The 45,127-nt window shown below is 60.0% G+C and carries 39 protein-coding genes and 1 pseudogene; 12 read left to right on the forward strand and 28 right to left on the reverse strand.

The features are described 5' to 3' along the window. Positions 1 to 186: 186 nt before the first annotated feature. Both D2T30_RS19285 and D2T30_RS19290 read left to right on the forward strand, forming a co-directional pair. Entirely contained in the window at positions 187 to 1,080 is an 894-nt protein-coding gene (locus D2T30_RS19285; RefSeq protein WP_128210195.1) for a LysR family transcriptional regulator, read from the forward strand. A gap of 233 nt (positions 1,081 to 1,313) precedes the next feature. Next, entirely contained in the window at positions 1,314 to 1,664 is a 351-nt protein-coding gene (locus tag D2T30_RS19290; RefSeq protein ID WP_128210196.1) for an ethanolamine utilization protein, read from the forward strand. A 95-nt stretch (positions 1,665 to 1,759) separates the two neighbouring features. Here the strand turns inward: D2T30_RS19290 and D2T30_RS19295 are convergent, their stop codons facing one another. Next, a complete protein-coding gene (locus D2T30_RS19295) occupies positions 1,760 to 2,710 on the reverse strand; it encodes a LysR family transcriptional regulator (protein ID WP_128210197.1) in 951 nt (316 codons plus the stop codon). 98 nt (positions 2,711 to 2,808) lie between these two features. Here D2T30_RS19295 and D2T30_RS19300 point away from each other — a divergent pair, with 98 nt between their 5' ends. Beyond that, on the forward strand, positions 2,809 to 3,570 hold the full coding sequence (locus D2T30_RS19300) for an alpha/beta hydrolase (RefSeq protein ID WP_128210198.1): 762 nt from the start codon (positions 2,809 to 2,811) through the stop codon (positions 3,568 to 3,570). Positions 3,571 to 3,691: 121 nt separating this feature from the next. Further along, a complete protein-coding gene (locus D2T30_RS19305; RefSeq protein WP_128186173.1) occupies positions 3,692 to 4,660 on the forward strand; it encodes an IS5 family transposase in 969 nt (322 codons plus the stop codon). 253 nt (positions 4,661 to 4,913) lie between these two features. On the opposite strand, the gene D2T30_RS19310 is transcribed toward D2T30_RS19305, so the two are convergent. Together D2T30_RS19310 and D2T30_RS19315 are read right to left on the reverse strand one after the other, a co-directional pair. Beyond that, positions 4,914 to 6,110, reverse strand: coding sequence for a DUF932 domain-containing protein (locus D2T30_RS19310; RefSeq protein WP_128187714.1), 1,197 nt, complete (start codon positions 6,108 to 6,110; stop codon positions 4,914 to 4,916). A gap of 535 nt (positions 6,111 to 6,645) precedes the next feature. Then, complete coding sequence (locus D2T30_RS19315) at positions 6,646 to 11,019, reverse strand: NACHT domain-containing protein (protein ID WP_128210199.1); 4,374 nt, start codon at positions 11,017 to 11,019, stop codon at positions 6,646 to 6,648. A 457-nt stretch (positions 11,020 to 11,476) separates the two neighbouring features. Here D2T30_RS19315 and D2T30_RS19320 point away from each other — a divergent pair, with 457 nt between their 5' ends. Beyond that, positions 11,477 to 12,121, forward strand: a complete 645-nt coding sequence (locus D2T30_RS19320; protein ID WP_128210200.1) for a DUF2268 domain-containing putative Zn-dependent protease — start codon at positions 11,477 to 11,479, stop codon at positions 12,119 to 12,121. A 100-nt stretch (positions 12,122 to 12,221) separates the two neighbouring features. Here D2T30_RS19320 and D2T30_RS19325 read toward each other — a convergent pair whose 3' ends face one another. The 5 genes from D2T30_RS19325 to soxR all read right to left on the reverse strand — a co-directional run bounded on the left by D2T30_RS19325 (position 12,222) and on the right by soxR (position 15,244). Next, the gene (locus D2T30_RS19325) at positions 12,222 to 12,689 is read right to left on the reverse strand and encodes a DUF6331 family protein (RefSeq protein WP_128187690.1); all 468 of its coding nucleotides are present in this window, start codon (positions 12,687 to 12,689) and stop codon (positions 12,222 to 12,224) included. A gap of 4 nt (positions 12,690 to 12,693) precedes the next feature. Next, positions 12,694 to 13,152, reverse strand: coding sequence for a hypothetical protein (locus D2T30_RS19330; RefSeq protein WP_128187692.1), 459 nt, complete (start codon positions 13,150 to 13,152; stop codon positions 12,694 to 12,696). A gap of 130 nt (positions 13,153 to 13,282) precedes the next feature. Further along, positions 13,283 to 13,759, reverse strand: a complete 477-nt coding sequence (locus D2T30_RS19335) for a hypothetical protein (protein ID WP_128187694.1) — start codon at positions 13,757 to 13,759, stop codon at positions 13,283 to 13,285. 122 nt (positions 13,760 to 13,881) lie between these two features. Beyond that, the gene (locus D2T30_RS19340) at positions 13,882 to 14,304 is read right to left on the reverse strand and encodes a hypothetical protein (protein ID WP_128187696.1); all 423 of its coding nucleotides are present in this window, start codon (positions 14,302 to 14,304) and stop codon (positions 13,882 to 13,884) included. A gap of 508 nt (positions 14,305 to 14,812) precedes the next feature. Next, positions 14,813 to 15,244: a redox-sensitive transcriptional activator SoxR gene (soxR, locus tag D2T30_RS19345; RefSeq protein WP_128187698.1), complete on the reverse strand. Its 432-nt coding sequence runs from the start codon at positions 15,242 to 15,244 to the stop codon at positions 14,813 to 14,815. A 66-nt stretch (positions 15,245 to 15,310) separates the two neighbouring features. Between soxR and D2T30_RS19350 the strand changes: the two genes are divergently transcribed. Continuing rightward, positions 15,311 to 16,753, forward strand: coding sequence for an MFS transporter (locus tag D2T30_RS19350; RefSeq protein WP_128210201.1), 1,443 nt, complete (start codon positions 15,311 to 15,313; stop codon positions 16,751 to 16,753). 288 nt (positions 16,754 to 17,041) lie between these two features. Here the strand turns inward: D2T30_RS19350 and D2T30_RS19355 are convergent, their stop codons facing one another. Beyond that, a complete protein-coding gene (locus D2T30_RS19355) occupies positions 17,042 to 17,761 on the reverse strand; it encodes a hypothetical protein (RefSeq protein WP_128187702.1) in 720 nt (239 codons plus the stop codon). A gap of 442 nt (positions 17,762 to 18,203) precedes the next feature. Here D2T30_RS19355 and D2T30_RS19360 point away from each other — a divergent pair, with 442 nt between their 5' ends. The 4 genes from D2T30_RS19360 (at position 18,204) to D2T30_RS19375 (ending at position 21,288) form a co-directional block, all read left to right on the forward strand. Then, positions 18,204 to 18,464: a helix-turn-helix domain-containing protein gene (locus tag D2T30_RS19360; RefSeq protein ID WP_128210202.1), complete on the forward strand. Its 261-nt coding sequence runs from the start codon at positions 18,204 to 18,206 to the stop codon at positions 18,462 to 18,464. A 141-nt stretch (positions 18,465 to 18,605) separates the two neighbouring features. Continuing rightward, positions 18,606 to 18,830: a helix-turn-helix domain-containing protein gene (locus tag D2T30_RS24195; protein WP_128210203.1), complete on the forward strand. Its 225-nt coding sequence runs from the start codon at positions 18,606 to 18,608 to the stop codon at positions 18,828 to 18,830. 162 nt (positions 18,831 to 18,992) lie between these two features. Continuing rightward, positions 18,993 to 20,555, forward strand: a complete 1,563-nt coding sequence (locus tag D2T30_RS19370; protein WP_128210204.1) for a Mu transposase domain-containing protein — start codon at positions 18,993 to 18,995, stop codon at positions 20,553 to 20,555. Next, on the forward strand, positions 20,545 to 21,288 hold the full coding sequence (locus D2T30_RS19375; protein ID WP_164884369.1) for an ATP-binding protein: 744 nt from the start codon (positions 20,545 to 20,547) through the stop codon (positions 21,286 to 21,288). Before D2T30_RS19370 ends, D2T30_RS19375 begins: the two co-directional genes overlap by 11 nt. A 440-nt stretch (positions 21,289 to 21,728) precedes the next feature. Here D2T30_RS19375 and D2T30_RS19380 read toward each other — a convergent pair whose 3' ends face one another. The 17 genes from D2T30_RS19380 to dgoD all read right to left on the reverse strand — a co-directional run bounded on the left by D2T30_RS19380 (position 21,729) and on the right by dgoD (position 39,531). Continuing rightward, positions 21,729 to 22,205 (reverse strand): Y-family DNA polymerase, encoded by a 477-nt coding sequence (locus D2T30_RS19380; RefSeq protein ID WP_128187667.1) that lies wholly within the window; start codon positions 22,203 to 22,205, stop codon positions 21,729 to 21,731. 949 nt (positions 22,206 to 23,154) lie between these two features. After that, a complete protein-coding gene (locus D2T30_RS24030; RefSeq protein WP_338325451.1) occupies positions 23,155 to 23,523 on the reverse strand; it encodes an SOS response-associated peptidase family protein in 369 nt (122 codons plus the stop codon). A gap of 30 nt (positions 23,524 to 23,553) precedes the next feature. Continuing rightward, positions 23,554 to 23,796 (reverse strand): SOS response-associated peptidase family protein, encoded by a 243-nt coding sequence (locus D2T30_RS24035; RefSeq protein WP_338325450.1) that lies wholly within the window; start codon positions 23,794 to 23,796, stop codon positions 23,554 to 23,556. A gap of 151 nt (positions 23,797 to 23,947) precedes the next feature. Then, positions 23,948 to 25,165: a helix-turn-helix domain-containing protein gene (locus D2T30_RS19390; RefSeq protein WP_128187666.1), complete on the reverse strand. Its 1,218-nt coding sequence runs from the start codon at positions 25,163 to 25,165 to the stop codon at positions 23,948 to 23,950. A 254-nt stretch (positions 25,166 to 25,419) separates the two neighbouring features. Beyond that, a complete protein-coding gene (repB, locus tag D2T30_RS19395; protein ID WP_128187665.1) occupies positions 25,420 to 26,349 on the reverse strand; it encodes a plasmid partitioning protein RepB in 930 nt (309 codons plus the stop codon). Further along, the gene (gene repA / locus D2T30_RS19400) at positions 26,349 to 27,545 is read right to left on the reverse strand and encodes a plasmid partitioning protein RepA (protein WP_128187664.1); all 1,197 of its coding nucleotides are present in this window, start codon (positions 27,543 to 27,545) and stop codon (positions 26,349 to 26,351) included. The genes repB and repA overlap by 1 nt, the downstream gene beginning before the upstream one ends. A 1,128-nt stretch (positions 27,546 to 28,673) precedes the next feature. After that, positions 28,674 to 29,261, reverse strand: coding sequence for a Fic family protein (locus tag D2T30_RS23425; RefSeq protein ID WP_206613014.1), 588 nt, complete (start codon positions 29,259 to 29,261; stop codon positions 28,674 to 28,676). A 319-nt stretch (positions 29,262 to 29,580) separates the two neighbouring features. Continuing rightward, positions 29,581 to 29,802, reverse strand: coding sequence for an antitoxin VbhA family protein (locus D2T30_RS19415; protein WP_128187663.1), 222 nt, complete (start codon positions 29,800 to 29,802; stop codon positions 29,581 to 29,583). A gap of 108 nt (positions 29,803 to 29,910) precedes the next feature. Further along, positions 29,911 to 30,954 carry a tyrosine-type recombinase/integrase gene (locus D2T30_RS19420; protein WP_128187662.1) on the reverse strand — a complete coding sequence of 348 codons (1,044 nt, stop codon included), beginning with the start codon at positions 30,952 to 30,954 and terminating at the stop codon, positions 29,911 to 29,913. A gap of 844 nt (positions 30,955 to 31,798) precedes the next feature. Beyond that, complete coding sequence (locus D2T30_RS19425; protein ID WP_128187661.1) at positions 31,799 to 33,319, reverse strand: tripartite tricarboxylate transporter permease; 1,521 nt, start codon at positions 33,317 to 33,319, stop codon at positions 31,799 to 31,801. Positions 33,320 to 33,343: 24 nt separating this feature from the next. Beyond that, positions 33,344 to 33,856: a tripartite tricarboxylate transporter TctB family protein gene (locus D2T30_RS19430; RefSeq protein WP_128210206.1), complete on the reverse strand. Its 513-nt coding sequence runs from the start codon at positions 33,854 to 33,856 to the stop codon at positions 33,344 to 33,346. Positions 33,857 to 33,914: 58 nt separating this feature from the next. Next, on the reverse strand, positions 33,915 to 34,871 hold the full coding sequence (locus D2T30_RS19435; protein WP_128210207.1) for a tripartite tricarboxylate transporter substrate binding protein: 957 nt from the start codon (positions 34,869 to 34,871) through the stop codon (positions 33,915 to 33,917). A gap of 51 nt (positions 34,872 to 34,922) precedes the next feature. Continuing rightward, on the reverse strand, positions 34,923 to 35,906 hold the full coding sequence (locus D2T30_RS19440; RefSeq protein ID WP_128210208.1) for a 2-dehydro-3-deoxygalactonokinase: 984 nt from the start codon (positions 35,904 to 35,906) through the stop codon (positions 34,923 to 34,925). Continuing rightward, complete coding sequence (locus D2T30_RS19445) at positions 35,906 to 36,691, reverse strand: IclR family transcriptional regulator (RefSeq protein ID WP_128210215.1); 786 nt, start codon at positions 36,689 to 36,691, stop codon at positions 35,906 to 35,908. Before D2T30_RS19445 ends, D2T30_RS19440 begins: the two co-directional genes overlap by 1 nt. A 62-nt stretch (positions 36,692 to 36,753) precedes the next feature. Continuing rightward, positions 36,754 to 37,689, reverse strand: coding sequence for a 2-hydroxyacid dehydrogenase (locus D2T30_RS19450; protein WP_128210209.1), 936 nt, complete (start codon positions 37,687 to 37,689; stop codon positions 36,754 to 36,756). Positions 37,690 to 37,747: 58 nt separating this feature from the next. Further along, positions 37,748 to 38,389: a 2-dehydro-3-deoxy-6-phosphogalactonate aldolase gene (locus D2T30_RS19455; RefSeq protein ID WP_128210210.1), complete on the reverse strand. Its 642-nt coding sequence runs from the start codon at positions 38,387 to 38,389 to the stop codon at positions 37,748 to 37,750. Next, positions 38,383 to 39,531: a galactonate dehydratase gene (gene dgoD, locus D2T30_RS19460; protein WP_128210211.1), complete on the reverse strand. Its 1,149-nt coding sequence runs from the start codon at positions 39,529 to 39,531 to the stop codon at positions 38,383 to 38,385. Before dgoD ends, D2T30_RS19455 begins: the two co-directional genes overlap by 7 nt. Before the next feature lie 240 nt (positions 39,532 to 39,771). On the opposite strand from dgoD, the pseudogene D2T30_RS24200 reads away from it, so the two are divergent. Both D2T30_RS24200 and D2T30_RS19475 read left to right on the forward strand, forming a co-directional pair. After that, positions 39,772 to 40,656: pseudogene (locus D2T30_RS24200) on the forward strand (IS5 family transposase). A gap of 412 nt (positions 40,657 to 41,068) precedes the next feature. Beyond that, positions 41,069 to 42,265: an IS701 family transposase gene (locus tag D2T30_RS19475; protein WP_241651342.1), complete on the forward strand. Its 1,197-nt coding sequence runs from the start codon at positions 41,069 to 41,071 to the stop codon at positions 42,263 to 42,265. A 179-nt stretch (positions 42,266 to 42,444) separates the two neighbouring features. On the opposite strand, the gene D2T30_RS19480 is transcribed toward D2T30_RS19475, so the two are convergent. Together D2T30_RS19480 and D2T30_RS19485 are read right to left on the reverse strand one after the other, a co-directional pair. Next, positions 42,445 to 43,386, reverse strand: coding sequence for an ornithine cyclodeaminase family protein (locus tag D2T30_RS19480; RefSeq protein WP_241651341.1), 942 nt, complete (start codon positions 43,384 to 43,386; stop codon positions 42,445 to 42,447). 62 nt (positions 43,387 to 43,448) lie between these two features. After that, positions 43,449 to 44,501, reverse strand: coding sequence for a proline racemase family protein (locus D2T30_RS19485; RefSeq protein ID WP_128210214.1), 1,053 nt, complete (start codon positions 44,499 to 44,501; stop codon positions 43,449 to 43,451). Positions 44,502 to 45,127 lie beyond the last annotated feature (626 nt).

Here is a 45,127-nt window from a genome sequence, read left to right on the forward strand (position 1 = left end):
CGAAGCAGCGAATCGAGGCCGTTGCGAAAGGTCATGGATGTTTCCTCCGTTACCATGTGAGCGGGAGTGTCCGCCGGGGGGCCTGCGCCAGAGGGCGACATGGCCTGCACGCAACTTGCCGTTCCCTCTCCCGACGCGATAGTGCCATAGTCAGGCAAGCTGTGTCGCGAAGTGGGGAACACCGGAATGGACATCGAAGATCTGCAGACATTCGTCGCGGTGGCCGATGCCGGGGGCGTATCGGCCGCCGCGCGCCGGCTCGGCGTCTCCAAGTCGATCGTCAGCCGGCGGCTCTTTCGGGTTGAAGCGGAGCTTGGCGTGCAACTGCTGGCACGAACGACCCGGGGCGCCGCGCTCACGGAAGCGGGCATCACCTTCAGGGACCACGCGGCCCGGGCCAGCGCCGAGATCGATACGGCCCGGGAAACGATCCATCCGGGTGGTGAGCTGCGCGGCCGCCTGAGGGTCGCCATGCCGCTGACCTTCGGCCCGACCCACTTCGCCCCCGTGCTCGCGGAAATGGCGCGCCTGCACCCGCAGCTGCACATCCATACCTCCTACAGCGATCGCTTCGTCGATCTCATCGCCGAAGGGTTCGATTGCGCGATACGGGGCGCCTACCTTCAGGATTCAAACCTGATCGCGAAGCGCGTCGGGCCGATCCATGGAAAGCTTGTCGCCAGCCCTGAGTACATCAAGGTGCATGGATCGCCCGAGGCTCCGGACGAACTCCTTGCCCATCAAGCCCTCATGCAGGGAACGGAAGCCTGGCAATTCATGGATGGCAGCAGGATTGTCACGGTCCAGCCGCAGGGCAGGTTCAAGGCCGACAGCGCCACGGCACTTGCCGCGGCGGCGGCGGCAGGTCTCGGCATCGCGTGGCTCCCCGATTGCATCACACATGAATATGTGACCTCCGGCGCGCTGGTTCCGATCATGACAGACTATCCGGTGCCTCCGGGGGCAACGTATGTCGTCCGCCCGCCGGGTCAGCATCCCACGCGGAAAGTGCGGGTGCTGACCGAGATGCTGATCGCATATTTCAAACGGAACCCGGAACTTTGGGGGCTCGACGGCTAGGGCGCGAACGGAGCGAAGCTTCATCAGGAATCTGCGTTCGACCGTGGCATTCCCTCGGGCCCACGTTCCACTTGCCGCGACACAGCATGACCTGTCACGGGGCTGGTTCGGTGGACGGTCGCGCACCAGTTCAGGCATTCCGGCAGCGCAGGAGGATGACGCGCACAAGCTGGAACCCAGCCATCGAACCCCGCTGCCCTGACAGGGCGGGCCATCTGGAAGGAGAAATTCCCATGAAGATTCGCAAGTTCACCATCACCGACGCGGTGCTGGAACGTTCCCCCGGACAGGACGGAGACGTTTTCGTGGGGAATCTGGTCGATCAGCGCCACGGCTCCCCGATCACCATCGGCTACGGGCGCTATGGGCCGAACCAGACGCTCGAAGAGACGATGGCCGTCGATGATGTGGTGGTCGTCCTCGAGGGGCGGCTGTCGGTGTCCGGGACCTCGGGCACCGTCACCGCGGGACCGGGCGAGATCGTCCATATGCCCAAGGGCCAGAAGGTCACGATCCGCTCGCACGAACAGGGCGCTGTCACCGCCTATGTCACCTATCCCAACTGGCAGGAGGCACGGGGTTAGGCGTCCAGACAACCTCGCAGGTTCGACACCGACGTGGATCATGCTCAATCAGGGTCTCCGTTTCCGCTTTCGCTGCGGAAAACAACGGCACCGCTTCAGGGAAGCTTGCGGGCCGTGTGAGACGTAACTGTCTGGCCGCCACCGCTCTCCAGGCTCGGCCCCGCACGCAGATAATCGACCAGAGCCGCGAGCGGTGCGGACTTCTGGTGGCGGCTCGGATAATAGAGGTGATATCCCGACCAAAGCGGGCAGAAGTCCTCGAGACAGGTTTCAAGTCGCCCCGCAGCCAGATGATCTGCCACAAAGGGCTCGAACGTGTAGGCGAGGCCCAGCCCAGCCAAGGCCGCTTCGGTCATCGCCGGCGCATCGTTCAGCGCGATCCGACCGCCGACCGGAACCTGTACGGTCCGTTCGCCTTGCCGGAACAGCCATCGGAAGATGTCGCCGTGGCTGGCCAGCCGGTAGTTGATGCCGTCGTGGCGACCCAGATCTTCGAGGCGTTCGGGCCGCCCGCGCCGGGCGAAATAGGCGGGCGCGGCCACGACCACCGCTCGGACATCGCCGCCGAGCGGCACCGCCACCATGTCCTGCTCCAGATGCGTGGCAAAGCGGATGCCGGCATCGAAACCACCCTGCACGATATCGATCAGCCGGTCGCTGACGTCCAGATCGACCGAAACATCGGGATAACGGTCAAGGAATCCGGCCAGGGCCGGTATCAGAATTGCGCGCGCCGGATATTCTCCCGCCGTCAGCCGCAGCGTACCGGAAACCCGGCCCCGCCCCTGCTGCAGCTCTTCGATCCCCTCTCCGATCTGCCTGAATGCGGGCGACAGGCGGTCAAGCAACCGTTGCCCCGCCTCTGTCGGGCGCAGGCTACGGGTGGTACGGGCCAGAAGCGGCACGCCCAGCCGTCTCTCCAGTTCCGCAAGGGTCTGGCTCAGCCCGGATTGCGCGCGGCCCAATCGGGCTGCCGCCCGGGTAAAGCTGCCCTCTTCGGCAACGGTCTGAAACAACAGCAGGTCGGCAAGGTCACGTCGATCCATACATCATCCACAGTGATAGACCCATTCACATCTATCACAATAGTCTCGGTCTCCCCGCAAAGCTATCTCAGGAAACAAGCAACCGAGGAGTTTCCGAAATGGCCCTTCCGCAAAATCTGCTTCTGGCCGGCACAACAGCGCTGCTGCTGGCTACCCTGCCCGGGCTGGCGAGTGCCGAAACGCCCGAAATCGTTCTGGTGCACGGCGCGAACATGGACGGCAGCGCTTGGCGCGCGGTCTATGACCGGCTAACGACGGACGGATACGAGGTGGCGGTCGTGCAACTGCCGCTGACCTCGGTCGAGGCGGATGTGGCCGCCACCCGGCGCGTGCTTGAAACCGTAACGGGTCCGGTGGTCCTTGTCGGCCATTCCTACGGCGGTTTCGTCATCAGCCAGGCAGGCGTCGATGAGGATGTGAAAGCACTGGTCTATGTCGCCGCTTTCCTGCCGGATCGGGGCGAGACCATCGCCACGCTGAGCGCGACGGCGCCGTCGAAACTGTCACCCGAGGTGATGCGGGTCTTCCCCGACGGACATTATCTGCTCGGGCGCGAAGCCTGGATCGCGGATGTGGCGACGGGCCTGCCGGAAGCCGACGCCCGGTTCACGGCGGATGCGCAGACGGCCTCGAACACGGTGATCTTCAGCTATCAGGCCACGGATGCTGCCTGGCAGACTGTCCCCGCCTGGTCTGTCGTCGCAACAGACGACCGTATCATCTCGCCGGATCTGCAACGCCGCATGTCCGTCCGGGCAGGCGCGACAGTTGTCGAGATGGACGGCGGCCACTTGTTGCCGATGACCAGATCCGCCGAGGTGGCGAAGGTGATTGAAAAGGCCGCGGCATCAATCGAATGAGCCAGACGGATAGCGAAGGTTGTGAGAAACCAGAGTTAATGATCGCTTTCTATGGGCGTTGTTGCAGAAGTTCCTTGGCCGTGGGATTCACACGAGGAATCCATGTGGTTAATGGTCTGAGATGACGAGACCTGACCCTACCCGCTATCGGACGACGAACTGGAAGAGTTACAACGAGGCCCTGAAGCGGCGCGGTTCCCTGCTGATCTGGTTGGACAAGGACATGACGTGGTTTGCGCCGAAGGTCGGAGGCAACGGCCGACCGCCGGTGTTCAGCGATGCAGCTGTCCAGTTTTGTTTGATGGTGAAGGTTCTGTTCGGGCTACCACTTCGCCAGACGACCGGGATGGTGGCAAGCATTCTGTTGATGGCCGGTCTCGACTGGCCGGTGCCGGACTTTTCTACCGTGAGCCGCCGACAGAAGCGGATCACGGTGCAGATATCGAACCGCCGCGCGTCCGGCCCGCTGAACCTGCTTGTGGACAGCACAGGGATCGAGTTCCTCGGGGATGGGGAGTGGCTTGCGCGTAAGCACGGCACGCAGCGCCGACGCCAGTATCGCAAGGTTCATTTGGCGATGGACACGACCACCGGCGACATCCGTGCCGTGGAATTCACCTCGAGCGACAAGGGCGACAGCCCCGTTCTGCCCCATCTGCTGGACCAGATCCCTGTTGACGAACAGATCGGCACCGTGACCGGCGATGGCGCTTTTGACACAAGGCGATGCCATAGCGCGATCCTCGAGCGCGGCGGCACAGCGATCATACCCATCCGCAAGAACGGGCGGCGATGGCGCGAGAACTGTCCCGCCGCGCTCGACATGGTCCTCGGACCAGTGGCGGACAATGTCTCGCCCCGCAACGAGATCCTCAAGGCCACACAACGCCTGGGAAGGGCAGCCTGGAAACGCTGGTCAGGATATCACGTCCGAAGCCGGATTGAGGCCAGGATGAGGTGTCTCAAGTCGTTCGGGGAACGCATTGCATCACGCGACCCGGACCGCCAGACAGCCGAAGTCCACATCCGCGTTGCACTCATGAACCGTTTCAATGCACTCGGCACTGCCGAGATCGAACGCGTGGCCTGAACCCAACGGGAAAGGGGAAAGTCAGGCCATCGAATGACTTCTGCAACAATGCCCATCCACCTTGTCGTCGAAAGTCTGCATCTTGATCCTCATGGGATTGGGACCAGCCCCCTGCCCCACCGTCAGAATGGCGATGCGGGGAACTGGCCTTAAGGAAGGCGGTACCGGCATCCGGTGCAGATAGGCGCCGCGATGCCGTGTAAAGTTCACCCTGCTCAGAACGCCGCGGGCAGGGAGGCCGGCGGGTGCCGGATCAGCTGACCCGGTCGAGCAGTTTCTTCGCCTTGCCTTCGAATTCTAGCCGGGCGTCCTGATGGGGCTTGTCACGTGCAAGCCGGGTGATCCCCTGAACGAAGAAGATGGACTCCGGCGGATGGCCTTCTTCCATGAGGACCTTGTCGATGATCTTCGCAGTCTCCGGCTTGGAAAACCCTCGCTTGCGCAGGAACTCCTGGCGATCCTCATCGGTGCGTGCCACAATCTGCTGCCGTGCCGCCTTGATGCCGTTGATGAAGGGTTGCGGCGAAGAATTGGCGAAGCGGGTCAGCGCCGGCGCGGCCTCGTGCGCGAACCGGGTAGCGGCGTATTTCGAGTGCCGGATGGTGATTTCCTGGAAATCCTCGACGCCCCAGAGCTGCCGGTTCTGGCACACCGCGCGAAGGTAGAAACTCGCGATCCCGAGGGTCTTCGCGCCCACCTCCGAATTCCAGGCGTAGAAGCCACGGAAGAAGAGATCCGGCGACCCATCGGGGAGTTTCCCCGCCTCAATCGGGTTGAAATCGTCGACCAGAAAGACGAACACATCGCGATCGGACGCATAGAGCGTCGTGGTAGCGCGGCTGATACCGACATCGGGATTATACACCCCCGTCGACCAATCGAGGACGCCCGGCACTTTCCACCGCGTATCACCAGTGCCATTGCCTGCAATCTTCTGGATCGCCTCGATCAGTTCGTGATCGTGGATACGGCCATAATCCGACCCTGTCACCGCCCGCAGCTCGACCCGGCCGTCCTCGGTCTCGAAGGTCTTGATCTGTTCGGAACGGCAGGAGGAAAGACCATACTGCAGGTTGATGCCCGCCAGAGGCGCCGGAAGCTGGCGAAGATCGGCGGGCGGCGCGCCGGCCATGGCCGCCAGCTGGCCGAACGCCCAGTGGGTCGGCGCCAACGGAGTCTCCTCCATCGGCAGGTGAATCTGCATCCGCTCGGCATTGTCGCGACTGGCTTCGACATGGATCCGCGCCGCCTCGACGATCCGCGTCCGGCTGCGCTCGGAGCGGTATTTCACCGAAGACCAGAGATCATCGAGCGAGAGATAGCGTTCATCGTCGGGACGGTTGAACCATTCCGACGACACCCGGCCGACCCGTTCACCCCGACCGACATCCCCCTTGTAGCCGCTGCTGCGCCTCGGGCCCGCGAGGTCCAGAATCTCGAACTGTGTCATGGAAATTCTCCGGGCAAGCCCCGGGAGCCTCTCTCCCGGTCGCGACCTGCCGCCCCTCTCTCCCCCATCTCTCACTCTTTTGGGGCTTATACCGGTCAAGAGAGCGCCACGCAGCAACCCTAGACGCCAGGCCGGGTCGTCGAACCACCATTCCGGGGCGATCCTGCTGGTTCGCAGAGAAATCGGCACCCGATTGCGTTAAGCTTCTGCACCCCGTCGCGTGACCTTCGGCACCAACCAACAACCAGAGTAACAGACCTCAACGTTAGCGAAGGCGAGAAGCGCGGAGACCTCAATTATCGCAGCGGTTCTCGCCTTCGCGGTTGTTGTGAGCGGCGGTACCAAAAGGGCGGAGAGCCGACTGATGGCAGTGCAGCGTGGCAGACGCAGAAACCTTGTCAGAGCGGCCGTTCGGACGGACTGCAGCGAAATCTCAGTCGGAACCGCCGCCAGGGGCGGAAAGCGGCCATTTGCCGCGATTGCAGACTTCAAAGGGTAGACCTGCAAAGCGGCCGTTCGGTTAACAGAGTCCCGCTTACATAGTGTCGGACGGTTTCTCCGAGATGTCGCGCGTAACTGCGACCACCATCTTACCGTCAGAAAGGCCATCATTTACTTCCGCACACTTATCTCCCACGAGTGCAGCGAGTCTTGCGAAGTTTACTTCTTCACCCGCGACAGTCTTTCGGAAGGCGCTTCTTTTGACACCCTTAGTTTTCTTGTCCATCACGTCCTCCCTAGGGAGGGACGCATTAACAAGAACATATATGCCGGTGTGAGATGAAGCTTCGAACAAATACTGTTTTGAGAGCTGTTCATCAGGAGTGGCGACCAATTGGTCTCCTTTCCAATGCTCCATATCGGCAAGCTTGATTTCAACTGACACCTTCCCCAAGGCGTCCACCCTCGAATGCAGCCTGAGATCGGGCCGTTTCTCACCAGCGACTTCTTGCTCCCGGATGACCGTGTAGTAGCGCTCCCCCACCTCTCTAAGCCGGGCGGCTAGCCAATTTCTCAAGTCAGCTTCTAATGCCTTGCCACGCCGGAAAAATGCGCTTTCATCATCGTCGGAGGTGTGGAGCCGTTCGAGGAGCGTCGCTAGATGCGATTGGCAAAGCTTCCTGAACTCTTCCACAGTCGCGGGTGCCTTGGACTGATCGTTGAGGAACTGAATTGCTTCATCAGGTGAAAACTCAGTCCGTCTTCCTGCCCCTCGCTTCATCAACTCGATCTGGTACAAAAACGTATCCCGGTAGCCCACAAGCATTTTTGACTTGGCCAGTCGTTCAAATGCGCTGACAACGCTGGCTGTTTGAAAGGCCGCCAACATGCTTGTGTAGTTTCGCCTGTTGCTTTCTGCGTGGTCAGCTTTACCCGGCGAGTACACAGTCTCATGCTTCACATCGTTCTCGGGAGGCCATGCCAAGTAAGATGCTTGAACCAACCACTCTAGAAGAATTGGATCGTGCTTATATTCACCTCTCACAGGGTCCGATCCTTCCCCTAGAGCAGGATTGTTTTTCTCGTGCCCCAAGTATTCGAAAAACAGTGCCCTCTGTCCGGCGCTGTGGAGATCACCAAAGGTCGAGACCAACACGCTTCTAGCGGCGTTTGAGTTCGCGTCCATCAGACCATCAAGCCAAACCCACGCCTCTCTGAAATCAAACCGGGTCAACGCCGCTCGATAGCCTGAGACAAGAAACCTAGAAAGGCGGTTCCGCTCGACAGCAGGGGCGCGTGCCACGACGTCTAGACAGAGCATTCTATCACGGCGGTTCTTTGGAAGATCACGCATCATCATCCGCAGGAGCATCGGCGCCACTAGGCTTCTAGTTCTGACACCCGAGTAAGCAATTTTTCTCACGCAATCAGAAACGTGGTGGTCATCGTCACCTTGCTTAGTGTTGAAGTCTGACAGCAACGCACCTTTGATCTCAGAGACAAATTGGCTTGGAAAATCCTGCGCTAGCTCATCAACCCATTCGGGAAAGCCGTTCAACTCGTGAAACGCGTAGCGAAAAGCCTTGCGGGCAAGGTCTGCATCTCTGGGCATCTCTCCCAATGAGTAATCCAAGTTGATGCCAGCTAAGCCAATGTGGCCGAGGTATGTTCGTCTTTCAGCGTAGCTCGTATCATGGGCCTTCCAGTATTGCCGCATGCCATCGCTGAATAACTGCGCAATACTAGAGCCATATTCTTCTTGGACTGCGCGGATCGTCCCGGTTCCAAGATCATTTGGAGCCTTTTCGAAAAGCCAAACCGCATTGCGCTTATCAAATTCACCAGCAACAATGCTTTTACTATTTCTCGAAATGAATTTCCGATTCCTTCGGGCGGTTCGCCATAAATGAACGGCTTCCTTCCTTCCCTGGAACCACCTCAGAGCATCATAGCGATATTGATGTTGCACGCAAGATTTTGTTCGGAGATACCAGCCGCGGACACCAAATTGTCGCCGCTGATCGTCGTCCCCATAAATTCTCAAATATTTTCTGAACTCACCCAACGCATTCCTATGCTCTTTCCCTCGAAGTTTCTCCAAAATGGTTCCTGACAGGTCAAGCAAGAACGCCCGATCATTTTGATCGGAGATCTTTGATGCGAGTTCGCAAAAGTGAGACACATCGGACTGATCGAAAACGTCTCCATTTTCATCCTTATCATCAAATTCTAAAGGGTGGATCACTCCAAACGGAACGCGATTCCGCTGAACTCGATCAGAAAATAGTGCTATTCGTCGTTGAACGAGAGCGTGCTTGACATCCGGTCGCGCCCGAAGGCCACTCGCGAGTTGCTTTGTCGGCGCTTTGCGGCCAAAAACGTCGATCCTGTGATCCTTGCCCATCGCCATCTCAATGGCATCAAGTAAGTCTTCATCGTCTGGGTGCAACCCCTCATCACCCAATAACTCCGAAGCCAAATAGATAATGGCAGGCACAAACCTTCTATAGCGATCCGAAGCGTCTGGCATTCGGTAGCGGCTCTCGGAACAGCCGGCAAATGCAAAGCGCAGCAATATTGACAGCCACAACTGTTTTTGGGGTCGCGGCAGGCCATCAAGTATTTCGATCAAATACTGAGATGTTGCAGATGAATAGTTGGAGCGTTCTCTGTGAATTCTCGAAAGAATGGCAATCCCGTCGAGCAAGGCAGCTTCGCAGAAGCCGTACTTCAATGCCTTCAACAAGAACATATTCCAGTTAGGAGCAGAATCCGTATCCTCGACATCCGGCGGCGTGGTCGTCAGGGCTTCGAACATGACATCAGCGCGAAATGAATCATCTCCTATTTCATCGAGGGCAGCACACGCTTCCGCTTTGCTGCGATAGCCAATTCCTGAATTTTTGACATAGCCCGCCAGTTTGGATGCAAGCGGCTTCATTCGACCAAATCTAGCGACCTCGATCAAAAAGTCGGTTAACTCGGGAGAACTAGATTTGTCTAGAAGTTCATCGACTACAGGCCATAAGTCAGGGTGTGTGAAGCGCTTGACATCATCATGATAGAACCACTCGCCTCTGAAGCGAAGTTCGTCGTAGAGGCGCGCTTGATGGCGCAACGCGATCACCTTATCGCCTACAGATAGTGATTTTGGGTCTCCAGTCTCGATTAGCAGCGCCGGCCTCACATTCGCCACAGCCGCCTTGGCGGAACTGTTCAAGGCCGCCAACCAGCCCATCACGTGCTCTGTTGACTGTGGAATCGACCGACGCCCTAGACCCTCGGCAAAAAGTGGCGCGATTGTTTCTTCGGAATGTGCTCTTGCTCGCAAGCTTGCGTCGAAATGTTCAGCTGCAAGGAAGTCCCGTATCTCCCGATGGGCGAACCGGATGCGCCCCCCAAAAGATGGCTGAAACAGCCCGCAGGCGAGCAGCTGGCGAACCTCTGTAGGTGTCCAAGCTTCCACATCTGTAGACAGAATATTTGCTGCATTCATGGCATCGCCTGCTGCCAACGGCAGGACAGAAAAATCCTGTTTACCTGACAAAACCACGAAGGCTGCAAGTTTTGCTGCGGCCTTGCTTGCCCGGTGAATGTCAATGTTCAAGCGATCTTTGTTTTCAGAGCGCCCGAACAGCCGCCATGCCACCAAATCGCGCATGACTTGAAGTCTTGATTTGAATACTTCATCGGGGGAGCGGCCTTCATCAATGGCCTTTTCCCAAACATCTAGGAATAGATTCGCATCCAATGGTTGTTGGATTAGGGCCGTGGAAAGATGGGCGTTTACGGCGTGTATGAAATCCGTGGGCTCTACGTCGCGAGAAACAGCAAATTTCTCAATGTCCCCACTCGCCAGCGGTGCTAGGCGATAAATCTTGTGTCTCGGGCCGTCTCTTCCCAAGTCCTGTTTGGCATCGCGTGTCTGCTTTATGAAACGAGTTAGAAGTCTTACATCGCCCTCCCCAAGCCACTCGCTTGGGCGACTGGTGACTAGAACGTGAAGGGGCCCCCGTCGTCGTCCAACTTCACGTGAGACAATGTCTAGGGCTTTTTCTAGCGCACTCTCATTGCGTGAAGACGGCAGGCGCGCCTCGTCGAGCGCGTCAAAAAATAGATACCCACCTTTTCTTGATCGCTTCCATTTTTCAAATCGGTCGCGTTGGTCATCCAATTCGAAATCAAATGAATCCGCCAAAGTTCCATCTTGTAGCGCTTCCAAGCGCATCAGGAATGCGTCTTGCCCATCCTTAACGAGGCGCTTTACATGCTGACGAATTTCAGTTGTTTTGCCTGATCCGGCGGTACCAAGGAGAACAGAAATATCATTTGTAAGAATTTCTTCCCACGTTTTACCCGTTTCGCGGGTCGCGAGAGAAGCCCAAATGCTATCCGGTTCATTGTCAAAGTCTGCCGATTGGATTTCGACAAAGCGTCGTGACAAAGAAATGTACTGGCTGTTGTTCACATGAGTCCCCTATACACCTTAAACGATAGTATCAGCGGTGTGAGCGGTAATCCATCCGAGTTAGTGGCTCAAAGGGACCTACCAAGCAGACTGGTGTGTGGTGCCACAGTTGATCGTCCGGATTGGCGGACTCAGGAGACGCATCGCAGGTGAACTGAACGTCCGCAAAGGGCCGAGGCTGTGTCAAAACTCACCTTTATGACAGTGGCTTAGAATGAAATTCCCTCACGAAGCCACCCTTAGGCCATCTGCGCGCGCCGATGTGAACATAGGTGCCACTGTGGAGAACCGCATTCTCCGGTGCGGCGCCTGAACCGAGTTTTGACACAGCCTCGGCCGGCCTTCTCTGTCCGGGGACTAGGTCGCCCATTTCGGCCAAAGATGCCACTTGCTGTCCCGCGGCATGTTGTTCGGAGCCCATTGCGGTCATTGGCATTCAGATGCGATGCTTCCAACCATGCCCAAGATGACCTTGCATATCATCAACGCCCGCCATCAGCTTACCGGCATAGCTAAATGGCTTTCAGAGCGGCTGGACGATGCTTTTGTGGTGTCTGCTAAGCATTTGCCGCTGCTTGATACGGATGTGATCATGAGGGCCGGCAAAGCCGTCATTCCTGAGAAGGGGCATCTGGGATATGCTCCCGAAAGAGGGCTGATCTACGTTACCGTAGACCCAGAAAACCCTATCTTGCGAACAAACCCATCACAGTCTTTGGAACGGATGCTGGCGCATGAACTGCACCACTCCTCGCGGTGGGACGGTCCAGGGTATGGCAAAACACTCGGTGAGGCGCTTGTTTCAGAGGGGTTGGCTGGGCATTTCGCACAGGAAGTCTATGGCGGCGCGTGCGACCCTTGGGAGCAACTACCGGCCAGCACCTTGCGCCCCTACTTTTTCAAAGCTCAAGCTGATTGGCAAAGCGCCGACTACAACCATGCGGAATGGTTCTTCGGATCACAGGAGTTCCCGGCATGGGTGGGCTACTCCCTCGGGTATGAGATGGTCGGGCGTTATCTGGCCGCGCATGGCGATGCGCGTGCCTCCAATCTGGTCCACGCGGACGCTGCCGATTTTCGCGCATTTCTCGACGCTGTTTGAGCGGCAGCTTCGTCCGCAGAGTGACCGCCGCTGGCCCGCTCCAGCGCGAGGGTGCGGTCAGGTCAGCGGGGGATCGACATGAAGAGCCCATAGCGGACTTTCAGCTGAAACGCTGGACGTCCGCGACAAGCTGCACCGCCTTTGTGAGGCTGTCCCTGATCGTGGCCGACAGCGCGAAAAGCGCGGGCCCGTTGAAAACCTGGTTCATCACCTCAATGCTGGTAGTGCCGCCGTCTCTCGTCAGGCGCTCGGCCTCCACATCAAGATTTCGCAGTTGCGACAGAACCTTATCTACCTCTTCGCTTTCAATCTTCCCGGTGTATCGGATGAGGGATGACGCAATATGGATAGGAGAAAAGTCGAACGCATCTACGCCGCAGCAAGCCGCTTCACAAAGCGTCTCGCAGTGCTTGATCAGCCCAAGCAAAGGGTAGTCCAAGGCAATTTGATGATCTTCCATAGCGCCTATATTACGCGCGGGGTGACCGGCAAGAAAGTCCCGCAGAGTGACCGCCGCTGGCCCGCTCCAGCGCGAGGGTGCGGTCAGGTCGGCGGGATCGACAGGCAAGCCCTTAGCGGACGGTCGGTACCCACCATGTGCCGGTTGTGTTGTCCTCAAAAATCCCATCGACCATTCGCGTGAGCGCTTCTAGAAGTTCCCTCGCTTGCGGCTCTTCAGGGTCAAAAGACGTCCATCCAGCCATGACGAAAATGCCTCTATCCGTTGTGGTGACACTCTCGTCGGAGGCGTCTCCAAAGCTCAGTCGCGCTTCGCAGTTAGACAATCTGCCCCTCAATGCCTCTGGCGCAGATCGTGAAATTTCTTCTGCTTCTTCTACGACCCAACTGTCATCTTCCAACTGCATGAGGAAGTTAGAGGGGTTTGTCACATGCAATTGCGGGACCACATAGCCATCTAAGCGCCATTCTGCGTCTATCACCTCAACACCCATACCCTGAAGGTATTCCTTGCACTGCGTAAGCGTTATCGCTGTGGCGGGCTTCTGGAACCAAATTCGAGCAGATTGCATTTGTTCTACCTTGCAGATTCTGTGCGCGAGATTTTCATAGCTACGACCGCTTCGTCCCGCAGAGTGACCGCCGCTGGCCCGCTCCAGCGCGAGGGTGCGGTCAGGTCGGCGGGATCGACAGTCAGAGCCCTTAGCCGCCAGTCGCTTCCCACTTCTTTTGCCAGAATGTGATCTGGTAGTTGTCGAGTTCCTCGGGGTCGTCAGGCGTTGTGCTGATCACCCGACATGGTCGGTCGGGAAACTGCCACATCAGCTTTGCCTCATGTATTTCACACAACTGCCGTGTCAGGAACGCGACCACCTCACGTGACAGCCCATCGTCGTGGTGCAGGAAATAGTCCGTCAGGTGGATGTGATTCATAACGGCCTCTAAACCACGTGAATCACCAGAAAGACTGTCCTCCCATTCCGCTATCCCCTCTGCGCTCGCACCCTCCCTGAGGATGTATGGGCCGACCAATTTAAACTTCGGCCACAGAAGCGCTGAATAGGACACTGACAAGCGATAGCTGCCTTCGTATTGCGAAAGAACTTCCAACTCCGCGCCGTTTCCGTTGTTCCAGGCGCTCAGCTCAGACGCGACTGGTTCAGGTGCTGAATAAGGCATGCCGCTTCCTTAAATTTTGACGACCGTCCGCTCCGTCCCGCAGAGTGACCGCCGCTGGCCCGCTCCAGCGCGAGGGTGCGGTCAGGTCGGCGGGATCGACAGTCAGAGCCCAAAGCTGCCGGTTATGTTCTCGCGGTGCACCTCCTTAATTCGCGGCGCGGATCGTGCCGTTGCACCGACAAAATGCGGTTGGCCTCGAAAGAGCGCCCAAGGTCAGAAATCACACGAAACGAGCAGCTAAGACAGTCAGGAGCGGTCAACTCAATAGTGAAGCGAGCGTCCTGAATCCACTCGGAGGGCATATTTTTGCTTTCCATCAAAAATTGAAGCGTTTTTGCGAAGCGTTGAGATAGCGGAGAAATTTGAGCTTTCTGGTCGCTGAATCGGTCATCCACCAGCGGTATGACAAGCAGGGCCGCACCCTCATCCTCTATCCAGTTTCTTAACTGACCGAGGGCCCAGTATCCGTTCAAATCGTTATTGCGGCTGATAAAAGCAGCGAGTCCATCATGAACGATACTCTGAAACTCGATGCGTCTTGCCATTCCGTTCCGCCTTCTAATCATTACCTAAGTTCGGCCGACGGTGGTATCCGTCGACGGCAGCTTTGTCCGCATAGCTACCATCCTAGCCGGTCGCTTGCTGCGGAGCAATCCGAACGGCAGCTCTGGGGGGCGCGGCGAAGCAGCATCCTGTCCGGGTGACTGGCCGCTTTGGGCCGGACTGGCGACCGACGACCACCAAGACGGGGACACGGCACCGCCGCAAGGTGGCTTTGCGTCCCCTTGCCGCCATTTGGTTTGGGTCAGTTGGGGCGGATGGAACGTGGGCGTCACGATGATGCATGAGGATAGCGCGGCGCGGTCGAGGTTTCACAAGATTCCGCGCAATGATGCCGAAGCCCTCCATGCGACCGACCGGGATCGGCGTTGCGCGATCACTGTGGAAGCGTCGGCATGATAGGGCAGAGTTGTTGCAGGTTCTGGGAATTTCGCGACAGCAGATTTCTTCGCAGTATCGCGAACGACAGATTCAGAGGCGTTCCCGGTAACCTCAAAGCAGCCGGGCCCCGGGGCCGTCGTTCGCCAGATGATCGTCCGCGTTGACCAAAGGGCAACGTTTCACGCTAAGACATCCGCAGCCGATGCACATTGCCATCTTGTCGCGAAGCGCCGTGAGAATCTCGATCCGCCGCGTCAGATCGTCATGCCAGCTTGCGGCGATGCGCTCCCAATCGTGTGTGTCGGGCGGTGCGTCGCGTGGCAGTTGCGAGAGCGCTTGGGATATCTCGGCAAGCGGGATGCCCGCGCTCTGCGCGACTTTGATGACCGTCACGCGCCTCAGGATTTCACGCCGATAGACCCGATGATTGGCCGAGGTCCTCTCGGATGCAATCAGCCCCCTGCGTTCATAGAAATGGAGCGTGGAGATGGGCAACCCGCTGCGGCGCGAGAGTTCGCCGACGGACAATTCCTTCTTCGCCATTCGGAATCTCCTTGACCTGAACCAATGTTGAGGCCGTAGCAGCCTATCCGTCAAGAGGAGACGGGCATGGCGGACGCGGACACAGAGGCAGGGAAGGACACGGAGACGTTCGTGTCATGGAGGGAGTTTCTTGGAAGCCCTTACGCGGCATCGCTGGCCCTGGTTTGCCTGGCCGTCTGGCTGCACGCGGCCGACAGCCTGATCGTCGCCACCATGCTCCCCTCCATCGTGGCCGAGATCGGTGGAGCCGCTTTGGTGGGCTGGTCTGTCTCGCTCTACGAGATCGGGTCAATCGTCGCGGGAGCGGCCAGCGCATTGCTGATCATACGCTTCGGCCTGCGCGCGCCGATGGGCATGGCCGCCGCCCTGTTCGGGTTCGGCTGCATTCTCAGCGCCGTCAGCCCGGCCATGCCGTTGCTTCTGACGGGACGCGCGTTGCAGGGGCTCGGCGGCGGCGGTCTGGTGGCGATGGGCTTCGTCGCGGTCGGCCTGATCTTCCCGCGCCGCTACATCGCGCGCGCGATGGCGGCCGTTTCGACCCTTTGGGGCGTCTCGGCCTTCGCTGGCCCGCTTGTCGGCGGCTTCTTCGTCGAATATGCGACATGGCGTTGGGGCTTTGTCTTCTTTGCCTGCCAGGCATTCGCACTCGCCCTCTGGATCGTCCTGCGAAGCGATGCGGGCGCGACACGACCCACGGCCGACGCCGCTGCATTCCCTGTCGGGCGTCTGTCCCTGTTGTGTCTCGCTGTCGTTTTGGTCGCCTTTGGCGGCGTCGAGGTCTCGATCCCGCGAACGGTCCCTTCCGTCGCCGCCGGTCTGGTCTGCCTAATCGGCTTTCTGTGGCTGGACGAGCGCGCAGGCGATACCCGGCTTCTTCCGCGTCGTCCGTTCGATCCGCAGCGGACGGCCGGTGCCGCGCTGCTCATGATCCTGTCCATGTCCATGGCGACTATTGCCGTCACGGCGTTCGGGCCGCTCCTGGTCACGGCCATCCACGGCGTATCCGCGCTGACTGCCGGTTACATCGTTGCCTGTTCGTCCATCGGCTGGACGGTCATGGCCGTTCTGGTCAGCGGATTGCCCGAGCGGTTCGATCGGCTGATGATCGCGCTCGGCATGACGGCCGTGGCCCTCAGCATCCTCGGCTTTCTCCAGGCGGTTCCGGAAGGCCCGGTCTGGCTGATCGCCGTCTTCGCAGCCTTGGAGGGCGGCGGCTTCGGGATGGCGTGGACATTCGTTCTCAGGCGAACGGTGGCGCTCGCCGATGCAGGCGAGGTCCAGCGCGTTTCCGGGGCGATCCCCACGATTCAGAGGCTCGGCTACGCTCTCGGCGCGGCCTATGTCGGGATCGTAGCGAATGCCTCGGGCCTGCTGTCCATGGAGACGGCCGCAGACGCCGCGAAGGTTGCCCGATGGGTCTTCCTGTCATGCGTGCCGTTCGCGGCAATCGGGCTGATCGCCATGAGCGCACTGGTGCGGAAGGGGAAATCACGACCGCGATCGAAATAGCCTGAGCGGGAGAAATGCTGATCGGACGACAGCTTCGCCCGCATCGCCGACATCGGCCGACTGATTTTGCTGCGGCACGCACGAATGTCCTGTTTGGGGAACACCGCCTAAAGGTACACGACGAAGCCGAACGGCAACTCTGGGCCGTTCCTGCCGTTGGGTCATAGATGCTACGGAAGATAGCAGGCTCGGTCCGAGCGCCTTACGCGCGAAGTCTTGGTACTTACGCAGGTGCCCACCGGCAATGTCGGAAACGGGGTGGCCGAGTATCATCGGCTTTCGAGCGGGTCAGCCTGGCGGCATATAGGGTCCAGTGGCCGCCATAGCTTCGGCCTCTGTCTGGAGCGGCAGATGATCGCGGGGAATGGGGTTGGGGTTCTGCCAGTCAGTTTCACCAAGTTCCCTGAACCGTCTGATGGCGTCTTCGATCACGGTGCGGTCGATAGTCGGAGAGGCAACGACGATCTCCAGCCCTATGCCATAGCGATACGAGCGGTCGAGCCGGAACGTTTCGTGGATCTCTGGTGGGGTGTCGCGCAGGATCTCAGAGGCGGTCCGTTCCTCATATTCTCTGACGGTCAGGCCCTCAAGCGCGGCATGGCGGCTTGGCTCCGGTCGGGTCACCCGAAAGTATTTCTGCCGCCCGACATGAAACGCAGGGCTGAACTCCCAGCGGAATTCCTCGTCCAACTCTGTCTCGCTCAGGTGTGCGTGTGTCCGTTCGGCAGCGAGGTTCTGAACGCGATCCCAGAATTGCAGGTTTCCGGTAATGATGCTGGCGTTCCAGATGCTGTGGTCATCGAGCCCCAGAAACATAAAATCGAACCACTGCCTGAAAATATCGGGGCGCCCCGGCTCGTTTAACACCAGATCGCTGGTGAACAGCCCACCGTATGTCGGTGCGTCGCCGAGGATCTTCCAGCGCAACTGCACGAAAGCATCACGTTGTCGGTGTTTCGACAAGGCAGTGAACGGGGTGAAGCGGGTATGTTTGCGGCGTCGGATCATCATCTCCTCGTGAGCCTCGGTGACGCCCCGGTCCTACCTGAGCTCCGGCAGCAAAATTCGCTACACTCGCACAGTTCTGCTTGATCTCAATCGGCCGCAAGGCCCTCACCGTCACCATACCCGTGCTTTTCCAAAAGATCTCGCACGAGAACGGGGTATGCCCTGTCCTCTCGCTCCCCTCGGATCATCAACCGTGTCAGATAGCTGAGCGGAACCCTGACCTCCAGCGTACAATCGACGTCATGCTCGGGGTGTGCTTCGAGATGGCGGAGCCAGACTGTCAGGTTCTCCAGCGTTTCTGTCCTCGGAAGCTCGTTCCCCACGCATGTCGCAACCATTTCTACCCTCCTGCCGCATCTTCACGATCCATGCGGACAAGGAACCGCAAAACTGTGACTATAGTCAATAGATACATCGTTGTCCCTTCGCCATTAGCACTGGGATGGAACGGACGAATGCCAAACTCATCAAAGCCTTCGCGAAGGTATTGAAGCGCAGGCGGCGGGCTGCCGGGCTGTCGCAGGAAGAGTTGGCGTTTCGCACCGACCTGTCGCCAAGCTATATCTCGCTTTTGGAAACGGCGAATCGTCAACCGACACTGACCGTTCTTGCTGAGCTATCGGATCGCCTTGGCATTGACCTGCCGGAACTCATAGCAGAGATCACCGCAGAGCAGAACGGGCAGCCCCCCGGACATAGCTGATTGAGAAGATGTGATTATTCAATATGCGTATCGCGGGTTTCTGGCCTGTGACAATCTGTATTTAGATAGATTTATCGCATTAATTACAATAACTTGCAAGTTTGCTCTCGATTTGTCACGTTGTTGGCACGGAGGCAGGCCATGGACGCAAGGCGCGGTCGTCACGAGACAATCAAATACGAGTTGCGGATGAAGGGCACTTCATTCGCCGAGTTGGGCCGCCGTCATGCCGTGCACCCGTCGGTGTTCTCAGCCGTTGCATCCGGCCGCAGGCGTTCACTCCCCACAGCGAAGATCATCGCCGACGCACTGGGCACCGACCCGTCGATCCTATGGCCCGAATTGTACGGAGATACAGATGGCTAAGTAAAAGAAAACCGCCGAAACCGGCGGCTCTCTCCGAGAAGATCTCGTAAGGTTAGGTCCCTTTCCCAGAACTTCCTCGATTGCAGTCGCCAAGTCAAGAACCGGCCACCTGGCCGGACGAATTTCTGCACCCTGCGCGTGGCGCAGGTTCGAGAGGATATTATGAAATCGGATATTCGCAGGATGGCCGAAAGGCTGTTGGACCCGACCCTCAATCACACCGAGGTCGGACGTCTCATTAACCGAAATCGCGACACGATCCGGCGCCTGCGCCGGAGAGCTGTACAGGCAGGTCTCCGGCCTGAGATGTTGGGCGATCTTCCAGATGCGCGCCTGCGCGACATGCTCATGCCGTCTGGTCATCGCAAGGTTAGATGCGTTCAGCCCGACTGGGATGTCATCGTCCGCCATATTCTGGCGACGGGCGACAGCGTGCTGGACACCTATGATGACATCTATCTCAAGCAGCAGTCCACCGATACCGATCTCCCGCCTATGAGCTATGCCAACTTCTGTCGGGAGCTCGCCAAAATCCTGAAGCGACGTGCCCCCGAATACCGACATCATTACCGGCCGGGCGAAGTGATGCAGATCGATTTCGCCGGATTCCAGCCCGTCTGGACTGACCCTCAGAACGAGCGCAGGAAATCGACCCTGCTGATCGCCCATTTCCCGTTCTCGCAGTTCTGCCTGGGGGAGGTGATCCAGAGCCAGAGTCGGGCGGATGTGATCCACGGTCTCACCCGCATCTTCGTTCGCTTGAACGCTGCTCCCCGACAGATCATCCTCGACAACTTCAAGGCTGCGATTGACGTTGCCCGAAGTAAGCGACGAGAAGCCAGGATCAACGCTGAGTTCCAGGCGTTTCTGGATCATTATCGGATCGTGCCGGACCCTGCCCGCGGGAGAGAGCCACGCGACAAGGGGGCTGTCGAGGGGACGGTCAGGCTGAGCCAAAGATTTTATGCGAGGGTTTTGCGGGACCGCACGCCTCGATCAATGGCCGAGCTGAACGAGTTGCTGCAAGCCGCGCTGGAGCATCTGAATGACAAGGTCATGCGGCGCTGGAAAATGTCACGGAACGAACGCTTCCGAACCCGCGAAATGCCCTGTCTACAGCCGCTGCCCAAAACCTCTTATGATTATGGCAGCTGGCACCCCGGTATCAGGATCCAGCGTCACTATCACGTCAACGTCGAAGGGCGGGATTACAGCGTGCCGTCATACCTGATCGGTGAGCTGGTCAGCCTCAAGGTTATGGCCGCGACCATCGAAATCTACCACGATTCGACGCTTGTGGCCGTACATCCTCGTCGCGCTGTCACGCCAACCGATGACGCGCCGATAATCGACCCGACCCATATGCCGGAAAACCATCGCGCAATATGGCAGCAAAGCCCGGATGCCCTCATCGCGCGCGCCACCGACTACAGTCGGTGCCTCGGGCGGTTCGTGTGCAAGCACTTAGATGTCAATTCCAACCCCCGAGCGACATATAGCATGTTGAAGCGGTTGCTCGAAGTCGCGCCGGTCTACGGCAAAACCACGATCGATGCAGCCTGTGCCGAGGCTCTCCGGCGCGATCAGATCAATGCCGATGCGCTGCGGCAGATTCTTAACCGGGGCCCGAAAAAGCTGCCGCGCCCCGAACCGCAGCAGGCCCCGCCACCGTCCGAAAACATCCGCGGTGCGGGCTATTATTCGGAGGACGACGATGCAGCATGAACATGTCGTTGCGCTTGCTCGTGAACTGTCTCTTGCGGGCTTAGCCGATACGCTCGAGCGTCAGGCCAAAGATCCGTTCTTTGCGGACATGGCCTTCGTCGAAAGGCTCGCCGCGCTACTGATCGCAGAGAAGGAGCGGCGCGCGACCAGCCGGCTGACGCGGATGCTGAACGAGGCGAAACTCCCGATCAAGGCGGCCCCCGAGGAGCTGATTGGCGATGAGGCACGGGGCTTCAAGACCGCTGTCATGCGCGAGCTGCTGAAATGCAGCTGGATCCCCTTCGCCTGGAACGTCCTTATCAGTGGCGAAACCGGAACCGGCAAAAGCTGGATCGCCTCCTGCATCGCCACGGCCGCCATTCGCGCCGGACACAAGGCCCGCTATTACAAAGTCTCCGACCTGCTTTATAGCCTGTCGATGACGCTGGAAGACGGCGTTTACCTGCGAGAGCGCGAAAAGCTGTCCAAGTTCAGGCTCCTGATCCTCGACGACTTCGGCAAGGTTGCGATGAGCGAAACCGAGAAATCGATCCTGTTCGACATCATCGAAGACCGAAGCGGGACCCTGTCGACCATCATCGTCGGCCAGCGCCCCTATAATGACTGGCATGGCTTCATCGACAATCCGGTCATCGCTGACGCGATCCTCGACCGCCTGTCGCGCGACCGCCATCACATCAAGCTACGCGGCGAGTCACTGCGCCGTCGCGAGGCCAGTTTCGACGGTCTGTAAACTGCCCCCTTCGGCGCCGAAGTTGACGCAACCCGGCGCCGAAGACTAACGCAATCGGCTGCGGAAACCTGATGCAGTTTGGTGCCAAAAATCATGCGTGCGTGCAATCCGTTCAGGCCCTGTGGCACGGTGCGTGGTGAAGGACATTCGCCGCCAACTGAAGAGGGCGGGGGGGCTGCCGGAGACCGAGGCAAGCGGCTCCGGCGGGAACAGGGTGATCGGGCGCCGGGGGCGGCGCTTTTTCGGGAACGGCTCCGGCCCTGCGTAGGCCACAGGTACGATGAGAAAGCTGCGCTCCGAGATCCGGCTGCTGGCTGGCAGGAAGCGCTGCACCGCCTCGAACCCGAGCCGGTTGCCGAGACGGGAGATCAGATCGGAGAGTTCATCCTCTTCCCTGATCCTGGCATTTCCGACCTGCTCTGGCGCCAGCGGCTCCGTTGTCACCGCGAAGAGCCGCAGTCCGTCGATCCATAACCGCTGTCGACTTCGTCTACCCCTTTGCGGAACAGTACGGAAATCCGGGCCGGATCCCGCATCGGTCGGGCTAGGCCGACCTCGACCACCGCAGCGGACCTGTCGACGCGCTGCAACTCCAGCCGAACCTTCCGTGTCCCCTGCCCCGCCCTCGCCAGCTTGTCGCAAAGCCGGGCCAGGAGTCGGTCGAGCGCCGCCATCACATCCGAGGTCAGCCCGATCGGTTCGGGCAGGGTCATCCTCACCCCGAAATACGGCGCATCCGTTTCCGCAGCCACCGACTCCCCTTGTGTCCCGAGCGCCTGATCCAGACGGCGCAGCAACTCCGGGCCAAACCGGCGGGCGAGCGGTGCCCGCGGGACAGTGGTGAGGTCGGCAATCTTCTTAAGCCCCAGCCGGGCCAGCCCTTCCGAGATCTCCGGCCCGATCCGGAGCGCGCCCACCGGTAGCGGGCCGAGCTTTTCCAGCAGCGCCCCTCCGGGATCACCCCGCCGCCCCGCCGGGCCAGCGCCCAGGCCCTACCCCGCGTCCCGGCGATCGCGCTCTTCGACCCGATCCAGTCGCGCTTCGACATCCGCCAGCAGCTCTGCTTCCCCGCCGAACAGATGCGGCACACCGGAGACGTCGACGATCAGCCCATCGGAGCCATCCTTCGCGGCGTGCGGTCCGTATCGGCTGGCCCACCGGCCGGGTCGAGAGACAAGGTCAGATCGCCCTCGCATCCGCGAGTGGCATGCCGCGATGCAGCCCGGCGTGGCTGGCGGCTTCGTTCAGACAATGCAGCTGCTCGGCGTTCGACGCCCTGAGCGTCAACGCGAAAGGCCCTTCAACGGGACAGCCCCTCAGGCTGACGTCGCTCGCCAGTTGGGGGAGCCAGATGGAAAGCAGCCGTCGCTCCATCCCAACTCACATAATGGGCCCCAGGTGTTCCCTTTTTGTTCTTATTAAGGGCCCGCCGATGCCGAGTCGAGCCCACGGGCCTCGGCATAGGATCACATTTCCAGCGGGTCTCGGCGGCGTTGCTTCCCCCGCCCTCGCGGATCAGCAGGAGCCCGGTTGTCCGACTCGCCTCGGCGGCAAGCTGGAGCCGCCTGCCCGCGGTCAGCGACATCGGTTTCTCGGGCTCGGCGATGACGAGGCCAACCGACCTCTATCGCCCAGATCAGGTCAGTCTCGCTTCGGGCCTCATTGAGATGCAGCCGCTCCGCCACCCCGTCGGGAAGTGATAATGGCATGAGCCGATCGCGATCATGCGCGAGGGTGATCCAGAAGATCGGCCCGCTGAACCTGACCGCCTGAAACAGGGCGAACCCCACCCTCCCCCGGCCCTCGGCCTCATGGACGCGAGCGCTCCGCAGCCGAAGCGAATCGATGGGCTCATCGAGAAGTCGTTCACGCAGGGCCCGCATGTGTCCCCTCCGCTACGATGCGAAGCAGCCCGTCCGGCAGTGGCCGTTGAAGGTTCAGCGCTTCCGGTGTGTCCGCGGTCAACCAGGTTCTCCATTGCTCGGGCCGGGTCAGGATTACCGGCATCGCCCTCTCGTGAACCGGTTCAACCTCGGCGTTCGCCTTGCATGTGAGAAAGCCGAAAAGCTCGGCGGTCACCTCTCCCTCCTTGAGTTTCCGGACCGAGGTCCATTCGGTGCGGATTCCGGTGAAGAACGCGAGCGGTCGATCCTCACTGAGCGAAAACCAGACCGGATTGTTGCGTGGCGCGCTCGGCCGGCTGTCGATCTCGGAGAAGCTGGTGAATGGGACCAGGCAGCGGTGTTCCGTCCCGAGCCAGCGCCGCTAATGTGGGGAGCTGACGTTTCGGATGTTCGTGACGCCCGGATCGGTCCGTTTTCCCTTAAGATAGACCGGGGGGGTTGGCATCCCCCAGCGGGCCACGGTCAGCATCCAGTTCCAGTCTTCGCCGTGTCGGATGATCGGCGCGGGATAGTCCGGATAGGTTCCGGGTGACGATGGCAGGTTGCCGGCGGTGTCGATCAGTTCCTCGCCATCCTCGAGCACGGCATTGGAGACCTGACGCATCGCGTCCTGGCTCTTGGACTGGAAATACAGGTTGCACGTCACACTACCTCGAGAATCGCCGATTGAGAACAATGACAGAACAGCGACGGATTCCCAAGCGCCGCTTTTCGGGGATGCTTTGACGCTTTGACCTGTCAGTTACATGGTCAGACTAGGCCGTCAGGATGGATTGGAGGTAGGCATCCGGACTGCGAATGGTTTCCACTTTCCTTGCGATCTGATCCTCGATCCTTAGAAGTTCCCACAAGCCAAGTTTTGCGGCAGCGCTGGCAAGAAGCGTCTGACTTATTCTCAGCATCTTCCCGAACTCGAAGGCGATGGCTGCGGTATCCTGATGGCATCCCGGCGCATCATAGAAGGCGCTGACCTCGGTTAGGTCGGCCCATCGCGGTTGATGCTCACGGCTGGGTTTTCTTTTTTTTGTATCTGACTCTGGTTCTATGTGGCGGACATTCTGTCCGTCATAGGCGGGCGTTTTGTCGGTGGCAGGTGCTGAGCTTGTGTTGGATCCGGTCGCGGCAGGCTTGTCCGGTTCCACTGCCATGGGAAGAATTATCGCGGCGGTGGAGGGCAAGTCAGGTTCTTGATGTGGGTCGTCGGCCTTGGGATGGCGATCGGTCTTGTGGGTTGCGGAAGCTGGTTCAGAGGGAATGATCGCCATACTGGTGGCCTGGCCAATGACCGTGGTCAGGCGGGCGAGTGCGGCGTGAGCCTCTACGAGGGTCAGCGTCGCACGACGGACGAGATTGCGGAGTCCGTCGACGAATGTCGCGGTGGTCTCATCAAGATGAAGCTCGAGACAGGCTGCCCGCAGACGAAGGATCTGGGCTCGCACACCGCGCAGTTCAGCGGCCTGCTCGCGCCGCTTCAGAGCGAGTGCGAGGAGATCGTCGGCACGAGCGAAGAGAGGTGACAGATCCAGTCCGAAGGCGCCGATCGCTTTGCCGCCCTTCATGATGGGAAACCTTTTGCCGTTGGCGCTGTCGCGCCGGACAAGCAGTCCTGCCTTCTCGAGGGTTTCAATGTGACGGCGAAGTTGGCGGTCAGTTAGGCCCTTCGCGCGGAAGCAGAGCGTCTCGTTGCTTGCATAGACCGTGAGCAAGGTGGCGGGGGTGACCGGGATTTCGCTGCCGTTGGGTCCCTGGCAGGGCAGGCAGCTCAGCAGGGCATCAAGAACGACCACTGCGCCTTGCCGGATACCAAGTTCGCGACTGCAGGTGTTGACCGCGGACATGATCGCGCGGCGTGAGACAGGGCGGAAGCCTGGCTGATGGGGGATCGAACCCATGCCGGAGAGCGAAAACTCCCTGGAGTCGGCACAGATCTTCCGTGCCCCGGCCGTAAGGACCGTGGATGTGATGTGTTTCATGCGATTTCAGACGGCAAACCAGATCCGGTCACCGAAATCGGTGTTGCGCTGATTCGATTTTCGGGCTACGAAATAGGTGTCTAAGCTATCGGAGCCCTCTGGAAGCATCACCGCTTTCGGGGGGTTTCTTTTTGCCTGAAGTCTGCTCCCTTTCCTGCTCGTTTCTAGTTGTAGCCCGTTAACTATGGGCCGCGATTTGTTGACCAGCGGTCAATTTAGGTCACAATCCGGACCCATTTTGACCACTGGTCAACTCAGTCATCCCCGTCACCCCGGAAGTCTGCGAGAAGCTGCTCAAGCCGCTCGTCAAGGAAGGTGGAGAAGGCTCTCATCTCTTCACCGGATGACCGGATGACGATCTTGCCTGGCGCGCTCTCGACCTTCACTCTGCCTTCCGCGAGCACCCGCTTGACGCTGACCGGCGGAGTTGGGCCGGACTTCTGAGTGAGCGCCCGGATCAGGCCGTGCAACCGTTCATTGCTGCTAGCGGCATCAGTCGGGATCAGCGCAACAAGCGCGGGCTGGTCGAGGTCGGTCCTCTCTTTCAGAAGGTCCCGCAACTGCTGCCAAGGGCGGCGGCCAGAGTCGTGAGCAGGGCCGATCCGGTCGATGACGGCGCGCGGCACGTCAGTCACCACGCCAAGCATCCGGCTGATCGTCGTCTTGTCGACTGCGAGCACTTCCATGATATCTTCGCGAGAAAACTCGTGACGCAGAAGTTGCTCCGCGTAGACCGATTGCTCGATAAAGCTGCGCTGGAGACGGGCCGCGTTCTCAAGCCCTTGGGAGATCAGCGCCTCCCGGTCGCTGAGTTCCGCGATATGCGCGAGAACCTGAATGCCGAGCAGTCTACACGCCTCAATCCGCCGCCGGCCGTAGACCACTTCGTAGGGCAGGGGCCCCTGATGGGTGCGGCGGAGTAGGACCGGGAGCTTCTGTCCAGACGTCCTGATCGAGCTGACCAGGTCCTCTAGGCCGTCCTGAACGTCGAACCGGTCCTTGACAGCGCTCTCAGAAATCTGGGCTGGGTCGATCTGACGGGCCGCGCCGGCGCTGAGCTGGTCCAGGCCGCGTTGGACGTCGAGCACCCCGGAAAGCTTCCGGGGCTTCTGCTCCTCCTCGGTCGTTGCGGCCTTGCCATCCCGGACCGCCTTTAGGCTGCTCGCGAGCAGGTTCTTTCGCATCAGATCCTCCCCCAGCTTTGTTGTAGCATCGCGTGAAGCTCTTCGGTCACCTCGTGTATGGACTGGATCGCCCGCTCATAAGTCTTTCGGTTGCGCATCTCGCTGAGCTCGACCTCAAGCACGCTCTGCTGCGAGACCCCGGCTTCGCTGATTGCGGCGGATTTCAGGAAAGCTGATTTCATAACCGCTTCGCCGAACAGGTCTCGAATGAAGGAGGCGAAGTCGACCTGGGTCGCCACGTTCGTGTCGAAGCGACTCAGCAAGAACCGAAAATTATCGAACAGACCGACCCCGGCGCTCTCGTGCAAGACCTCGGTCAACGAGGACGCCATGTTGAGAAATTGGGCCGCCGAGGCGAGGTCGACGCGTTCTGGGATGATCGTCATGACGATATTCTGAGCGGCGCAGATCGCGGACAGAGTCACGTAACCAAGCTGCGGCGGGCAGTCGAGGATGACCACGTCATAGTCATCCTTCACCGTGTGAAGCGCGGAGCGGATCTTGTCGAAAAAGACGGGTAACTCGCCCTTGCTAAGCGCGGCCGGCGTTTCATGCTCGAATTCGGCGACCTGGATGCCGCCGGGCAACAAGTCGAGGTTCGGAAAATAGCTGTGTTTGATCACGTCGGTGATCTGTTTTGGCCCCTCACCCGTCTCCCGGTCCCGGTAGCGGATGACGTCATATAGCGAGCCGCCGTCGAAAAAATCGAGCTCAGGCTGATAGCCGAAGAATGTGGTCAGCGACGCCTGCGGGTCGCAGTCCACAGCGAGCACCCGGTAGCCCCGCATCGCGAGGTCCTGGGCCGCGTGAATAGCGGTTGAGGTCTTCCCGGAGCCGCCCTTGAAGTTGACGAACGCGATGACCTGAGTGAGGTCATCCGAGCCGCGGCGTCCGGGGCGGAACTGGTCCGGGTTCTTGGCGGTCGAAGCCAGCACCCGTCGGATCTCATGAATCTCATCCGCCGAATATTTTCGGCGCCCACCCGGACCCATCTCGACTTCGGGAATCCGGCCTTCGTGATGGGCCTTTCTGAGATATCCGTCCGCGACGCCGAGGTAATAGCTTGCTTCACCGGCCGAAAATTTCCGGAGCGTCTTGACCTCATGGGGCGCAAATGAGTTCTCTGACAGCGCTTTAAGCGCCGTGGTGAGGTCCTTTGCAAAGCCCAAAAGGTGCTCGTGTAGCGCCTGTGTCATCTGTCCGCTCTCGTTTTTCGGTGAGGCCAGGAACGGTAACCGCCCGAATTTTTCGCTTATTGCGTCCAGTCTATGCCGATAGGTCGGTCAAAGCGCAAGAAAAGTTTGCTACCATCGGAACGGAAATACACAGGGAGTAGGGGGTTCAACCGTTCCGGCGTTCACACGCAGGCTGAGATTGGATGTACAACATATTGAAATATATATGTTAATAATATCCACAGTCTTGTCAACAGAGGCTGATTTTCGGGCAAGGGGTGCGGAAGTGTCCCTAATCGGAATTCTGGCGATCGGAACGCCACATCGTGAAGAGTAGGTGGATCGGCGTCTCGTGAGGCCGACTCGGTGCCGAACGATTCACGGTTGCTATAAGAACGTAAATCATTCCTGCTCGACTACAGGCTGGTTGATTGAACTGGCAAGGTCTTTGAAGCAGGACTGAGTTTCTGCCGAGGTAAAAGCCCAGCAGCTTTTGTCAGGTTCACCCTAAACTATTGTGTCTTCGTTGATACCCTGCGGGTCATTTAGGCGTTGGCCGAGTTGCTTCTGCATATGCCGTTCGTCGACCTCGGCCGAGGAGGCGAGCCCGGCGCGGAGGCTATGTTCCGATAAGAGGGCGGGGCGATCTTTCTCAGGTAGATCGGCCCTGTAGCCCGGCGGCCTCACGGTCCTTGAGGAGGAATGGTCCTGGCTCCTTTCCCCACCCGTGATTCGACAGAACAATAGGCCTTGGCTGATGGGGGCCAGTTTCAGCCGCAGCTCTCCAGCGCCTCGACCGGGCAGGTCGCGGGCGAAGACCTGCGGCCGATCTTGACTTGCGTCAGCCAGTTTTGCCGCGCAGGGAGACCAGAGGCCGCCTGGTAGTACCTCTATTAACCCGCGCACATCTTTGGTTTGGTCGTGACCCGGATCCAGTCCGGTGATCTCCGAATGCCGCATCCCGCCGGTGAAACCGATCAGCAGCATGGCGGGGTCACGAAGACCGTGAAGGTCTGCTAGGGTCGCAGGTCTCCAGCATGGCCAAAAGGTCCTCGGGCAGGACCGCTTCCTTTTGCCGAGGTGGTGCAGAATAAGTGTTGCGGATGCCGGCGAGCACGGTGGCGATATGCCGTTCACGTCGATCGAGGCTCAGCCCTCGCGACGTGTAGCCCTAGCCAGCGCTGAGGGGCAACGCTCAATGGTTGAGACGGCATTCTTCCGGTTGCCGGCGGATTTCAGGCCGCTGGCACAGGCGGTGATGTCGAGGCCAACGGCCTGCGGATCGGGCATGAGCGCGTCCAACCCCTTACGGCGATACCCGCCGTGAAATGCTTCCGGTCGGCGGCATAAGCCTTGTGGGTGTTGGCGGAACTCTCCATTTTTCATAGCCGCATGCCTGTCTCGCAAGATCGCGCAGGGCAGGGCGAGGGGAGCTGCTTGTTCATCGTGGTCTGCGGCGGCTCCGATCTGACGCAAGAGCAATGCCGGCAGCAGGGTGGTGTCACCGCGATAGGCCGCGATCGATACGGCGAGCATCGCGTCGGGCGGCACGTCCTCCCAGGTGATCGGATAGTCGGCTCGTTCCGCCAAGTATCGTACATATTCGCGCAGGGTGCGGCCATTACCATCCCTGAATGGATGCGGGACGTTCAACTCACCCATGAGCCAGGCCATGCGCTCAGCAAAGCGCTCGGCCGACAGCCCGGCAAGCCAGTTTTCTCGCCCAAGCTCAACCATCAGCCGCGTGCCCTCCTGGTCGATGAAGCGTCAGTTGGCGAAGCGATTGCCCCCTTTGGAGATGTCCACGTCCCGCACCGTTCCGGCCCAGGGATAGATGTCACCAAACAGGGCGCGATGAATTGCCAACACAGGTAGGAGAAATCCGGCCCCCTGCTGGCTAGGGCAGAGGCGAGTTCTGTATCTAAAAGGTGGCCAGCGCGACGATCGTGGCTTCGACCTGATCGAGTTCTGCCTGATCCGTGATGCCGAGCAGATTGTTGAGTACGCTGCTCTGAGGGTCGAGATGTCGATCGTCGCTATCGTATTTCGCTATACCTCAATCTGTGGCTGAAACTCTGCGGTATCGCTCCAGCAGGCGAACGCGAAGCTCGGTTGGACTGAGGTCGCCAGCTGCGACTTCCCGCAGTTCGGCCAAGGCCAGTGGATCAACGCGCAGGCCCTCGATCTCCTGGCTGGCAATCGCGCTCGCCAGAATCCGTGCGGGCGGCATGGATCTGGTCGGCTTATCGGTCCGGGACTGGGTGGTTTTGATGCGCATCGCGGTATTCCTCTTCTGTCGTATCCTGTCTTAGCAGATACGAGGCGGAGTTGCTTCATCAGCCTTGACGCTTCCTTCGGCTTGGCCGCGGAATTTCCCCGGGCGTTCTCATTCCAGCAGGTCGGTTGCGGGGTTCTGCTCGATTTCCACATCGGCATAGTAACGGCCTGCCTGCTGGACGGAACGATGCAGCGACAGCTTCATCGCCGCTTGCAACGGCGCACCGTCCAGTGCCGCCTGCGTCAGAAAGCCCGATCGCAGCCCGTGCGGCGTGGCGTAATCCTCGGGTAGGCCCGCGGCCTTCAGCCGGGCGCGCAGGATGATGCGGATCGCGTCCGGGGCAAGCGGGCGGGGCAGGGGACGCCCGGCCCGGCTGACGGGGCGGAAGAGGGGGCCGTTGTCGATCCGCGCGGCCTCGATCCAATGCGCCAAGGCACGGGCGGCGCGCCCCTTGACCGGCAGGCGCGGCGCCGCACCCCGCGCCGTGGTCTTGGTTTCCAGAAGCCGCAGCCAGATCAGCCCGCGTTCGGCAAAGTCACTCAGGTCGATGTCGTCGCGCTTCAGCCCGGTGATCTCCGACCGCCGCCGCCCGCCCGAGGCGAAGCCTAGCATCAGCACCGCCCGGTCGCGGATCCCGCGCAGGCTGTCGTCGCAGGTGGCCAGCAGGGTTTCCAGCACGTCGCGGGTGACGGGGCGGGGGGATTTCGGTTTCTCGGGCCGGGCCGCGGCCTTGCGCGCCTTGGCCCGCGCCTGACGCAGGAGCGGCGCCTCAAACGGCGAGGGCAGGTTGCGGATCCGGTGAAACGCCCGCCACGAGGCGATCCGCCGGTCCAGCGTCGACGGGGCAGGGCAGTCGAGCGACCGCCGCAGCCCCGCCGCGATCAGCTCCATCGCTGCGTCATGCGCATTGGTGCCGGGCCGGTCGTTCAGGTCGATGGAATGGTCGAGCACGAACCGCAGCGCGACACGCTCGTCCTCCGGCCAGACGAGCGGCTGCCCGAACACCGCCGCCTTCCATGCGGCGATATAGGCCAGATCGCGTTCCCAGGCCCGAAGCGTGTTCGTGGGCGTGCCGCGACGGTAGAGATCTGTGAGGGTCTGTTCCTCATCCTTCGACAGGCTGGAAAAGCTGATCGGAACCGGCGTGGGCATGGTGGTTTCTCCCGTGGTTTCGGGGAAGGATGGCGGAAGGCCGCCGGATTTTCAACACTCATGATAAGCATGACTTATCGTGAATAACTAAGGAGGTATTAAAGATCATCTATAATCCGCATATAATCCTAATAATACGGTTATACGGAGCGAATTGATGGAAGATGATGATCTTCATAGGATCATGAAGAACTGCCACCACGCAGGACTCTTGGCTTGATCGTATCGCGAGAAGAAGAGTACCCGGCCGTGGGAAAGCCGCGGGTCGGCCATCTTCGCCCGCTGGATGGGCGCCCGATAGCCTGTACCGCAATGACGGCCACAGCTTGATGGTGGAACCGATACAGCCATCCCGCTGGGTAGATCGGGATCAGCGACACCCGGTTCTTCAGGTTTTGCCCCGACGATCTCCTCCCTACTATGGCAATTTGTATTTGCAGCACTAGGGGATGGAGCTCTCTATTCGGTGTGAAGCAGCGATGACGACAGCAGACTCTGACCGGATGTTGAAAACGGACAGGCGCACGCCGCTGGTCAGATGTTTGGCGATCCCACGCACTAGCGGAGCTGGTCGCCAATCGGGCTATGCAACTGGGGATGAATGGAGCGCGGGTCTGTTTTGCGCGAAGAGAGACTTGGCGGTGACAACTTCGATAAGACGGACAGGCGAATGTCTGACGTCGAGAATGCTTTCGGTCGTAGGGGGCAGCAGGGTGGGTAGATGCGTTGCGGGGCTACAGCGCTCAGACTACCGCAGGAGGGGCATTTATCAGATCGCCTCAATATAAAACCGCGCCTGTCCGACATGGGGCAGGCGCGGATATTGTACTCTTTCAACGCTGTTTCAGGTATTCGTCGCGACGCTACCTGCCTTTGCGCTTGTCAGTTTGCGCTTCAGGCTCAGCAGGAACGGCATGACGATGGTGAACAGGGCCAGCAGCAGCAAAACCACCGTGATCGGCCGGGTGTAGAGGAAATCGTAGGAACCGCCCGACATAGACAACGCACGGCGGAAGTTGGCCTCGGCCATCGGTCCCATGATCAGAGCAAGGATGACGGGGGAGGCGGGAAAACCCCACTTCTGCATGAAATATCCGACCCCGCCTGCGATCAGCATCAGATAGACATCGAACATTGAATTGTTCAGTGCATAGGTGCCGACGGTGCACAGGGCAATGATGCCGGGGGTCAGGATGGAGCGGGGCACGCGCACGACGCGGCCCACGACGCGCGAACAGAGCAATCCCATAATTACCATCGCCAGATAGCACAGCAGCATCCCGGCAAAGAGCGTGAAGACCAGATCGGAGTTGTGTTCGAATAGCAAAGGCCCGGGTTGCAGACCCTGAAGCGTCAACGCTCCAAGCATGATTGCCGTCACTGCGTCGCCAGGAATGCCGAGCGTCAGCATCGTCAGGAGTGCCCCGCCGGTACAGGCGCTTGCCGAAGCTTCACACGAGGCAATGACCGCGGGCTCTCCCTTACCGAAGGTTTCGGGCGTCTTGCTGAAGCGTCGGGCTTCGTTATAGGCGACGAAACCCGCGATGTCTGACCCGGCACCCGGCACCATGCCGATGATCGTACCGATCCCGGTGGAACGCAGGATCGAGGTGCTCAATCGCCGCCATAGGCTCATCCCCGGAAACAGCCGCCCCAACTGCATCGCGGTTTCCTTCACGGATCCCTTGCTGTTTTCGAAGGCACGGAAGGCTTCGCTCATCGCGAACAGGCCGATCATCACCGGGATCAGCGGCACCTCGTACAGCTCGCTCATGCCACCGGTGAAACGGGGCATCCCCGCCATCGGATCCAGCCCGACCGTCGCGACGATCAGCCCGAGAATCCCGGCAATGATCCCCTTGACCGGGCTTTCCGCAGAAATGCCCGCGATCACCGACAGGCCGAACACCGCAAGGGCGAAGGTTTCGGCGGCGCTGAAGTTCAGTGCGAAACCAGCAATGACGGGGCCCAGAAAGACCATGACCATCACGCTGATGGTGCCGCCGATGTAGGAAGATATCGCTGCGATCGACAGAGCAATTCCTCCTTCCCCGCGGCGCGCCATTTCATTGCCGTCGATGGTGATCGCGGCGGAGGCGGGCGTGCCGGGTATGCGCAGCAGGATTGAGGTGATGGATCCGCCATACACCCCGCCAAAGAAGATACCGCAGATCAGCAGGATACCAGAAACCGGGTCCATCCCGAAGGTGAAGGGAAGAGCGATCGCCACACCCATCGCGACGCTCAGACCGGGGGTCGCGCCCACAAGGATGCCTAGTGCGACTCCTACGATGGCCAATAGAATGGCCATCGGGTGGGATCCGAGTGTCATGATACCGGCCCCGAGAGACTCAAGTTGTTGCATCTTCGATATCCTCTCTCTCGGCCGTCACTCGAAGAGCGATCCGGTGGGCAGCGGTACAAGCAGCAGCCATGAAAACAGCATGTAAATCGCTCCCGAAAGGCAGGCCGCCAACAATATGGTCAGGATGAAGTCGCGGCGCCCGAGCAGCAGCATCAGGACGATCAGCGCGACGAAAGTGGCCGGAAGGAATCCGATCATCTCGATTCCGACCGCGTAGCCAACGCTGATGGCGAAGCTCAGCACGACGGCAAGATAATCGGGTTTGGTCCTGTCGCCGCTCAAGTTCGCCGCCAGAACCGGCGCGCGCCAGGTTTGGACCGCAAGGAGAACCGACAGGGCAATCAGAATGGCCGAATAGAAAGTGGGGAATGCTGCGGGGCCGACATCATTGCTCATGGCAAACCGCGGAAGCTTCTGTGCAGCGAGAGCGGTGATCACGCCAATCACCATGCAAACGCCCGAAATCATCAGGATTGCGAGCCTGTCATCGCGACGGAGTGACGGGACCTGCTCGCCAGGATTGCTGGCACTGTCCATAAGACTACCTCCCTTTGATCGGACGTGTCCGGCCGGATGGCCGGACACGCGCCGTCAATCAGTTTCCAACAAGATTGATGTTCGAAATCAGATCGCCAAACTGCTGGTCATCCTGCGCGATGGCCTTCGCAAATTCCGGCGCGTCCAGATAGGCTTCGGTCATGTTCATCCGTTTCATCTGGGCTTGGAATTCGGGATTTTCGGCAACCTTGCGGCTGACCTCACGCAGGGTGTTGATCACGTCATCGGGCGTGTTCTTCGGCGCCAGAAGGCCGCGCCAGGTGCCGACCGACACGTCATACCCCAGTTCGCTCATCGTGGGGATTTCCGGGAACAGCGCTGACCGTTCCTTGTCCATCACGCCCAGCAGGCGCAACTGACCGGCTTCGACATACGTGGACACTTCGGCGGGTGAGACGCTGACGGCTTCGATATGGCCGCCGATCAGGGTGGTCACTGCTGGGTTGGCACCCTCGAACGGAACATTGTTGAATTCGGCCCCTGCGGCTTTGCCGAAGGCTACGGCAGCAAGGTGATAGATCGAACCGGTGCCGGAACTGCCGACGCGGATCGTGTTGGGCTTTTCCTTGGCTGCGGCAACGAAGTCCTCGAGCGTTTGCCACGACGAATCCGCACGCACCGTGATCGCCGCGGGTTCGGCGTTGATCCGGGCAATCGGACGGAAATCATCCACCTTGAAAGGGGCGATCCCCAGATGTGGCAGGATCGTGATCTCGACGAAGCCCATGGCGAGCTTGTAGCCGTTGGGACGCGCCCGGGCCACATCCGTCAGACCCACAGCCCCGCCGCCTCCGGGCTTGTTCACGACGCCCATGGGCTTCGCCAAAAGCTTGTTCGCATGATCGACGAAGGACCGGGTCAGAAGGTCGGTACCCCCGCCAGCGGCGGTCGGGACGATCACTTCGATATTGCGTGCCGGGTAGTTCTGTGCGGTGGCGGGCAGGGTGCCAAGAAGCCCCAGCAGCAGTCCAGCAATTGCCTGTTTGAATTTCATGTCTGTATTCCTCCCTACTTAAAGCGCGAATGGCTTGCTCCCGTTCGCTGGTCAGCCGGTGCGCAGCTGGCCAGTTTCGTGATCTCCCTGCGAGGTCAGTCCTGCCGTTGTCGCAAACAGGAATAGTCCTGCGGGGGCGGTATTTCCGTGCAATATCGGTGGCGTACCGCCAATGAAGCGGATGGCGTCCTGATAGCGGCGGCACAACGGACCTTCGCCGACAACGCGGATATCGTCTGCGCCGAATTTGGCGATGCCGGAAATGATTTCCTGTGCGATGACGATGCCCGACAGGTATTCCCCCAGTAGTTCCTGCGGCATATGCCCGAACAGCCCCAGCGTGCGCACCGAAAACAGCTGATGGGCGAAATCCCCGGTGCCGCCGTTGCTCGCAAGGCTCAGCCCCTGCTCAAAGGCCGAGCGACGTTCGTCATCGCTGCAGGTATTCGGTGCCACCAGCAGACGCGACAGGATCGTATGGCGTGACAGCGCGTCATAGATTTCGCCGGTCATGTAGGTGCAGAAGCTCTCCACCTGACCGTCACGGATCCTTGCCCATTTCGAATGGGTTCCGGGCAGCACGATCAACGCATCGTGGCGGGTCTCGGGGGCGATGGCAAAGACCCCTGCGATCTGGATTTCCTCGCCCCGCATGACATCGGGCGCCCCGCCTTCGGGCAGGTATTTCATCCCCGGGGCGATCAGCAGTCTGACCCCCAGCGGCGCCTCAACCGCCGTGGCATGGGCAAGGAGCGTATCCGTACCCGCCGGACAGGCGACATAAGGGGTTTCAACCCAGCCCTGCGCGCTGCCGACCATGCCGCAGGTCACGGCGTTGAGGATCTTGTATTGCGTGACCCAGTCCGCGCACAGGGCAATGAATGCCTGTTCGAACCCCTCTTTGCCCGCGGCCGGCAGGTTCTGGATGCCATGCCGGCTGGCACGGGTTTCCAGAATTTTCCCGCCATTGTCGATCAGGAACCCGCGCAGGCTGCTGGTGCCCCAGTCGATTGCGATAAGGTGAGGCTGCGTCATTATTTTCCCCCCGTCCAGCCCAGATCGCGCGAGATCGCCTCGGCGGTCATTTTCACGGCAGGGCCAAGCGCATACATGCGTTCTTCGCTCATGTAGGGGACGGCGCTGGCGACGCTGATGCCCGCAATCGCCCTGTTGGAAATGTCGTAGATCGGGCTGCCGACGCAGCGGATGCCCAGCTCGTTTTCCTCGAAATCAAGCGAGAAACCGAGATCACGGTAGTTTTCCATCGTGGCGCGGAATTCATCCCAGGGAGCCAGCATCGGACGATGAGCATCGGCCTCGCTATAGGCGAGGGCCTGGTTGAACATCCCCTGCCAGTCGCTTTGCGGCAGCCCCAGCATCAGTCCCTTGCCGACGCCCGTCGATGCGGCGGGCATGCGTTTGCCGACCTGCGAACGCATTTCCAGCCCGCGGCGACCGGGGATCTTGACCAGGTAAAGCAGCATTTCGCCATCCAGCACGGCGAGGTGTGTGGTGTCGCTGGACAGTTCGGCCAGCTTTTCCAGATGCGGCATGGCGATTCCGGTTAGTGGCCGTTGCTGCAGCGCGGCGGCGCCCAGGCGGATCAGTTTGGGGCCAAGAAAATATCCCTGTTGGGGGACATGGTGCAGATAGCCTTCGGCGACCAGCGTGCTAAGCATCCGGTGCATGGTGCTGCGCGGCTTTTCCAGTCGCTCGCTCAGGCGTTTGACGTCATTGATGCCATCCGCCACGCATTCCAGAATCGCGAACCCGCGGCTGAGCGTCTGGGTCCCGGGTGCATTCGCGTTTTCCGGAGGCATATCTGGCAGAGGCTCGTTCACGGGATGGATCCTTGGATAGGCGTGACAACTGGGTTTTCGGCTTATTGCGGAACCCGGGCAGGGATCGGGGCGCCGCTGAAATGGGCTTCAAGATTGGCGAGGAAAAGATTCGACATGGCTGCGCGGGTTTCATGCGTGGCGCTGGCCATATGCGGCGTCAGGACTACGTTCGGCAGTGCCCGCAGGGCTTGCGGGACATTCGGTTCCGTCTCGAACACGTCAAGCGCGGCACCGGCGATCCTGCCGTCTTGCAGGTATTCGATCAGCGTCGCTTCATCGACCACGCTGCCCCGGGCGACATTGATCAGGAAGCCATGCGGACCAAGAGCGTCCAACACATCCGCATTGATAAGATGACGGGTCGACTCTCCGCCGAAGGTGGTCACGATCAGAAAATCCACGGCTTTCGCCAAGGCAATGAAATCATCGTGAAAGAGATAAGGGACTTTGTCGCGTTTCTGCCGGCTGGTGTAGGAAATATCCATGCCGAAGGCTTCGGCTCGCCTGGCGATGGTGACGCCGATCCGTCCAAGACCGACAATACCCAGTCTCGCTCCGGTAACCTTGCGAGTGAACGGGTACCCGCCGTTAGGCCATCTATCGGCGCGCAGGAAACGGTCGGCCTGCGGCACCTGCCGCGCGATCGACAAAAGCAGCGCGATCGCGTGATCGGCAACGTCGTCGGTCAGGACATCGGGCGTGTTCGTCACGATGATTCCCTGTTCCGTCGCGGACGGAACATCGATCCCATCGTAGCCGACGCCAAAGACGGACAGGATTTCGACATTCGGAAAGCGCGCCATGAAGGATCCGGGAACGACGGATTCCCCATTTGCCGCGATCGCCCGGATCGAGGGCGACAGCGATTCCAGTTCCGAGTCTGAAACTTCGCTTAATCGGATGAAATTGTATCGATCCTGCAGACTTTGGTCGAGCAGCGGCGGCAGTTTGGCGACGGACAGCAGATTCACGGTCATGACGGTTTTCCGTTCCAGTATTGGTGCCCGGGCAAAGCCCGCGATTGGGAGCGAGGGATTAAGTCCGCGCCTTGCGGTAGGCAGCGACCAGCGCTTCGGCCCGCGCCCGCAACGTATTGGCGGTCATGCCGGGCTTGTAGATCGCGCTGGAAAATCCGAAGCCCGAGGCCCCGGCTGCCAGAAACGCTTCCATGTTGTCCTCGCCGATCCCGCCGACGGGGAGGATGGCGGCATCCATTGGCAAGACGGCGCGGATATCCTTGATATATCCTGGGCCCAACTGTCCTGCGGGGAAGATCTTCAGCCCCGTGGCGCCCGCCTTCAACGCGGCAAAGCATTCCGTCGGGGTCATGGCACCGGGCATGGACACCATGCCGCGTTCGCGCGCTGCGCCGATCACATCCGGCGCGACATTGGGTGATACCATCAGGCGTCCGCCGACATCATGCAACCGCTGCACATCATCGGCATCCAGCACCGTCCCGGCGCCGATCAGGACAGTATCGGGTAGGATCGATACGAAACGCTCGATTGTCTCAAACGGTTTGGGCGAATTCAGTGGCACTTCGATAAAGCGGAAGCCGGTGCCATGCAGCGATTCGGCGATGCCGTCGGCGTCAGAAGGCCTGATACCGCGCAGGATCGCGACCAATGGCAGATCGTGGAACGCATCTTCGTACAGATCAATACCGGTCACCATTCGGCAATACTCCCGTCCGCATGCCTCCAGACGGGATTGCGCCAGCGGTGGCCTTCCTTCGAACGCTCGATCACCTTTTCCTCATCGATATCGACGCCGAGGCCGGGCTTTTCGAGCAGGTTGAGATAGCCATCCACAATCGAGAGCGGTGCCGTATCGGTAACATAGTCCAGCACGTCATTGCCCTTGTTGTAGTGGATCCCCATCGACTGTTCCTGGATGAACGCGTTATGGGAGATGAAATCGACCTGCAGGCAGGCCGCCAGTGCGACCGGTCCCAACGGGCAATGCGGGGCAAGCGCCACGTCATAGGTTTCGGCAAGGCTGGCGATCTTCATCGCTTCGGTGATCCCGCCACAATGGCTCAGGTCCGGCTGGATGATGTCGACGCAGCGCGCCTCCATGATGGGCCGGAAGTCGAAGCGACTGTACATCCGTTCGCCCGTTGCGATCGGATAGGACAAACCGGAGGCGATCGCGGGCAGGCAGTGAAGCTGTTCCGTCAGAACCGGCTCTTCAACGAACAGCGGGTGCATGCCTTCAAGTTCGCGCAGCAGCACCTTGGCCATAGGGCGGTGGACACGGCCGTGAAAATCGATCGCGATCCCGATGTCCCGTCCGACGGCCTCGCGGGCCTCGAAGGCACGGGCGACAGCATCATCGACCTTGCTGTGGCTGTCGACGATCTGGATTTCGGGGGTGCCATTCATCTTAAATGCGGTAAAACCCTTTTCGGTAACCTCCTTGGCCTGACGCGCGATGTCGCCAGGGCGGTCACCGCCGATCCAGCAATACATTCGCATGCGATCGCGCACCGCGCCGCCCAGAAGTACGTGCACCGGAACACCAAGTGCCTTGCCCTTGATGTCCCACAATGCCTGATCAATTCCAGCGATGGCGCTCATCAGGATTGGGCCGCCGCGGTAAAACCCGCCGCGATACAGCATCTGCCAGATATCCTGGATCCGGCTCGGGTCGAGGCCGATGAGATAGTCCGAAAGTTCGTGTACTGCCGCCTCGACGCTGGAGGCGCGGCCTTCGATGACGGGTTCACCCCAACCGGCTATACCTTCATCCGTCTCGATTTTCAGGAACATCCAGCGTGGCGGTACCTGCCATGTCTTTATCGACCTGATTTTCACGATTCCCCCCTGGACCCTCGTGCTTTCCTCTGGCTGTTTGATACGTTAGCAAATCATCTGTGTCAATATATGGATATATTGTCCAAATAGTGAGACTAATTGGATGAACGCAAGGAGGCTTTGTTGCACTCCCCCGTCGGATTACGGATTCATGTTTGTGAGTCAGCGGGTTAGATTGGCGTCCTGAGCAAGCCTGCCCCTGTCTTCCGGACCACGAATTAGTCCAGTTACAATGCGGCGCTGAAGCGCCGGGGCTCGCTGATGGTCTGGCTGGATCCAGAGATGTCCTGGTTAGCGACACCGAGCGGCAAGCCGGGTCATCCTGAGCGGTTCTCGGCGGCTGCCATTCAGTTCTGCCTCTCAATGAAGATCTTGTTCGGCCTGCCGCTCCGGCAAACGACAGGGTTCGTGGAAAGCTTGCTGGCCCTGTCGGGTCTGGACTGGCAGGTACCCTTCGTCGGGCGATCCTTCCACTGGAAGGATCGCTGATCCTTCTCAGTACACAACGCTCTGCCGTAGGCAGAAGCATCTGAAGGTGCAGATCCCGTATCGGCCTGCATCCGCTCCACCGCACCTGCTGGTGGACAGCACAGGGATCAAGTTCTCGGGCGAAGGCGAATGGCCAATCGCCGGGAAAACAGTCCCCCGGACTGTTTTCTGGCCCGGCTCATATCCGCAAGCACGGGGCCAGTCGCCGCCGGCAGTGGCGCAAAATCCATATCGGGATCGATGCTGATACACTGGAAGTGCGGGCGGTGGAGATGACCAGTAACCGCATCGGGGATGGTGAGCGGGCGAACGCCATTGATGGAGTGGATGGCTCCCTTCATGGGTTCATATGACAGCACCCAATGTGGCACATTGCGATGCCGGGAGCGGGAGCCATCCACTCCATCAATGGCGGGCGGCCCCTCACTACCGCCTCGCCGAAATGCCGGAACCTGGAAGGGACACGATCCGGGACTGCGATCACGCAATGAAGCACTGCGTGCCTGCAAGCGCTTTGGCCGGGCCAACTGGAAGAAATGGTCCGGATACCACCGACGAAGCCTGGTCGAAGCCAAGATGCGATGCGTCAAGCTGCTCGGCGAGCGCATTGGAGGGGGCATGGGAACTGACTCGTGACGGCGCGTGAACCTGCCCTCGCTTGGCGAGGCACCAGCCCAAGTGATGCCCTTCTATGACGACCGGGTAGCGAAGGCGGGAAGCGCGGAGACATCATCTATCGCAGCGCTTCCCGCCTTCGCTTTTGCTGTACATCTGCTGTATATCGACATCTTGGGCGGAAACCGGCGCCGCGCCTAGCACGGCCATCCGTTCTGGGCTGGGCTTTCCCTCTCCGCCCTTATCACGCGGCCCGCTCCCGCAGGGCTTCGTACAGCCGTCCCGGCCCCATGAGTGCCGTCTTCAGTCCGTCCTGGATTGTCTGTGATTCCAATGCCTGACGACTCATCGCCGAATGTGCATCTAACATTACAGTTGCGTTTGTTTCTGACCTCTGAATCACTGTGCTACCATGGTGCAGATGAGGTCACGGATGTCAGGGTTTGCTGTCGAGGATACGCTTGAGCTGTGGGCTTCGTCGCTTCGAGATGTGAAGTCTCGGATACGGGTGCTGTTCACGCAGGACCGTGTTGCGGCGTCTGCCGGTCAGTTTCTCGATGGCTTACTGGGCGATGAACGCCGCAAGACCGGATGGATGCGGGCAGAAGCCGCTGGCGACAAGGGCCCATGGCGGCAGCAGGCGATCCTCGGCCGGGTGCCCTGGGAAGCCGATGCCTTGCGTGACATCGTGCGCGATTATGCGTTGGAGACACTGGCCGATCCCGATGCCGTTCTAGTCATCGATGAGACCGGTTTTCTGAAGCAGGGCCATGCCTCCTGTGGCGTGGCGCGGCAATATACCGGCTCGGCAGGTAAGATCACCAACTGCCAGATCGGGGTCTTCGCCTCCTATGTCTCGCGCCATGGCCACGCTTTTATCGACCGGGCGCTCTATCTGCCGAAGGTCTGGGCCGATGATCTGGAACGGCGCCACAAGGCCCATGTGCCGAAGGATATCGACTTCGCCACAAAACCTGCGCTGGCCTGCGCCATGATAGAACGGGCGCTGGCCGCGGATGTGCCGTTTTCCTGGGTGGCCGCCGACAGCGTCTATGGGGTCGGCGATATCGAACTGGCGCTGCGGCGTGCCGGCAAGGGATATGTGCTTGGGGTCAGCGCAAAGCATACGTTCAACTCCTGGGGCAAGCCTTGTGCCGTTGCCGGAACCGCAAAGGATATCGCCGCGGACTTGCCTCCGGGGGCGTGGCAGCGTCTTTCGGCAGGCATGGGCACCAAGGGAGAGCGCCTTCATGACTGGGCCTATATCGAGTTGGCCGATCTCGATGCCGAAGATTTCAGCGCGGCTTTCAGCGGGATCTGGACGCGGGGCCTGCTGATCCGCCGCAACATCGCTGATGGCGATATTGCCTTCTTCTCGACATGGTCCCCTCAAGGCACCCCTATCGAAACCCTGGTGCGGATCGAGGGTCACCGATGGGCAATCGAAGACAGCTTCGAGACCGCGAAGAACGAGCTTGGCCTCGATCACAACGAGACGCGCTCATGGCACGGCTGGCACCGCCATGTTTCTCTGGTCATGCTGGCCTTCGCCATGATGGCCGTCATCCGCCATCATGCCAATGTCGCACCACCCCCAAAAACAATGCACAGGCCCCATCGCCACACCTGATCCGATGGTCCGCCCAGGAAATCCGCCGCATCGCCAACCGCATGGCACAGCGTCAAATCCAGCCCGCACAGATCATCGCATGGTCGCTCTGGCGACGAGCGCATCAGGCCGTAGCAAGACAGGCCCATATGACACCCTCGGCTCCCGCAGGAACGGCGCTACCAGCCCAGGACGATGTATCAGCCGCCGCAGCTTGACGCCTGCGCGGTCAGCTTTTGGGCGATCAGGCTGGCGATTATCAGATCGAGATGCCCGCCCCCGCCGTTTTTGAACAATGTTACCTCATCGTCCGATCGGCGCGCAGTCGGACCGAGCGGGACGAGATCATAGAGATCGCCCCGCACGTCTTGAGGCCCGATAACGCCAGCAGCGATCGGCTGGGTCAGATCGCCGACCCGATCCACCGTGGTAGCAAGGCAATCAACCCAGATCCCGGACCGCATGATCAGGCTGTCGTCGGCCTCACGCATCTCGGGTTTGAAACCACCGATCAGATCGACATGGGTGCCGGGACGGATCCACTCGCCCTTCAGAATCGGATCCCGCGCCATGGTCGCAGAGGCGACGATATCGGCCGAGCCGAGCGCTGCGGGCAAGTCGGCCACGGGCTGTAGATCGGCACGAATATCCGCAGCCGCTTCGACCAGCGCCAGCGCCTTTTCGGGGTTCCTTGCCCAGACCGAGATACGGTCCAGATCCGGGAACAGCGTGGCATAACCCTGTACCAGATCGCGGGCCACGACCCCCGCCCCGGCGATCACCAGATGGCGCGCATCGGGTCGGGCAAGCAGGCTTGCCCCCAGAAGCGAATCCGCCACCGTCTTGAACTGCGTCACCACGCTGCTTTCGATGATGGCCCGGAGGGTGCCCGTTCTGTCATCGAACAACAGGACCGCCCCCTGCACCGAGGGCACGCCTTGCGCTGCGTTCGCCTCGAAAATCGTCTCTGCCTTGACGGCATAGCCCAGACCATTGATGTGCGCCGCACGATTCAGAAGGCCCACGCTGCCCCCACCCAGGATCAGATCACCAAGCTCCGGACGTGGCAGAAGATGCCCATTGCGAATAGCCTCGACCGCTTCAGGCCATGTTAGAAAGTGACCAGCCTCTTGCCGCGTCAATATTCTGGTAAACATGTGGGATGACGGTCCTTCTGAAGCTGGGGCAATACTGTCCGGAACCGTCAGGCCCAGATATCGCCAATGGTGAAGCCTTCGGTAAAGGGATCGTCATGATCCAGCACGAAGGTGTTGATTCCGAATACCCAACTGCGGCCGGTAATGGTCGGCACCACGCCACGACGTCCGACGATGTCCACCTCTTCAACCAGACGCCCGGTATAGACGTTGCCGATGATGCTCTGATGCCGGAAGTCCTGGCCGATCTTCAGCTCGCCCTTGGCATGCAGCACCGCCATCTTGGCACAGGTGCCCGTTCCGCAGGGGCAACGATCGATAGCTCCGGTCCAGGTCGCCGGATCATCCCAGGAGAAGCTGCCCGAGGACATTGTGACGGCATTCTTCCAGTCAGCATTCAGATCTTCAGTCGGTCCGCCAAGCTGCGCGACCGTGATGCCGATGCCGGGGTAATCCGGGTGGGCGACGGGGAGTTGCTCGCTCGCAGCACGCTTGATCATCTCCGATACGCGGGTGATCTCGCGGCCATGCTCGGGGATCAGTTCCAGCCCTTTGAATTGCCGCACGTCGGCGATGACATAAAACATGCCGCCCCAGCCCACATCAACCCGGACCTTGCCCAGATGCGGCACATCGATTTCCGCATCCAGATGCACCGCAAAGGCAGGCACGTTACGGAAGGTTACACCGGTAACCTTTCCGTTCTTGCAGGCTGCGGTCACGCGGATCAGCCCGGCCGGTGCTTCCAGCGTCAGTTCGGTCACCGGCTCCTTCATCGGCAGGATGCCCATTTCCAGCAGCACTGTCACGACAGAGATCGTGTTGCCGCCGGACATCATCGGATATTCGACCTGCTCCATGATGATATAGCCCGCATCCGCCTTGGGGTGGCTGGGCGGAACGAGCAGGTTGCAGCAATGTGCCGGGTAGCCGCGCGGCTCGCGCAGCATCAGCTTGCGCAGTTGATCGTCGTTTTCCTCAAGCCACCTAGTCTTTTCGTAGACCGAGTTCCCCGGGATATGCGGCACACCGCCCGTGATGACGCGCATCGGCGTTCCGGCATGTGTGTCAACGGCATGGATCATGCGCTTGAAAGTCATTGTCGGGAACTCCTGATTCTATGGGGCATGTTCGGGGTTGGACAACTATTGAACACCAGGACATGTGTGCGTGTGCGGGTTCCCGATGACCCCGTTGCTGCAGTTCGCGCCTGGAGGTTGGAGTAACAGGGATCAGGTCCCGCCGAATAGTGAAACCTAACCGTAAGTGGCCTGCCACCCGCAATCGAGATTTTCATCAAGTGCCGCATTAGCAGAACTATGGCAACCACCTGCCGGATTGAGTCAGCCCGCTTCATGCAGGGACCGCAGGACATGCGGTTAGAGGTGGCTGCGAAAATCTGAACAGCCGGGATGAGTGGATTTTCCGAGCAACATCGGTATTATGCTGCAAGCGAGGAGAAGATGATCGCGCCGGAACCACAGTCCGGCATTCAAGGCGAAAGTGGGTATAGTTGCGATCATGGGCGGTAGAAGGCTATGATCGAGTTGGAGCAGCATCGAAACCGATCAGCAGGCGCAGGCAGTAGCTTAAATCAGCCCCAAGACTTGAACCGCTCCGGGTTTGCCGGAGGCTGATTTGGGTTAGTTACGCGGCCATGTCTTCGGTTTCCAGAGCGGCGTAGAAGTTGGCCTCGGCTTCTGCGGGCGGGATGTTTCCAATAGGC

The sequence above is a fragment of the Paenirhodobacter populi genome, assembly GCF_004022215.1.
Lineage (GTDB): Bacteria > Pseudomonadota > Alphaproteobacteria > Rhodobacterales > Rhodobacteraceae > Rhodobacter > Rhodobacter populi.

What these genes read in the sequence shown, in the direction of transcription:
- D2T30_RS19360 (WP_128210202.1), top strand. Translation starts at nt 18,204, where the DNA reads ATGGAACGGACGAATGCCAAACTCATCAAAGCCTTCGCGAAGGTATTG.
- D2T30_RS19435 (WP_128210207.1), bottom strand. Translation starts at nt 34,871, where the DNA reads ATGAAATTCAAACAGGCAATTGCTGGACTGCTGCTGGGGCTTCTTGGC.
- D2T30_RS23425 (WP_206613014.1), bottom strand. Translation starts at nt 29,261, where the DNA reads ATGGTTGAGCTTGGGCGAGAAAACTGGCTTGCCGGGCTGTCGGCCGAG.
- D2T30_RS19440 (WP_128210208.1), bottom strand. Translation starts at nt 35,906, where the DNA reads ATGACGCAGCCTCACCTTATCGCAATCGACTGGGGCACCAGCAGCCTG.
- D2T30_RS19370 (WP_128210204.1), top strand. Translation starts at nt 18,993, where the DNA reads ATGAAATCGGATATTCGCAGGATGGCCGAAAGGCTGTTGGACCCGACC.
- D2T30_RS19285 (WP_128210195.1), top strand. Translation starts at nt 187, where the DNA reads ATGGACATCGAAGATCTGCAGACATTCGTCGCGGTGGCCGATGCCGGG.
- D2T30_RS19295 (WP_128210197.1), bottom strand. Translation starts at nt 2,710, where the DNA reads ATGGATCGACGTGACCTTGCCGACCTGCTGTTGTTTCAGACCGTTGCC.
- D2T30_RS19305 (WP_128186173.1), top strand. Translation starts at nt 3,692, where the DNA reads ATGACGAGACCTGACCCTACCCGCTATCGGACGACGAACTGGAAGAGT.
- repB (WP_128187665.1), bottom strand. Translation starts at nt 26,349, where the DNA reads ATGCGAAAGAACCTGCTCGCGAGCAGCCTAAAGGCGGTCCGGGATGGC.
- D2T30_RS19485 (WP_128210214.1), bottom strand. Translation starts at nt 44,501, where the DNA reads ATGACTTTCAAGCGCATGATCCATGCCGTTGACACACATGCCGGAACG.
- D2T30_RS19320 (WP_128210200.1), top strand. Translation starts at nt 11,477, where the DNA reads ATGCCCAAGATGACCTTGCATATCATCAACGCCCGCCATCAGCTTACC.
- D2T30_RS19340 (WP_128187696.1), bottom strand. Translation starts at nt 14,304, where the DNA reads ATGGCAAGACGCATCGAGTTTCAGAGTATCGTTCATGATGGACTCGCT.
- soxR (WP_128187698.1), bottom strand. Translation starts at nt 15,244, where the DNA reads ATGGCGAAGAAGGAATTGTCCGTCGGCGAACTCTCGCGCCGCAGCGGG.
- D2T30_RS19375 (WP_164884369.1), top strand. Translation starts at nt 20,545, where the DNA reads ATGCAGCATGAACATGTCGTTGCGCTTGCTCGTGAACTGTCTCTTGCG.
- D2T30_RS19430 (WP_128210206.1), bottom strand. Translation starts at nt 33,856, where the DNA reads ATGGACAGTGCCAGCAATCCTGGCGAGCAGGTCCCGTCACTCCGTCGC.
- D2T30_RS19420 (WP_128187662.1), bottom strand. Translation starts at nt 30,954, where the DNA reads ATGCCCACGCCGGTTCCGATCAGCTTTTCCAGCCTGTCGAAGGATGAG.
- repA (WP_128187664.1), bottom strand. Translation starts at nt 27,545, where the DNA reads ATGACACAGGCGCTACACGAGCACCTTTTGGGCTTTGCAAAGGACCTC.
- D2T30_RS19475 (WP_241651342.1), top strand. Translation starts at nt 41,069, where the DNA reads ATGTCAGGGTTTGCTGTCGAGGATACGCTTGAGCTGTGGGCTTCGTCG.
- D2T30_RS24195 (WP_128210203.1), top strand. Translation starts at nt 18,606, where the DNA reads ATGGACGCAAGGCGCGGTCGTCACGAGACAATCAAATACGAGTTGCGG.
- D2T30_RS19390 (WP_128187666.1), bottom strand. Translation starts at nt 25,165, where the DNA reads ATGAAACACATCACATCCACGGTCCTTACGGCCGGGGCACGGAAGATC.
- D2T30_RS19355 (WP_128187702.1), bottom strand. Translation starts at nt 17,761, where the DNA reads ATGATCCGACGCCGCAAACATACCCGCTTCACCCCGTTCACTGCCTTG.
- D2T30_RS19450 (WP_128210209.1), bottom strand. Translation starts at nt 37,689, where the DNA reads ATGACCGTGAATCTGCTGTCCGTCGCCAAACTGCCGCCGCTGCTCGAC.
- D2T30_RS19300 (WP_128210198.1), top strand. Translation starts at nt 2,809, where the DNA reads ATGGCCCTTCCGCAAAATCTGCTTCTGGCCGGCACAACAGCGCTGCTG.
- D2T30_RS19455 (WP_128210210.1), bottom strand. Translation starts at nt 38,389, where the DNA reads ATGGTGACCGGTATTGATCTGTACGAAGATGCGTTCCACGATCTGCCA.
- D2T30_RS19350 (WP_128210201.1), top strand. Translation starts at nt 15,311, where the DNA reads ATGGCGGACGCGGACACAGAGGCAGGGAAGGACACGGAGACGTTCGTG.
- D2T30_RS19425 (WP_128187661.1), bottom strand. Translation starts at nt 33,319, where the DNA reads ATGCAACAACTTGAGTCTCTCGGGGCCGGTATCATGACACTCGGATCC.
- D2T30_RS19445 (WP_128210215.1), bottom strand. Translation starts at nt 36,691, where the DNA reads ATGCCTCCGGAAAACGCGAATGCACCCGGGACCCAGACGCTCAGCCGC.
- D2T30_RS19290 (WP_128210196.1), top strand. Translation starts at nt 1,314, where the DNA reads ATGAAGATTCGCAAGTTCACCATCACCGACGCGGTGCTGGAACGTTCC.
- D2T30_RS19330 (WP_128187692.1), bottom strand. Translation starts at nt 13,152, where the DNA reads ATGCAATCTGCTCGAATTTGGTTCCAGAAGCCCGCCACAGCGATAACG.
- D2T30_RS19335 (WP_128187694.1), bottom strand. Translation starts at nt 13,759, where the DNA reads ATGCCTTATTCAGCACCTGAACCAGTCGCGTCTGAGCTGAGCGCCTGG.
- D2T30_RS19415 (WP_128187663.1), bottom strand. Translation starts at nt 29,802, where the DNA reads ATGCGCATCAAAACCACCCAGTCCCGGACCGATAAGCCGACCAGATCC.
- D2T30_RS19310 (WP_128187714.1), bottom strand. Translation starts at nt 6,110, where the DNA reads ATGACACAGTTCGAGATTCTGGACCTCGCGGGCCCGAGGCGCAGCAGC.
- D2T30_RS24035 (WP_338325450.1), bottom strand. Translation starts at nt 23,796, where the DNA reads ATGCGTCAGGTCTCCAATGCCGTGCTCGAGGATGGCGAGGAACTGATC.